Annotated in this window: 52 protein-coding genes and 4 tRNA genes (2 of these 56 cut by a window edge); 43 read left to right on the top strand and 13 right to left on the bottom strand. The window is 60.8% G+C overall.

What is annotated here, in order from left to right:
- The 11 genes from rpsH to nagA form a co-directional block, all read left to right on the top strand.
- Nucleotides 1-186 carry the 3' end of a 30S ribosomal protein S8 gene (gene rpsH, locus LQE90_RS08845; RefSeq protein ID WP_114567142.1) on the top strand. It extends 213 nt beyond the left edge of the window, so 186 of the gene's 399 nt are visible here — the last part of the coding sequence; its start codon lies off the left edge, out of view; it ends in the stop codon at nt 184-186.
- 16 nt (nt 187-202) lie between these two features.
- The gene (gene rplF, locus LQE90_RS08840; protein ID WP_114567143.1) at nt 203-742 is read left to right on the top strand and encodes a 50S ribosomal protein L6; all 540 of its coding nucleotides are present in this window, start codon (nt 203-205) and stop codon (nt 740-742) included.
- A gap of 32 nt (nt 743-774) precedes the next feature.
- Complete coding sequence (gene rplR, locus LQE90_RS08835) at nt 775-1,143, top strand: 50S ribosomal protein L18 (protein ID WP_114567144.1); 369 nt, start codon at nt 775-777, stop codon at nt 1,141-1,143.
- Nucleotides 1,144-1,159: 16 nt separating this feature from the next.
- Nucleotides 1,160-1,687, top strand: a complete 528-nt coding sequence (gene rpsE / locus LQE90_RS08830) for a 30S ribosomal protein S5 (protein ID WP_114567145.1) — start codon at nt 1,160-1,162, stop codon at nt 1,685-1,687.
- Nucleotides 1,687-1,878, top strand: a complete 192-nt coding sequence (rpmD, locus tag LQE90_RS08825; RefSeq protein ID WP_114567146.1) for a 50S ribosomal protein L30 — start codon at nt 1,687-1,689, stop codon at nt 1,876-1,878. Before rpsE ends, rpmD begins: the two co-directional genes overlap by 1 nt.
- A 204-nt stretch (nt 1,879-2,082) precedes the next feature.
- Nucleotides 2,083-2,532: a 50S ribosomal protein L15 gene (gene rplO / locus LQE90_RS08820; RefSeq protein ID WP_114567147.1), complete on the top strand. Its 450-nt coding sequence runs from the start codon at nt 2,083-2,085 to the stop codon at nt 2,530-2,532.
- A complete protein-coding gene (secY, locus tag LQE90_RS08815) occupies nt 2,526-3,806 on the top strand; it encodes a preprotein translocase subunit SecY (RefSeq protein WP_114567148.1) in 1,281 nt (426 codons plus the stop codon). The genes rplO and secY overlap by 7 nt, the downstream gene beginning before the upstream one ends.
- 663 nt (nt 3,807-4,469) lie before the next feature.
- Nucleotides 4,470-5,096 carry an adenylate kinase gene (locus LQE90_RS08810; RefSeq protein WP_114567149.1) on the top strand — a complete coding sequence of 209 codons (627 nt, stop codon included), beginning with the start codon at nt 4,470-4,472 and terminating at the stop codon, nt 5,094-5,096.
- A 133-nt stretch (nt 5,097-5,229) separates the two neighbouring features.
- Nucleotides 5,230-7,362, top strand: coding sequence for a cytochrome C oxidase Cbb3 (locus tag LQE90_RS08805; protein WP_225749428.1), 2,133 nt, complete (start codon nt 5,230-5,232; stop codon nt 7,360-7,362).
- A 68-nt stretch (nt 7,363-7,430) separates the two neighbouring features.
- A complete protein-coding gene (gene nagB / locus LQE90_RS08800) occupies nt 7,431-8,159 on the top strand; it encodes a glucosamine-6-phosphate deaminase (RefSeq protein ID WP_216529461.1) in 729 nt (242 codons plus the stop codon).
- Between the two features lie 154 nt (nt 8,160-8,313).
- On the top strand, nt 8,314-9,432 hold the full coding sequence (gene nagA / locus LQE90_RS08795; RefSeq protein WP_114567152.1) for an N-acetylglucosamine-6-phosphate deacetylase: 1,119 nt from the start codon (nt 8,314-8,316) through the stop codon (nt 9,430-9,432).
- Nucleotides 9,433-9,591: 159 nt separating this feature from the next.
- Here the strand turns inward: nagA and LQE90_RS08790 are convergent, their stop codons facing one another.
- From LQE90_RS08790 to LQE90_RS08780, 3 genes are read right to left on the bottom strand one after another with little or no spacing between them, the layout of a single operon-like run.
- Nucleotides 9,592-10,548: a hypothetical protein gene (locus LQE90_RS08790; RefSeq protein WP_216529460.1), complete on the bottom strand. Its 957-nt coding sequence runs from the start codon at nt 10,546-10,548 to the stop codon at nt 9,592-9,594.
- Nucleotides 10,545-11,288 carry an ATP-binding cassette domain-containing protein gene (locus LQE90_RS08785; protein WP_114567154.1) on the bottom strand — a complete coding sequence of 248 codons (744 nt, stop codon included), beginning with the start codon at nt 11,286-11,288 and terminating at the stop codon, nt 10,545-10,547. The genes LQE90_RS08790 and LQE90_RS08785 overlap by 4 nt, the downstream gene beginning before the upstream one ends.
- Entirely contained in the window at nt 11,276-12,052 is a 777-nt protein-coding gene (locus LQE90_RS08780) for a GTP-binding protein (RefSeq protein ID WP_216529459.1), read from the bottom strand. The genes LQE90_RS08785 and LQE90_RS08780 overlap by 13 nt, the downstream gene beginning before the upstream one ends.
- Nucleotides 12,053-12,248: 196 nt before the next feature.
- Between LQE90_RS08780 and LQE90_RS08775 the strand changes: the two genes are divergently transcribed.
- From LQE90_RS08775 to LQE90_RS08760, 4 genes are all read left to right on the top strand, one after another.
- Entirely contained in the window at nt 12,249-12,869 is a 621-nt protein-coding gene (locus LQE90_RS08775; RefSeq protein WP_216529458.1) for a Crp/Fnr family transcriptional regulator, read from the top strand.
- A gap of 93 nt (nt 12,870-12,962) precedes the next feature.
- Entirely contained in the window at nt 12,963-14,003 is a 1,041-nt protein-coding gene (locus tag LQE90_RS08770) for an ABC transporter substrate-binding protein (protein WP_231088273.1), read from the top strand.
- A gap of 9 nt (nt 14,004-14,012) precedes the next feature.
- A complete protein-coding gene (locus LQE90_RS08765) occupies nt 14,013-14,765 on the top strand; it encodes an ABC transporter permease (protein WP_225749426.1) in 753 nt (250 codons plus the stop codon).
- Nucleotides 14,762-15,376 (top strand): ATP-binding cassette domain-containing protein, encoded by a 615-nt coding sequence (locus LQE90_RS08760; RefSeq protein WP_216529457.1) that lies wholly within the window; start codon nt 14,762-14,764, stop codon nt 15,374-15,376. The genes LQE90_RS08765 and LQE90_RS08760 overlap by 4 nt, the downstream gene beginning before the upstream one ends.
- Before the next feature lie 86 nt (nt 15,377-15,462).
- Here the strand turns inward: LQE90_RS08760 and LQE90_RS08755 are convergent, their stop codons facing one another.
- The 4 genes from LQE90_RS08755 to LQE90_RS08740 all read right to left on the bottom strand — a co-directional run bounded on the left by LQE90_RS08755 (nt 15,463) and on the right by LQE90_RS08740 (nt 19,823).
- Nucleotides 15,463-16,137, bottom strand: a complete 675-nt coding sequence (locus tag LQE90_RS08755; protein WP_231088272.1) for an N-acetylmannosamine-6-phosphate 2-epimerase — start codon at nt 16,135-16,137, stop codon at nt 15,463-15,465.
- Nucleotides 16,134-17,084: an ROK family protein gene (locus LQE90_RS08750; protein ID WP_216529456.1), complete on the bottom strand. Its 951-nt coding sequence runs from the start codon at nt 17,082-17,084 to the stop codon at nt 16,134-16,136. The genes LQE90_RS08755 and LQE90_RS08750 overlap by 4 nt, the downstream gene beginning before the upstream one ends.
- Nucleotides 17,085-17,092: 8 nt before the next feature.
- Entirely contained in the window at nt 17,093-18,037 is a 945-nt protein-coding gene (locus LQE90_RS08745) for a dihydrodipicolinate synthase family protein (protein ID WP_114567159.1), read from the bottom strand.
- A gap of 178 nt (nt 18,038-18,215) precedes the next feature.
- Nucleotides 18,216-19,823 carry an ABC transporter substrate-binding protein gene (locus tag LQE90_RS08740; RefSeq protein ID WP_216529455.1) on the bottom strand — a complete coding sequence of 536 codons (1,608 nt, stop codon included), beginning with the start codon at nt 19,821-19,823 and terminating at the stop codon, nt 18,216-18,218.
- Between the two features lie 260 nt (nt 19,824-20,083).
- Between LQE90_RS08740 and LQE90_RS08735 the strand changes: the two genes are divergently transcribed.
- From LQE90_RS08735 to nifJ, 5 genes are all read left to right on the top strand, one after another.
- Entirely contained in the window at nt 20,084-20,581 is a 498-nt protein-coding gene (locus LQE90_RS08735) for a very short patch repair endonuclease (RefSeq protein WP_231088271.1), read from the top strand.
- A gap of 193 nt (nt 20,582-20,774) precedes the next feature.
- Nucleotides 20,775-21,731, top strand: a complete 957-nt coding sequence (locus tag LQE90_RS08730; protein WP_114567161.1) for an ABC transporter permease — start codon at nt 20,775-20,777, stop codon at nt 21,729-21,731.
- 1 nt (nt 21,732) lies between these two features.
- Nucleotides 21,733-23,760 (top strand): dipeptide/oligopeptide/nickel ABC transporter permease/ATP-binding protein, encoded by a 2,028-nt coding sequence (locus tag LQE90_RS08725; protein ID WP_114567162.1) that lies wholly within the window; start codon nt 21,733-21,735, stop codon nt 23,758-23,760.
- Nucleotides 23,757-24,608: an ABC transporter ATP-binding protein gene (locus tag LQE90_RS08720; RefSeq protein WP_114567163.1), complete on the top strand. Its 852-nt coding sequence runs from the start codon at nt 23,757-23,759 to the stop codon at nt 24,606-24,608. The genes LQE90_RS08725 and LQE90_RS08720 overlap by 4 nt, the downstream gene beginning before the upstream one ends.
- Nucleotides 24,609-24,947: 339 nt before the next feature.
- A complete protein-coding gene (gene nifJ / locus LQE90_RS08715; protein ID WP_216529454.1) occupies nt 24,948-28,484 on the top strand; it encodes a pyruvate:ferredoxin (flavodoxin) oxidoreductase in 3,537 nt (1,178 codons plus the stop codon).
- Between the two features lie 521 nt (nt 28,485-29,005).
- Here the strand turns inward: nifJ and LQE90_RS08710 are convergent.
- Complete coding sequence (locus LQE90_RS08710; protein ID WP_114567165.1) at nt 29,006-30,412, bottom strand: helix-turn-helix transcriptional regulator; 1,407 nt, start codon at nt 30,410-30,412, stop codon at nt 29,006-29,008.
- A gap of 258 nt (nt 30,413-30,670) precedes the next feature.
- Here LQE90_RS08710 and LQE90_RS08705 point away from each other — a divergent pair, with 258 nt between their 5' ends.
- Together LQE90_RS08705 and LQE90_RS08700 are read left to right on the top strand one after the other, a co-directional pair.
- The gene (locus LQE90_RS08705; protein ID WP_216529453.1) at nt 30,671-32,293 is read left to right on the top strand and encodes an FAD-dependent oxidoreductase; all 1,623 of its coding nucleotides are present in this window, start codon (nt 30,671-30,673) and stop codon (nt 32,291-32,293) included.
- 268 nt (nt 32,294-32,561) lie between these two features.
- Nucleotides 32,562-33,386, top strand: a complete 825-nt coding sequence (locus tag LQE90_RS08700) for an esterase/lipase family protein (RefSeq protein WP_216529452.1) — start codon at nt 32,562-32,564, stop codon at nt 33,384-33,386.
- 68 nt (nt 33,387-33,454) lie between these two features.
- On the opposite strand, the gene LQE90_RS08695 is transcribed toward LQE90_RS08700, so the two are convergent.
- Nucleotides 33,455-34,741, bottom strand: coding sequence for an aspartate aminotransferase type Ic (locus tag LQE90_RS08695; protein ID WP_216529451.1), 1,287 nt, complete (start codon nt 34,739-34,741; stop codon nt 33,455-33,457).
- 338 nt (nt 34,742-35,079) lie between these two features.
- On the opposite strand from LQE90_RS08695, the gene putP reads away from it, so the two are divergent.
- The 18 genes from putP (at nt 35,080) to map (ending at nt 47,725) form a co-directional block, all read left to right on the top strand.
- Nucleotides 35,080-36,648, top strand: coding sequence for a sodium/proline symporter PutP (gene putP / locus LQE90_RS08690; protein WP_114567168.1), 1,569 nt, complete (start codon nt 35,080-35,082; stop codon nt 36,646-36,648).
- Between the two features lie 305 nt (nt 36,649-36,953).
- The gene (locus LQE90_RS08685; protein WP_114567169.1) at nt 36,954-38,117 is read left to right on the top strand and encodes a coiled-coil domain-containing protein; all 1,164 of its coding nucleotides are present in this window, start codon (nt 36,954-36,956) and stop codon (nt 38,115-38,117) included.
- Nucleotides 38,118-38,199: 82 nt separating this feature from the next.
- Nucleotides 38,200-38,712, top strand: a complete 513-nt coding sequence (locus tag LQE90_RS08680; RefSeq protein ID WP_216529450.1) for a YbhB/YbcL family Raf kinase inhibitor-like protein — start codon at nt 38,200-38,202, stop codon at nt 38,710-38,712.
- A 14-nt stretch (nt 38,713-38,726) separates the two neighbouring features.
- A complete protein-coding gene (locus LQE90_RS08675) occupies nt 38,727-39,305 on the top strand; it encodes a DNA-deoxyinosine glycosylase (RefSeq protein WP_216529449.1) in 579 nt (192 codons plus the stop codon).
- A 137-nt stretch (nt 39,306-39,442) separates the two neighbouring features.
- Nucleotides 39,443-39,527 (top strand) — tRNA-Tyr (locus LQE90_RS08670).
- A gap of 6 nt (nt 39,528-39,533) precedes the next feature.
- Nucleotides 39,534-39,609, top strand: a tRNA-Thr gene (locus tag LQE90_RS08665).
- Nucleotides 39,610-39,617: 8 nt separating this feature from the next.
- Nucleotides 39,618-39,694 (top strand) — tRNA-Met (locus tag LQE90_RS08660).
- A gap of 88 nt (nt 39,695-39,782) precedes the next feature.
- Nucleotides 39,783-40,985, top strand: coding sequence for an elongation factor Tu (gene tuf, locus LQE90_RS08655; RefSeq protein WP_114567172.1), 1,203 nt, complete (start codon nt 39,783-39,785; stop codon nt 40,983-40,985).
- 112 nt (nt 40,986-41,097) lie between these two features.
- A complete protein-coding gene (gene rpmG, locus LQE90_RS08650) occupies nt 41,098-41,247 on the top strand; it encodes a 50S ribosomal protein L33 (RefSeq protein WP_080803366.1) in 150 nt (49 codons plus the stop codon).
- Nucleotides 41,248-41,271: 24 nt separating this feature from the next.
- Nucleotides 41,272-41,348 (top strand) — tRNA-Trp (locus tag LQE90_RS08645).
- A 106-nt stretch (nt 41,349-41,454) separates the two neighbouring features.
- Entirely contained in the window at nt 41,455-41,898 is a 444-nt protein-coding gene (gene secE / locus LQE90_RS08640; protein ID WP_114567173.1) for a preprotein translocase subunit SecE, read from the top strand.
- Between the two features lie 3 nt (nt 41,899-41,901).
- Nucleotides 41,902-42,432, top strand: coding sequence for a transcription termination/antitermination protein NusG (nusG, locus tag LQE90_RS08635; protein ID WP_114567174.1), 531 nt, complete (start codon nt 41,902-41,904; stop codon nt 42,430-42,432).
- A gap of 126 nt (nt 42,433-42,558) precedes the next feature.
- A complete protein-coding gene (rplK, locus tag LQE90_RS08630) occupies nt 42,559-43,056 on the top strand; it encodes a 50S ribosomal protein L11 (protein WP_216529448.1) in 498 nt (165 codons plus the stop codon).
- Nucleotides 43,057-43,170: 114 nt separating this feature from the next.
- Nucleotides 43,171-43,881, top strand: a complete 711-nt coding sequence (gene rplA, locus LQE90_RS08625) for a 50S ribosomal protein L1 (RefSeq protein ID WP_181792582.1) — start codon at nt 43,171-43,173, stop codon at nt 43,879-43,881.
- A 114-nt stretch (nt 43,882-43,995) separates the two neighbouring features.
- Complete coding sequence (locus tag LQE90_RS08620; protein WP_231088270.1) at nt 43,996-44,970, top strand: SPFH domain-containing protein; 975 nt, start codon at nt 43,996-43,998, stop codon at nt 44,968-44,970.
- 52 nt (nt 44,971-45,022) lie between these two features.
- Complete coding sequence (locus LQE90_RS08615) at nt 45,023-45,205, top strand: type II toxin-antitoxin system antitoxin (protein ID WP_114567241.1); 183 nt, start codon at nt 45,023-45,025, stop codon at nt 45,203-45,205.
- Nucleotides 45,206-45,449: 244 nt separating this feature from the next.
- On the top strand, nt 45,450-46,802 hold the full coding sequence (locus LQE90_RS08610) for a DUF1254 domain-containing protein (RefSeq protein ID WP_216529447.1): 1,353 nt from the start codon (nt 45,450-45,452) through the stop codon (nt 46,800-46,802).
- Nucleotides 46,803-46,954: 152 nt separating this feature from the next.
- Nucleotides 46,955-47,725 (top strand): type I methionyl aminopeptidase, encoded by a 771-nt coding sequence (gene map, locus LQE90_RS08605; RefSeq protein WP_216529446.1) that lies wholly within the window; start codon nt 46,955-46,957, stop codon nt 47,723-47,725.
- A gap of 77 nt (nt 47,726-47,802) precedes the next feature.
- On the opposite strand, the gene LQE90_RS08600 is transcribed toward map, so the two are convergent.
- The 4 genes from LQE90_RS08600 to LQE90_RS08585 all read right to left on the bottom strand — a co-directional run bounded on the left by LQE90_RS08600 (nt 47,803) and on the right by LQE90_RS08585 (nt 53,267).
- Nucleotides 47,803-49,398, bottom strand: coding sequence for an FAD-dependent oxidoreductase (locus LQE90_RS08600; protein WP_216529445.1), 1,596 nt, complete (start codon nt 49,396-49,398; stop codon nt 47,803-47,805).
- A 204-nt stretch (nt 49,399-49,602) separates the two neighbouring features.
- On the bottom strand, nt 49,603-51,087 hold the full coding sequence (locus LQE90_RS08595) for a helix-turn-helix transcriptional regulator (protein WP_216529444.1): 1,485 nt from the start codon (nt 51,085-51,087) through the stop codon (nt 49,603-49,605).
- A gap of 1 nt (nt 51,088) precedes the next feature.
- Nucleotides 51,089-52,378, bottom strand: a complete 1,290-nt coding sequence (locus tag LQE90_RS08590; RefSeq protein WP_216529443.1) for a carboxylate--amine ligase — start codon at nt 52,376-52,378, stop codon at nt 51,089-51,091.
- A 541-nt stretch (nt 52,379-52,919) separates the two neighbouring features.
- On the bottom strand, nt 52,920-53,267 hold the full coding sequence (locus LQE90_RS08585; RefSeq protein ID WP_231088269.1) for a DUF1648 domain-containing protein: 348 nt from the start codon (nt 53,265-53,267) through the stop codon (nt 52,920-52,922).
- A gap of 235 nt (nt 53,268-53,502) precedes the next feature.
- Between LQE90_RS08585 and asnB the strand changes: the two genes are divergently transcribed.
- The 3 genes from asnB to LQE90_RS08570 form a co-directional block, all read left to right on the top strand.
- Nucleotides 53,503-55,464: an asparagine synthase (glutamine-hydrolyzing) gene (asnB, locus tag LQE90_RS08580; protein WP_216529442.1), complete on the top strand. Its 1,962-nt coding sequence runs from the start codon at nt 53,503-53,505 to the stop codon at nt 55,462-55,464.
- Between the two features lie 685 nt (nt 55,465-56,149).
- Nucleotides 56,150-56,617, top strand: coding sequence for a hypothetical protein (locus LQE90_RS08575; protein ID WP_114567188.1), 468 nt, complete (start codon nt 56,150-56,152; stop codon nt 56,615-56,617).
- Between the two features lie 31 nt (nt 56,618-56,648).
- On the top strand, nt 56,649-57,205 hold the start of the coding sequence (locus LQE90_RS08570; protein WP_216529441.1) for an FAD-dependent oxidoreductase. 1,072 nt of this gene lie beyond the right edge of the window; 557 of the gene's 1,629 nt are visible here — the first part of the coding sequence; its start codon is at nt 56,649-56,651; its stop codon lies beyond the right edge, outside the window.

The following is a 57,205-nucleotide window of genomic DNA, read 5'->3' as shown; positions in this document are numbered from 1 at the left end:
AAGACCATCCGCGGCATCAAGCGCATTTCCAAGCCGGGTCTGCGCATCTACGCCGGCAAGGATGAGCTGCCCCGCGTCCTCGGCGGCCTCGGCACTGCCATCATCTCGACGAGCAACGGCGTGATGACCGACCGCGATGCCCGCAAAAAGGGCATCGGCGGCGAAGTCGTCGCGTACATCTGGTAGGAAAGGGAGGTTTGATATGTCTCGTATCGGCAAACAGCCCGTTACCGTTCCTGCCGGCGTCGAAGTGATCATCGACGGCAACGCCGTGACGGTGAAGGGCCCGAAGGGCGAGCTCGCACGCGAGTTCAGCCCCATGATGACCATCGTTCAGGAAGGCGAGGAGATCATCGTTTCTCGCCCCAACGACAGCCGCGAAGCGAAGAGCCTGCACGGTCTTACGCGTACGCTCGTCTCCAACATGGTGGAGGGCGTTTCGAACGGGTATTCCAAGAAGCTGCAGCTCGTCGGCGTTGGCTACCGTGCCGCGCTCAAGGGCAAGGATCTCGAAATGCAGCTGGGATTCTCCCATCCGGTGCTGGTAGAGGCCCCCGAGAACATCACGTTCGAGGTGCCGAGCCAGACCGAGATCATCGTGTCCGGTATCAGCAAGGAGCAGGTCGGCCAGGTGGCGGCGAACATCCGCAAGTGGCGTAAGCCGGAACCCTACAAGGGCAAGGGCATTCGCTACGAGGGCGAGCACGTCCGCCGCAAGGTTGGCAAGGCTGGCAAGGACTAGGCGCGCGAGCGTAACTGATCGAAGGGATTATCATGAAGAAGCTTCAGAAAAAGCAAGCTGCGCTGGCTCGCCGCCATCGTCGCGTGCGCGGGAAGATCTCCGGCACGCCGGTTCGCCCCCGCCTCTGCGTTACGCGCAGCAACAGCAACATCTACGTGCAGTTCGTCGACGACGTCGCCGGCAAGACCCTGTGCGGCGTTTCCACGCTCGGTCCGGACTTCAAGGCCACGGGCAAGAGCGGCGCGACCGTCGAGGGCGCTGCTGCCCTGGGCGAGATCGCTGGCAAGAAGGCACAGGACGCCGGTATTACGGAGGTCGTGTTCGATCGTGGCGGCAACCTGTATCACGGGCGCATCAAGGCTTTGGCCGATGCTGCTCGCGAAGCAGGCCTGAAATTCTAGAAGGGGTAAATGTCTTATGGCTCGTAACAAACAAGACAACGCCGCGGTCCCCGAGCTCCAGGAGCGCGTCGTCTACATCAACCGCGTGTCCAAGGTCGTCAAGGGTGGCCGCCGCTTCGCGCTGACCGCGCTTGTGGTGGTTGGCGACGGCAACGGTCGCGTCGGCGTGGGCATGGGCAAGTCCCAGGAAGTGCCCATCGCCATCAAGAAGGGCGTCGAGGACGCGAAGAAGAACATGTTCACCGTGCCTCTGACCGCCGAGAAGACGCTTCCGCACGAGATCATCGGCGAGTTCGGCGCTGGTCGCGTGCTCATCAAGCCGGCTACGCCCGGTACCGGCGTTATCGCTGGCGGCGCTGCTCGTGCCGTCATGGAGCTGGCTGGCGTGACCGACGTGCTCACCAAGTCGCTGGGCACTGACAACGTCATGAACGTGGTCAAGGCCACCGCCGAGGGTCTCAAGAACATGGAGAGCCCCCAGGAGGTTGCTGAGCGTCGCGGCCTGTCCGTTGCTCAGATCTACGGCTGGAAGGAGCAGAAATAATGGCAGAAGCTAAGAAGACGCTGCGCATCACGCAGGTCAAGAGCGCCATTGGCTACAAGAAGGATCAGGGTGCCACGCTGCGCGCCCTCGGTCTTGGCAAGATCAACCGCTCGGTCGAGCAGGTGGACAATGATTGCGTCCGCGGCATGATCTTCAAGATCAAGCACCTCGTCGAGGTTGAAGAGATCTAAACTACGGTGCGTCGGCTCTTGGCCGGCGCACTTGCATCCTGCGCGAACAAATCCTCGCGCAGGATGCTCTGCATTGCGCTACAATGCTTGATTGGCGCTTCGGGAGAATACGAGGCGTCAATCAAGCTGTTATTGGAAGTTTGTTGGCGGCGAGCTGCCAACACCGGATGAACGATCCGGAAAAGCGACAGAAGGAGAAACAACATGGAACTCAAAGATCTTAAGCCGGCAGAAGGCTCCCGCAAGGCCCGCAAGCGCGTTGGCCGTGGCCCCGCATCCGGTACCGGCAAGACGTCCGGCCGCGGTATGAACGGTCAGAAGTCCCGTGCCGGCGGCGGCAAGGGCGTTGGCTTCGAGGGTGGCCAGACTCCGCTCGCGCGTCGTCTGCCGAAGCTGCCTGGCTTCAAGAACATCAACCATGTCGAGTACCTGCCCGTCAACGTCAAGCGTCTCGAGGAAGTCTTCGAGGCTGGCGACGTGGTGGACGGCGAGAGCCTGAAGGCCAAAGGCGTTATCAAGCATGCTGACGCGCTGGTGAAGGTTCTGGGCGACGGTGAGATCACGAAGGCCCTGACGATCAAGGTTGACAAGGTGTCTGCTTCCGCCAAGGCGAAGATCGAGGCGGCTGGAGGAAAGGTCGAAGAGCCTTGCTAAGCTCTATCATCGATGCATTCAAGGTACCTGAGCTGCGCAAGAAGATCTTGTTCACGCTCGGCATCCTCGCGCTGTATCGTTTCGGCGCGTATGTGCCGGTGCCTGGCATCCCCTTCAACGAGTTCGCGCATTCGTTCGCTGATTCGGGTGTGTCCATGACCATGCTCGACCTGTTCACCGGAGGCGCGTTGTCGAACTTCTCGGTGTTCTCGTTGGGCATCATGCCTTACATCACTGCATCGATCATCATGCAGTTGATGCAGGGCGTCATTCCTGCCGTAGGGCGTTGGGCGAAGGAGGGCGAGACCGGTCGTCGCAAGATCACGCAGGTCACGCGTTACCTGACGCTGGGCTTGGGCCTGATCAACGCCATCGGCTACCTGCTGCTGTTCAAGTCTCCTCAGTACGGCGTGGTGTTCTCGACCGAGATCCCCGAATTCGTGACCGACATTCTGGTTGTGTTCACGCTTGTGGCGGGTACGGCGTTCATCATGTGGATGGGCGAGCTTATCACGCAGCGCGGCGTGGGCAACGGCATGTCGCTCATCATCTTCGTGAGCATCGTGAGCCGCGTGCCTTCCGCTATCTTCTCGTCGGTGAACCTGTCGGCCGATACGGCCATGGGCATCGCGGTAACGGCGCTTATCGTGCTGGTGGTTCTGGCGTGCATTCCTGCGATTATCTTCGTGGAGCGTGCGCAGCGCCGCATCCCGGTGAACTACGCCAAGCGCGTGCAGGGTCGCAAGATGATGGGCGGACAGTCCACCTACATTCCCTTGAAGGTGAATGCGGCGGGCGTTATCCCGATCATCTTCGCAAGCTGCTTGATCTACTTCCCGGCTCAGCTGGCGGCGCTCTTCAACGTCGAATGGCTGACCATGGTGGCCGACGCCATCTCGTCTGGCTGGGTGAACTGGATCCTGACGGTGCTGCTGATCGTGTTCTTCGCGTATTTCTACACCTCGATGGTGTTCAACCCGGACGAGACGGCCGACAATCTGCGCAAGCAGGGCGGCTTCATTCCGGGCGTGCGTCCCGGTTCCGCTACGGTTACGTACATTAAGAACGTGCTGCATCGCGTGACGTTGCCGGGCGGCATCTTCATCGCGGTCATCGCAGTGGTGCCTACGATTATCTTCCACTTCACGGGCAACACGCTGGTTCAGGCGTTCGGCGGCACGTCGATCCTCATCATGATCGGCGTTGCTCTCGACACTATGAACAAGGTGGAGAGTCAGTTGAAGATGCACAACTACGACGGCTTCTTCAAGTAGTCCGTTCTTGCAAGATAAACGCCCCGGTCAGATGTTTGGCCGGGGCGTTTTTTGTTGCAGCCCCTCTCTCGTGTACGGGGTTTGTACAAGATTTCGATGCACGATGCACGATGCTTGTCGCCCGCTGCAGACAGCTCGCCGCCCGCTGCCAACTGCCGTCGAGTCGCATGCGACCGCCCTGCATGCGACCGCCCTGCATGCAACCGCCCTGCATGCAACCGTCCCGCATGCAACCGCCCCTTGTGCACGAAAAACCGCTCCCGCTGGCAGGTTCTGACGGTTTGAGGTCGCTGCAGTGCGCCCTGCTCGCGCTGCCGTTTTCCCTATTTTCTGTTTTGCCTGGTCACAGCGTTGGGCCGTCGCATCGCACTTCCTCGGGCGTTCGTCTTGTCGGGTCAAACGACCCCAAACCGTCAGAACCTGCCAGCGGGAGCGGTTTTTCGCGCGCAAGCGTCTTGCGGTTCGACCCGCGAGCACCCGAGCTTCAAGAACGCTCGAAGTTTCGCTGGGGCACGGGTGAAAATGCTCGACAGCCCGACGCTGATGACAGGTTGCCAGATTGTTGAGAACCGGCAACCTGTCTTTCTGTTGAAATATGCGCAGCTCTCTAAGCGGTTTGGTACAATACGGCGCATCGATTGTAAGTCGAAAGGAAATCACATCATGAACATCGTGTTGTTGGGCGCGCCGGGCGCTGGCAAGGGAACGCAGGCTGCCAAGCTGGTCGAAGAGTTCGGTACGCCGCACATCTCGACGGGCGACATGCTGCGCGCGGCCGTGAAGGCCGGCACGCCGTTGGGCAAGAAGGCTAAGTCCTACATGGACGCAGGCGACCTGGTGCCCGACGAGGTCATCATCGGTCTGGTGACCGAGCGCTTGCAGGATCCCGATACCGAGAAGGGTTTTATCCTGGACGGTTTCCCGCGCACATCCGCGCAGGCCGTTGCGCTTGACGCCGAGCTTTCCAAGCTGGAGCGCCCGCTTGACGCCGCCCTGCTTATCGACGTCGATTTCGAGGTGATCGTGAAGCGCCTGACCTCGCGTCGCATGTGCCGTGAGTGCGGCTACATCGGTACGGCTACCGACGCTTCCTGCCCGAAGTGCTCCGGCGAGATGTACCAGCGCGATGACGACAACGAGGCTACGGTGCGCAACCGCTTGGATGTGTACGAGAAGTCCACGTCTCCGCTCATCGACTACTACCGCGGCTGCGATCTGCTGGTGTCCATCGACGGCGATCGCGATGCCGATGTCGTCTACGCTGACGTCAAACAGGCGCTCGAACTGTAACATCTGCGCGACTTTCTCGTGGTATTGCCGACGGATGGGGCCTGATCTGCCCCATCCGTTGTTTTTTCCTCTATAATCCTGTCTCATCATGCCAACCGTACGAAGCAACATAGCCTACGCTTACGGCACCTTCATGCGCTCTCATCGAGCGACGGTTCGTCATATAGTGAAAAGCGTGCTGTCTATTCTTGCCATCGCGCTTCTGCTCGAAACGTTTCTGTTCAACATCAACTACTTCACGTCCGCCGGGTACAACACCATCTCGCTGAACGACAAGCTTCAGCTGCGCGAAACCACGGACGACCAGTACCAGATCACCGCCGTGAACAACGTGTTGGAGTTCTCGAACCTCAACACCGAGGTTCACAACATTTGGCTCAACTTCGATTACCGCCAGCCCGCTCAGGAACTGACCGTCAAAATCCAGTTTACCGACGAGGCGCACCATACGTACTTCGATTCGACCGAGTACACGGTGGGCGTTCCTAACGTTGCGGTATCCACGTTGTCGGATCAGAGCGAATACATCAACTTGAATACCACGGGCCTCGTGGGCAATTTGCGCATTGAAGTTGTGGGGGATGAGGTTCAGTATCCCATCAAGCTGTCCGATCTGTGCTTGAACGCGCATCATCCTTTCGATTTCAACACCACGCGCTTCATTATCACTGCGGGGCTGCTGGCTCTTGCATTTGCGTTCCGGCCTCGCTCCGCCATCTACCGCATGCGCATCGTCGACGAGCCGCGCACGTCGAAGGCCGTGATCGTCGCCACCGTGGCCATCGAGATATGTCTGCTCAGCTCATTCCTTTTCCTGGGGTCGAACCTGGTCGGCGTGGCTACCAAGGACTACAACAGCGGTTCGTGGGACGGCGTGAGCCTGGTAAACTCCTTCGAAGTGGGCGGCGACAACGCGCAGCAGTATGCAGAGCTTGCGAAGGCCATGGCGCGCGGTCAGCTGTACCTTGAAGAGGAGCCGCCTCAGTGGCTGCAGGACATGAGCGACCCGTACGACAAGGGCGCGCGCGACGAAGCGCAGAAGGAGACGGGGGAGAAATACCTCTTCGACGTTGCCTATCATGACGGGCATTACTACGTGTATTTCGGCGTGGTTCCGGTGCTGCTGTTCTATCTGCCGTTCTATTTGCTCACCGGCGCCAACTTCCCAACGGCCATCGGCGTGCTTATTGCGGTGATCGCGTTCGTGCTTGGGTGCTCGGCGCTGCTCGATCGCTTTGCGCGCTACCATTTCAAGCGGGTGAGCTTGGGCTTGTACCTGCTTCTGCAGATTCCCCTGGTTATGTGCTGCGGGGTGCTCTACCTGCTGAAATTCCCGACGTTCTATTCGCTGCCCATCGCGCTGGGCTTGGCGTTCTCGGTATGGGGCCTGTACTTCTGGATGAAGGGGCGCGCGTCTGCTCGTCCGGAGAAATGGTACCTGCTCGGGTCGCTTTGCATGGCGCTGGTGGCTGGCTGCCGACCGCAGCTGCTGGTGCTGTCTTTGCTGGCGTTTCCGTTGTTCTGGCGTCCGTACATCACGAAGCGCCGGTTGTTCTCGCCGCAGGGCGCGCGCGAGTTCGCCTGCCTCATAGGGCCTTACCTGGTGGTGGCTGCCGGTCTGATGGGATACAACTACGCGCGGTTCGGATCGCTCACCGACTTCGGGGCCAACTACAACCTTACCGTGAACGACATGACCAAGCGCGGTTGGAACATCGGTCGTTTGGCGCCGGCGCTGTTCGCGTATTTCCTGCAACCCCCTAGCGTGACGGGCGTGTTTCCGTATCTGCAAGCTGCGCCGTTCGACACCACGTACATGGGGCAAACCATCAAGGAAGCCACGTTCGGCGGCATCCTGGCGTGCCTGCCCGTCTTGTGGGTGCTTCCGTTCGCGAAGCGCATCTTGCAGCTGCGCATCAGCCAGCGCTCGACGCGCACCATAGCGGGCGTGATTATCGTACTGCTTTTCGGCGGCGTCATCGTAGCGGTTGCCGATGCCCAGATGGCGGGCATCCTGCAGCGTTACTTCGCCGACTTCAGCTTCATGTTCTTGGCAGCCGTGGTGCTGCTGGTCTTTATCGTGAACGAGAACCTAACCCCGGGCACCACCACGCAGAACCTGCTTATGAAGGTGCTGTTGACGTTGGTGACCGTTTCGGTTTTGTACAGCGCGCTGCTGTGCTTCGTGCCGGAGACGGGTTGGTACTCCGACGTGTACGATTGGGCGTACCGGAACATCATCGAAACCGCGCAGTTCTGGACCTAGCGTCCAGTGACGGCAAGCGCGACGACGTGGAGCCGTCGCGACCCTATTGTCCGAGAAGGGAATGCAGAGTGAACATCATCATCGCCGACACGTACGAAGAAATGAGCCGCAAAGCAGCCGACGTCATTGCCGATTGCCTCGCGAAGGACCCGTCCTGCGTGCTGGGCTTGGCAACCGGTTCCACGCCGATCGGGCTGTACGCCGAGCTGGTGCGCGATTGCGAAGCGGGCAAGATCAGCTTCGCTGACGCGACGACGTTCAACTTGGACGAGTATCGCGGGCTGGATCCTCGGCATGACCAAAGCTACCGGTACTTCATGCAGCAGAACTTGTTCGACCATGTGAACGTGGACGTTGCGCGCACGCACGTGCCCGATGGCTCCAACCCGGACGCCGATGCTGCGTGCGCGGCGTACGAAGAGGCCATCGCCCAGGCGGGCGGCGTCGACTTGCAGCTTCTGGGCCTGGGCCACAACGGCCATATCGGCTTCAACGAGCCGTGCGACTGCTTCCCGGTTGACACGCACGTGGTCGAACTGACGGAAAGCACCATCCAGGCCAACAGCCGCCTGTTCGATTCCATCGACGAGGTTCCGCGCGAGGCGTACACCATGGGCATCGGCACCATCATGCGCGCCGCCAAGGTGCTGGTAGTGGCGAACGGCGAGGGCAAGGCGCAGATCGTGCGCGATGCCTTCTTCGGCCCCGTCACGCCGCAGGTTCCGGCCTCGGTGCTGCAGCTGCATCCGGACGTGACGGTGATCGTCGACAAGGAAGCCGGTGCGCTGCTCGGGTAGGTTGGACTTCGGGCTGCGGGGCGCTCGCGCTTTTGCGCGAAGGGCTTGCGGCGGCTTGCTCAGTGCATGAAACGGGATCTCTGCTTGCTTGGTGGAGATCCTTTTCTTTTACCCCGCGGGTGCGAGAATGGGCGAAAACGGAAAGGATGAAGCTATGATCATAACGGGAGGAAAGGTATTCGACGGGGCTGGGTTCGTCGAACGCGAGGTTGCCGTGGTCGGCGAGCGATTCGCAGACGCTGCCGCTGGCGATGCTTCGGTTGTCGATGCGACGGGCTGCTACGTGATCCCCGGTTTGGTGGACGTGCATTTCCACGGATGCAAGGGCCACGACTTCTGCGAAGGGACCGAGGAGGCTTTCGACGTGCTGGCGCGCTACGAGGCCTCGCGCGGCGTGACGGCCATCTGTCCTGCCACGATGACGTACCCGGAAGAGGTGCTGGCTCCCGTGATGGACTGCGCCGCCGCGTACGAGGCGAAGCCCGATGGGGCGGCACTTGTGGGCATCAACATGGAGGGCCCGTACATCTCTCCGGGCAATATCGGCGCGCAGAATCCGGCGTACCTGCATGGACCCGATGTCGCTATGTTCGGGCGCTTGCAGGATCGTTCGGGCGGTCTGATCAAGCTGGTGGACGTAGCCCCCGAGGTTCCCGGGGCTTTGGAGTTCATCGAGGCAACGGCTCCGTCGGTGCGCGTGTCGATCGCTCACACGAAAGCGGATTACGAAGTTGCGCGCGCGGCTATCGAGGCGGGCGCGCGTCACATGACGCACCTATGCAACGCCATGCCCTCGCTGCATCATCGCGAACCGGGTCCCATCGCTGCGGCGTTCGACTGCCCGGACGTGACGCCCGAGCTGATTGCCGACGGCGTGCATATCCATCCCGCTATGGTGCGCTTGTTGTTTGCTGCGTTCGGGGACGATCGCATGATCCTGATCAGCGACTCCATGATGGCCGCGGGCATGCCGGACGGCACGTACACCCTGGGGGGGCAGGACGTTACCGTGCGCGGCAACCGCGCTACGCTTGCCGACGGAACGATTGCGGGATCGAACACCGATCTTATGAGCTGCGTTCGCGTGGCGGTGAAGGACATGGGCGTATCGTTGGCAAGCGCGGTGAAGGCGGCTTCGGTCAATCCGGCGCGTGCTATCGGCATCGATGACGAGCGAGGCGGCATTCAGCCGGGAAAGATCGCCGACGCCGTTGTGCTCGACGAAGATCTCAATGTTCGTCACGTCGTGCTGCGGGGTCGCCTGCTTTCGTAGAGCGGCCAAGGCGGGGCTGGCGAGGCGTACGGCAGCCGATGAGGCTGCTGCGGTGGGGCGGAGCGTGCGAGGCGAGGGCGGCGGCCCGTTTCCAGGTCTCGCCTCGCCCCGCCTGCCGCCGCCTCCTGTCTGGCCAAGCTCGACCGGGTCTCGAGAAATCTAGCCGATCACCTCGGCCGAGGGAATGTGCTGGCGGTAGAGTTCGTAGAACGTGCGGGAGTCGAGCGCGTCGATGAACGATTGACTGACGGTGAGGCAGGCATCCGCGTCGTCTTGAGTCGACGCGTGCTCGAGCGGTTGCTGCGGACATGCTACAAGGTCGCCGTTGGCCGCGTAGAAGTCGAGCAGTTCCTCGGATAGCAGCTCGCGGCATACGCGGCGCGCAACGCTCTCTTCGACTGACGTGCGCGCGCAAAAGTACGATGGCAGCAATACGGGTCCCTCGTGCGACGCTTCGAAGAACGAGTCGGTCCCGTCAGCCCGCAAGGCGTACAGCGAGGGGACCAAGGCGAAATCCGCTTCTTTGGTGCGGGCGGCCTTGAACGCTCTGATGGGCATCGCAGTAACGGTGCAGCGTTGCAGCAGCTCTTCCGCAACGGCCTTGCCGTAGCGCTCCCATACGGATTTCACCAGGATCTTTCCAGCCGAGTTGTCGATTCCCCCGAACGCTACGCGCGCGTTGCGAACCAGGGTGGGCAGAGGATCGTTCGGGATGGGCGATCCGCCGTACAGCACAAGCGGAATGGCAACTACGGGAAGCAGCTGGTCGGTGCGCTTTACAGCCTGCACGACGGCGGTGCTTTTGAGCGGGAGCCAGGTTGCGCAGTCGTGCAGAGGCCCCAGCGCATCGAACACCTTCGCGCACTCGAACACCTCCAGATCGGCCGACACGATAAGGTCGGGCATCTGCGCTCCGTCGCGTGCGAGGTAGGCGGCCATGTGCTCGTCGTATCCAAGTCCGAAAAAACGCACGACCAGATGTATACCTTCGCTTCGCAGGCGTTCTTGCAGGTTCGCAAGGTAGGCTTTCTCGAAGTTGTGCAGAATGCAGATGTGGTTCCAGTACAGCGTAACGGTTACGGGCTCTTTGCTGGAGCGTTCGTTCGATTCGTTCATGCGAGTGCTTCTCCTGTTCTCAGGGCGCTTTGGAGCGCCTTGGTTTGACGGTAGGCTTGATGAAGGCGGGCCTCCAGCTGCTCTTCGGCAGTTGTGCGGGTGCGGACGCAAGAGACGGCTCCACCCGCCATGACGATGCGTGTATCGGCCAGAAGCGCCGTATGCGGGTCATGCGTGACCACCAGCACGAGCTTGCGCGCATCAAGGAGGGCTTCGAACGCCGCCTCCTTGTCGATTCCTGCATTCTCTATCTCGTCGACCAGGACGACGGGGCTGTTGCAAACAAGCGCGATGTCGGCAATCATGAGCGCTCTGGTTTGTCCGCCTGATAGCAGGTTGAGGTTGCAGGCGGCGTCGATGCGCTCGGGCGTAATGCGGTTTGCCAGCTCGAGCACTTCGGGCGCGCTTGCGCTTGAGGCGCGACAGGCGCGATGCAGCTCGATGAACTGGTCAACGGAAACGTCCAAGACGAAGCGCATGTTTTGGCTCAGATGCGCAATGAGCGATCCGGAGTAGGAGCGACGTTGCTCTTTTCGAGGGGCGTCGCCGTCTACGAGGACGCTTCGCTTGGTGGGGGAGTCTCCTTGGACAAGCTGTTCGATGTCCTTGATGAAGCGGGTTTTGCCCGATCCGGTGTTGCCGACGATGGCGTACAGTCCGCCTGTGTGCAATTCGATGCGGTCGAACCGTTCGGGCTTTTCGTGCTTGTCGGTTCCGGGAAGTACGGTTATCTCATGCATGGACTGCCGCCTTCCTGGTAAGCGGCCAGCGGCGCTCTTTGGCATGACGTGCTTTTGCCCGGTGCCGCCGGTTGGTCTTCGAAGGTCATTTTACCCACGACGCCCTGTTGAAACGCCGATCCTACCCGGCGTTCTCCCACGCAATACGAGCAAACTCCGGACGGCATCGTGTGGCGCAGCGTGTCTCCCTCAAGCGTGGGCGGAGGTGCTTGCTCCATGATCCAGTCGCACAATTCGTCGACTCCGTAGCCGGCAAGCCCGTCGATGGCGAACACGGCGGCATGCGGATTGATACGTGCGATGTTCGCGCAGACGATCTCCCGCTCTGCCTGGGACACCATGTCGGTTTTCGACACCACGACGAAGTCCGCCTGCGTAAGCATGGGCCCTAGATGCTCGGGCGCCTTGCAGCTGGCCGTCCCGTCCACCACGCATCCTGCCAACATGTTTCGAGTGGCAGGGGAGCAGCGGTGGCAAAGGCCGGCGGTTTCTATGAGCAGGCATGAAGCGTTTTGGTTGCGCGACCACTCCCAGAGGTCGGCAAGGTTGGAGACCAGAAAATGGTCGGGGCATATATCGCCGCTGATTCCCGATACAGCAGGCAAGCCGAGTCCTGCGAACACGTGACGGTCTTCATCCGATATGCAATCGATCTTGCACAGGGCGGGCGGACAGCCCCGTTGCGCCAACGTGGGCGCCGCCCATCGAAGAACGGCGGTTTTTCCGACTGCCGATGATCCGCTGAACAGAACTACCTTGTCCATGCATCCTCCCGTCTTTCATTGCTCGGTTTCGGTCTAAGGCGCAACGCTTGCGCTCTACGATGGCGGTTTCCTCCAAGATCGTCAGTATCAAGTGAGACGCTTTCGCTAAAAAAGTTTTCCAAAGTTAACTATTTTGTGGTGTAATGAGCCTTGGTAGGTGCCGTTTGCTGAACGTCGGAAGGAGGTGAGTCATACGGTGGCTGACATTGCGAAAGCGCTGGAGCACTCCGAGCTGTTGCGCGATGTTCGAATCGACCCGCAGCGCGTGCGTGCGAAACGGTTGCGCACCGGCCAGATGGTGGTTGATCGAGCGGGCGACGTTTCCTGCGTCGGATTGGTCCTGCGAGGAGTGATCGACGTGTACAGCGTTGCGTTCGACGGGTGCGAAATCAGACTGTCTTCCCTGTACGAAGGGGAGATGTTCGGAATATGCAATCTGTTTGCCCCTAACGACTTGACGACGGTGCTGCGCAGCCGCAAAGGCTCGGACGTGCTGTTCATTCCCAAAGAGTACTTGATCGAGTTGATGAACAACGACGGCGAGCTGATGTCACGCTACCTGGTGCTCTGCAACAGCAAGATTCAGTTCCTTTTGCGCCGCATCGAAGAGCTGACCATGCAGACGTCGCGCATGAAGCTGCTGAGTTATCTGCGCGATCGCGCGACATGCGACGGACTGGTCATGTTTGAGGGAACTCGCGAAGAAATGGCTCGTTACCTGGGAATAAGCAGAGCGACGCTCTTTCGCGAAATCGCTCACCTGAAACGCGAGGGAAGCGTGGTTTCCCGCGGAAACGATCTGTACGTGCGAACGTGAGGTGCAGCCATGCGCGAACTTCCCTTGGCGCGCGGTCGTTCAGGTGATTCCATAGGCGCTTTCGAATCGGAAAAACAAGAGAAAGAGGTTTTCATGGTACTGAAGAAGGTTTGGGCGTTTGCCGCCGCTATGGCCCTGAGCGCCTTTATGCTGGCAAGCTGCGCTTCGGGCGGCGCCTCCGCGCCCTCGGCGGGAACCGAAGAAGGCGCTTCTGCGGAAGCGGCTGCTCCGGTTGACGTGCGCGCGGTTGCGCTGAAGGGCCCCACGGCTATGGGCTTGGTGAAGTTCATGGACCAGGTTGACAAAAGCGAGGCGACCGACAACAACTATTCGTTCGATATCGCTGCGTCGGTTGACGAGGTAGTTCCCAAGATAGCCAAGGGCGAGGTCGACATCGCAGCCGTGCCCGCGAACCTGGCATCGGTTCTGTACAACAACACCAACGGCGAGGTGCGAGTTCTGGCCATCAATACGCTGGGCATCCTGTACATCTGCGAAACCGGAAACTCCGTGCAGACCGCAGCCGATCTGAAGGGCAAGACCATTTACGCCGCGGGCAAGGGCGCAACGCCGGAGTACGCTCTTTCCTATATCCTGGAAAGCAATGGGCTTGTGCCTGGTCAAGATGTGACCATAGAATGGAAGAGCGAGCATGCCGAATGCATCGCAGCTATGGCTCAGAACCCCGATGCTATCGCCATGCTTCCCCAGCCCTTTGTGGCGGCAGCTCAGGCGAAGAACGCCGACATTCGCGTTGCGCTTGACCTGACCAAGGAATGGGACGCGCTGCAAAAAGATGCAAGTGCCCCGAGCGCGCTGGTGACCGGCGTAGCGGTTGCGCATGCGTCGTTCATCGAGGAGAACCCCCAGGCGGTGCAGGCGTTCATGGAGCATTACCGCGAGTCGGTTGATTTCGTCAACGCCAACGTCGACCAGGCCGCCGCTTTGGTGGGATCGTACGACATCGTTCCCGAGGGCGTTGCGAAGAAGGCTTTGCCGGGGTGCAACATCGTGTTTTTGAGCGGCTCCGACATGAAGGACAAGCTGTCTGGCTACCTGAACGTGCTGTCCCAGCAAAATCCCCAGTCGGTTGGCGGCTCGCTTCCCGCTGACGACTTTTACTACGGGGCGTAAGGGGCTTACGTGACGGGCAAAGCGCTCGGTATCGTATTCCCGGTGGCGTTTTGGCTGATCGTGTGGCAAGTTGCCAGCATGGCGATAGCCCAGGAGGTGCTGTTGGTGTCTCCTGTGGCTGTTGCCATGCGCTTGGCGGAGCTGGTGCAGACCGTGGATTTCTGGGGCTCGATAGCCGTATCCCTTTCTCGTATTGCCGTAGGGTTTTTGCTGGCTATGGTGCTGGGCACCTTGCTGGCGGCGCTGTCCTCCCGCTTTCAGTGGGTGCGTCGCTTGCTGGCGCCGCTTGTGCAGGCCGTCAAGGCCGTGCCTGTGGCTTCGTTCGTTATCCTGGTGCTCATTTGGGTGTCATCTGCCAACCTGTCGATCGTCATCTCGTTTCTGATGGTGTTTCCCCTGGTGTACGCTAATGTTCTGGAGGGTATCCGGCAGGTTGATCCGCAGCTTTTGGAAATGGCCCAGGTGTTTGACCTAAGCCCTCTTGCACGGTTGCGCTACCTGTACTGCTCTCAAGTGCTGCCGTACTTTCAGGCAGCAAGCTCGCTTGCTCTTGGCATGTGCTGGAAGGCGGGTATTGCCGCAGAGGTCATCGGGCTTCCCAGTTTCTCCATCGGCGAGCGTCTTTACGATGCGAAAGTCTACCTGAACACCCCTGATCTGTTCGCATGGACGGTTGTCATCGTTCTCATCAGCCTGGTGTTCGAGCGGTCGTTCGCGAAGCTGCTTGCACAGGCCGTGGCGAAGGTGGAGGAGATGCGATGAGGTTTGTCGACGTGACGAAGTCCTATGGGAACACCGTTGTCATGCAAGGATTCTCGGCGGATCTTCAAGACGGTGCGGTTCACTGTATTCTAGGGCCGTCGGGGTGCGGGAAAACCACCTTTCTCAGGTTAGTGCTTGGGCTTGAGCAACCTGATCAAGGGCTTGTCGAGAAGGCGGACGATGCTCGATGCGTTGCCGTGTTCCAAGAGGACAGGCTCTGTGAAAACCTCAGCATTTCCGCGAACATACGCTTGCCGCACGGACGGCTTGATCCGCAGGCGCGGGAGGTGCTGCGTTTCGATATGGAACGTTTGCTGGACAAGGTGGGCTTGGCCGGATTGGCTGGACGTCCGGTGCACGCGCTTTCGGGCGGCATGAAAAGACGGGTCGCTTTGCTGCGAGCCGTCATGGCGCCAAGCAGCGTTATCGTGTTCGACGAGCCCCTTAAGGGCCTTGACGGCGAAACGAAGCGCCGCGTTATGGAAGTTCTCGCACCTTTGCTCGAAGCAAAGACCGTGCTTTGGGTGACGCATGATCCGGCTGATCAGGCGTACTTCGAATCCCCTTACGTATGGACCATGTCTTCCGGAGCCTTGCGAAGGCGAGGGTGAAACGAAACGGGAAGAAAGCGGTGAAGGGGGAGTGAAACGAAATGGGGAGCAGGGCCGTTGCCGTGCTCCCCATTTCGTTAAGCGGTTTACGCGATTGCGTTCGCGAACCAGGTGGTGATGCTTGTCGGGTGCGTGATAGCGGTCCCGACGACGATGGCGAACGCTCCGGCGTCCATGGCTGCCTTCGCGTCGTCGGTGGTGTGGATGCGGCCTTCGCAGAACACCGGCACGTCGCCTGCCGCGGCAACGGCTTCCTTCAGGAAGTCCAGATCGGGGCCGTCGGTTTTCGCGAGGCCTCCCGGCACGTATCCGGCAAGCGTGGTGGATACGATGTCGCAGCTCGCTTCGAGCGCGCGATGGACGTCTGCCATGCAGGAGCAGTCGGCCATGACCAGCGTTTCCCCGCGCAGGGCTTCGACGGTTTCCTTGAACGTGCGGCCGTCGGGGCGCGGTCGATCGGTTGCGTCAAGGGCAACCACGTCGGATCCGGCGCTTATGCAGGCGCGCGCATGGCGCAACGTGGGCGTGATGTAGACGCCTTCGTGTCCCTCTTTCCACAGGCCGATCACGGGGATCTCGACTCGTCCCTTGATAGCCGCGATGTCGGACAGGCCCTGGCAGCGGATAGCGGCCGCACCGCCCAGTTCGGCGGCGCGCGCGATCTGGGCCATGGTTTCGGGGTGGCGCATAGGCTCGCCCATATATGCCTGGCAGCTTACGATGAGCTTGCCGCGAAGCGATTCGATAAGCGGATTGATCACAAACGTCCTTTCAAGGTGTCCAGCAGGTACTCGGCTGCCCCGATAAGGGGCGCGTTGTCTTTGAGCGTTGCGTCAACGATGGGCAAGGCATGCATCACGGCGGGGGCCTGTCGCTCGAACGCCGCTTGCACGGCGGCGCGCCACGCGGGCCCGGCGTTGCAGACCGACCCCGAAAGCACCACCAGTTCGGGGTCGAGCAGGTCCGTCCAGGTGGCGATAGCTTCTCCCAGGGCCGAACCCGCTTCTTCGATGATGCGGCGGGCAAGCTCTTCTCCCTGCAAGGCGCGCTGTGCGATCTCGCCGCCGGTCACGGGGTCTCCTCCCGCAGCCGCATAGCGGCGCTCGATGCCGCTGCCAGCGGCAATCGATTCCAAATCGCTGGCGTTTCCGCAGGTACGCGGCTCGCCCGAAGCGTCGGGACAGGGGGTGCGTCCCAGCTCGCCGGCGAATCCGTGGGCGCCCAGCAGCACGCGCCCATGAGCGACGATGCCGCCGCCCAAGCCGGTTCCTGCGGCAACCACCAAGCAGGTTTGGGCTCCCCGGGCCGCCCCCCAACGCGCTTCGCCCAAGGCGTGCGCTTTCACATCGTTGAGGACCGCCGTGGGAAGACCGTGAGCGTGCGCAAGGCGATCGGCGACGGGCTGTCCGGTCCAGCCGGGCATAAGCTCGTTGGCGTAAGCGATGGATCCGGTGTGCGCATCCACGCATCCGGCCGTGCCCACGCCAATGCCCGCAATGGGCCCTGCGGCGCTGGCCAGCACATCGCCGACCAGGTCGCAGAGCGTGTCGAGCACCGCGACGCCTCCGCGGGCCGCGTTCGTTGGCACGCTACGGCGTCCTTCGATGACGGGTTCGGCGGCAGGGGAGCTGTAATGTGCAAGCGCCCCTGCCATTTTCGTGCCGCCGACATCGACGACGGCTACGGTGCACGGATACTCGACGTTCATGCAGCAACCTACTTGCGCACGGGCGCGTCGCCGTCCATAAGGCCGGCGCGCTTGAGCACGTTGACGATGGTCTCCACGTCTTCGCCTTCCAGGGGCTGGACGGGTTCGCGCATCTGGTTCGTGTTGAACACTTCCATCTGCCACAAAGCCGTCTTGAACGCGCCTACGCCGGCACCGAAGCCCACGGTGGCCTTCACCTGACGGGTCAGGAACATGAGGCGAGCCAGGTGATCCTGCAGCTCCTTCACGCGGTTCCAGTCGCCAGCCTGAGCGGCGCGCCACTGCTCGACGTAGCTTACCGGGTCGAGGTTCGCCAGGCCCGGCACCGATCCGTCGGCACCGGCCAGGTACGCGCCGTCGACGCAGACCTCGTGGCCGGTCAGCAGCTGCAGCGGATGGCCGGCGTCCTCGTTCTCGAGGCACAGCCAGCGGAACGACACGTCGTCGCCGGAGGAGTCCTTGACGCCCTGCAGCACGCCGTCGGTGCCCAGGCGCACAAGCATCGTGGGATCGAGCTTGGTGTGCACGCATACGGGCAGGTCGTAGGCGAACAGCGGCAGATCGGTCTGCTCGCGGATGGCGCGGAAGTGACGCTCGACTTCCTTCGGGCCGCCCAGCGCGTAGAAGGGAGCGGTGGCAACCAGCGCATCGACGCCGTAGCCGGCGGCGCGCTTGGCCTGGTCGACCACGCGCAGGGTTTCCATGTCGATGATGCCCGCCAGCACCGGCACGCGGCCGTGCACCATGGCCACGGCTTCCTGCAGCACGTGGTAGCGCTGCGCGTCGGTCAGGAAGGCGACCTCGCCCGAGGATCCCAAGAAGAACAGGCCGTCGACGCCTGCCTCGATCATGCGGTTGATGGAGCGCTCAAGCGCTTCCAGGTCGAGCTGTCGCTTCTCGGTCAGCGGGATGACGACCGGGGGGATTACGCCGCGAAACGGTGAATCAGTCATGGGTTTAAAGCCTCTTTTCCGTGTCTGTATGCAAACGGTAAAAGAATAGACCGCTCTTGTGGGCACGTCAACGAACAAGGGCCTGTTGCCACAGGAAAATCGCCTTGTTGCAACAAGAAGGCCCGCCTCCTTGCGGAAGCGGGCCCGTGCGGTGCTTGGTATGGTGCGAAGCGGTTGCTTACGCCTTGGCGCTTGCGCCCAGGAAGACCAGGCCCGTCGTCGCGATCGGCTGGAAGCCGGTGATCGTGGCGGACTGGTAGCCGGTCGCCAGCTCGCGATGGAACAGCGGGTACAGCGGCACCTGCTCGGACAGCAGATCGAAGCACTTGTTCCAGATTTCCTGCTGGTCCTTGCCGGTGGCCTCGCGAGCCTGCTGCATCATGGTCTGCAGCTCCTCGAACTTGCCGTCGCCAGCCTTCTTCCAGCAGCTGCGGCCCTGGGTCCACACGTTGTCGCCGTACCACCAGGACATCAGCAGGTCGGGGTCGTTGCCGAAGCAGGTCGGGTCGCCCGGGGTCAGCATGACGTCGTAGGGCAGGACGCTGTCGGACTCGGCCAGGGAAGCCCAGTCGATCTTCGTCTCGTTGATGGTGCAGTTCAGGCCGATGGCGTCAAGGTCGTTCTTGACCTGGGCAGCCAGGTTCTTCACCCAGTTGTTGTTGGTCATGAGCTCGAACTTGAGGTCGGTCACGCCAGCCTCGGCGAGCAGGCTCTTGGCCTTCTCCGGGTCATAGGTGTACACCGTGGAAGCCTGATGGTAGTTCGGGTGCTCCTTGGGCAAAAAGCCGGTGACAGCGGAGGCATGGCCGTCCATCGCGTTGGCGATGAGCTTGTTCGTGTCGATAGCGTAGAAGAACGCCTGACGCACGCGAGGATCGTTGAACGGCTCCTTCAGCGTGTTGAACATGAAGAACGGCTGGTTGAAGCCCTGGATGTACTCGACCGTCGCGCCGGCGCCCACCAGCTGGTCGGCGTTGGCGTCGGGCACGTTCTCCATAACCTGAACCGTGGCCTCCTGCAGCGCGGTGGTGCGGGAGGTGTCGTCAAGCAGGACGTCCCAGTGCATGGAGTCGGCCGTGGCCGGCAGCGAGCCGTTGTAGTGCTCGTTGGGAACGAACTCGATCGCACCGCCGTCGTCGCCGTTGATGCTGGCGTACGCCCACGGGCCAGAGCCGATCGGCTTGGTCTTCAGGTCGTCCTCGGACAGGGCGGCGGGGAAGACCTTGACCACGCTCAGGCGGCCTTCGAGCAGGCTCTCGAAGGGATACTTCAGCGTGAAGGCGATGGTCTTGTCGTCCTTCGCGGCAACGGCGGAGATGAACGACAGGAAGGCGCCGTAGGTGGCGTCGGCCATGTTCTTCTCGAACGCGTTCACCACGTCGGCGGCGGTCACGGCCGAGCCGTCGGAGAACTTGGCGCCGTCGCGCAGGGCAACCTCGTACTCGGTGTCGGAGACCTTCGTCGGCTTGGCGGCAGCCAGCGCGTTGTAGGTCTTGTACGTGTGCAGGTCAAGGTCGTACAGACCCTCGAACACGTGCCACGTAGCGCCCAGCATCAACGCGGAGCTGTTGCCAATCGGGTTGACGTTGGTGGAGCTGTAGGCGCACGCGCCCGTCAGCTGGCCGCCCTTGACCGCAGCGCCGGCGTCGGTGCCAGTGCCTTCGGCCGGCGTTTCGGCGTTGCCGCCGCCGCAGCCGTACAGGCTGAGGCCTGCTGCCGCTGCTGCGACAGCGCTGCCCGCCAGGAACGTGCGGCGGGACAAAGATGCATTCTTATGCTGTTCCATTGGTTTCCCTCCATTTCGGTTTCGAGGCATCCGCGCCTCGATTGCACGCGCGTGATTGGGCACGCGCACAACAGCAGTGCCCATTATCGGGGAAAACCTACAGAAAATAAAGGACTTGTGCTTTTGAAGTTGCGGACAGGTTTGTTATTGCTAGTGAACGAGCAGGGAATATGAGTGGTATCATGCGCCCCATGAACTCCACTCTCCATAAAAGTAACGCGTATGCAACAAACGACGAGATGCCCGCAGAAGGCTTTGCGATGGCAGTGCGCATGCTTTCGCGCCCTGCGCTTCCCGCTCCCGCGCGCCTGAAAGCCCCTCCGGCTACGAACGAGAACGTGCGCAAGTCCATGTTGGGAAACCGGCGAAGCAACACGAAGCCGGAGTTGCTCGTTCGCCAGCGCTTGCGCGCTGCGGGGTTGACGGGCTACCGTCTGCAATGGAAGGTTCCCGGGCATCCGGACATCGCGTGGCCGGGCAAGCGCATAGCTATATTTGTTAACGGGTGTTTTTGGCATCGCTGCCCGCGATGCAAGCCGTCCATGCCTAAAAGCAACGCGGAGTACTGGGTGGTGAAGTTCCAGCGCAACGTGGAGCGGGACGAGCGAAGCCGCGCGGCGCTTGAGCAGATGGGCTGGACCGTGCACGTCATCTGGGAATGCCAGCTCAAGAAAAAGGAAATCGACGCCACGTTTGCCGCGCTGCTGCCCGTGCTGGCGGAAGAGCTGGGCAAGCCGCTCAAGTCCGATGGCGCCTAAGCGCGTCCAAAGATTACAAAAAACACTCCGTTTTCCGACAATCTGACCACATATTTCTTGTGCAGCTATACCCAAGATTCATATAGAATGCCTAATGGATGTTTGTGCGCGGGCCGCATTCGGCTGAAAACGGCCCGCGCACAAAGCCAGTAATTGTCAAAGCGTAAGAGCCGTAAAACGAAAGGAGGACGCGGTGAGCAACCTGCTACGACTGATCGGAAGGCGCCTGATAGCGCTGCCGATCATGATCTTCGGCGTGACCATTCTCGTGTTCTTCATTATGGCGCTGTCTCCTATTGACCAAGCTTATTCGGTCTTGGGCGAGAACGCCACCGAGGCGCAAGCCGAGCAGTACCGCGAGGAGCACGGGTTGAACGATCCGGTGCTCGTACAGTATGGAAACTATATGGCCGGCCTGTTCCAGGGGGACATGGGAACGTACGGTGCTAACAAAGCAGCCGTATCCGACCGTATCGCCGAAGCGCTGCCGGTCACGTTGCAGCTGACGTTCCTCGGTCTGATCATAGCGGTCTTTTTCGCGGTGATATTGGGCGTTGTTTCAGCGCTGTACCGCGATCGATGGCCCGACCAGATCATCCGCGTCTTCTCGATCGCCTGCATCGCAACGCCTTCGTTCTGGCTTGCAGTGCTCATGATCCTGCTGTTCTCTTCGATGCTGCACCTGCTGCCGGCGTCGGGTCCGCTGCCCACGATATCGCAGGATCCGGCAGGGTGGCTCGCTCGCATGGCCATGCCGGCCATCGCGTTGGCGGTCCCCGTTACCGGCCAGCTGACGCGCGTTATCCGCACGTCGATGGTCGAGGAGCTGGACAAGGACTACGTGCGCACGGCGTTGGGCGCGGGCATTCCGAAGAGCGTCGTCGTAGCGCGCAACGTCTTGCGCAACGCGCTCATCACGCCGGTTACGGTTCTGGGTCTGCGCATCGGCTACCTGATCGGCGGCGCCGTGGTCATCGAGGTTATCTTCAACCTCCCCGGCATGGGCATGGCCATTCTTTCGGGCATCCAGAACAGCTACGTTTTGCTGGTTCAGGGCGTCGTGCTGGTGGTGGCCATCACCTTCATCGTTATCAACATCATCGTGGATATGCTTTATATCCTGATCGATCCGCGAATCAGGACGGTGTAGCATGGTTCAGTTACGAGGAAACCTTACGAAGAAAATGGAGGCCAACCCGGGCAAGGTTCGCTTCCGTCGCTGGAAGGCCATGGGCATCGGCTCGCGCATCTCGCTTGTGGTGCTGGTGCTGGTCGTTATGATCGCCGCGTTTGCGAATATCGTTGCCCCGCATGATCCGCTGGCTATCTTCACGGCGCGCCAGGCTCCTGATGCGCAGTTCCTGTTCGGTACCGACGACAAGGGCCGCGACGTTTTGTCGCGCATGATGTACGGTGCGCGTTACTCGCTCATCATCGGCATCGGCGCTACGGGCTTTGCGCTTGTGTGCGGCTCGATCATCGGCGCTATCGCCGCCGTGTCCCGCAAGTGGGTCAGCGAAGTCATCATGCGCGTGCTCGACGTCATCATGTCGTTCCCGGGCATCGCCTTGGCCGCCACGTTCGTCATCGCGTTCGGTAACTCGCTGGCAACGTTGATCTTCGCCATCGGCTTTCTGTACATTCCCCAGATCGCCCGCATCGTGCGCGCGAACGTGGTTTCGGAGTACAACCAAGATTACGTCCGCGCCGTCGTCGTAAGCGGCGCTCGCGCCCCGTGGATCCTGGTCAAGCACGTTGTGCGCAACTGCATCGCCCCGGTCATGGTGTTCACCATCGTGCTGGTGGCCGACGCGATCGTGTTCGAGGCGTCGCTGTCCTTTATCTCGGCCGGCATCCCCGAGCCTACTCCCACCTGGGGCAACATTTTGGCTGACGCCCGCAACGGCGTGCTGTCCGGTCGTTGGTGGCAGGCGCTGTTCCCGGGTCTTGCCATCATGATCACGGTTCTGTGCCTGAACATCCTGTCCGAGGGCATCACCGACGCCATGGCCGCCGCTCCCAAGGCTCCGGTCAAGGCTGACGACTCCGCCGTGCTGGCCGAGCGCGAAGCCGACAAGATGGTTGCCGACCCCACGCTGGCGTACGCCGCTCAGGCCGACATGCTGGAGAAGCGCCTGATGCAGCTGCAGACCATCGAGAAGACGCGCACCGATCGCTTTGAGGCTCGCACCGATGTGCCGCCTATTTTGGAAGTCAAGGACCTGTGCATCAAGTTCCCGCGTCACGGCGACGTGAACGTGGTGGACCACGTGAGTTTCGTGGTGCGCCCGCGCCAGACCATGGGCTTGGTGGGCGAGTCCGGCTGCGGCAAGTCCATTACGTCGCTGACCATCATGGGCCTGCTCGATCCGAAGGCAACCGTCACGGGCGAGATCCTGTACGACGGTCAGAACCTGCTGGCCATGGACCAGAAGCAGATGAACGCTCTGCGCGGCCGCGAAATCGCCATGATCTACCAGGACGCGCTGTCTTCGCTCAACCCGTCCATGCTGATCAGGGCTCAGATGAAGCAGCTGACCAAGCGCGGCGGCACCCGTAGCGCCGAGGAGCTGCTGGAGCTGGTGGGCCTTGACCCGAAGCGCACGCTCGACTCCTATCCGCACGAGCTGTCGGGCGGCCAGCGTCAGCGCGTGCTCATCGCCATGGCGCTCACGCGCGACCCGAAGGTCATCATCGCCGACGAGCCCACTACGGCTCTTGATGTGACCGTGCAGAAGCAGGTCATCGACCTTTTGAACAAGCTGCAGAAGGAACTGGGCTTCGCCATGGTGTTCGTCAGCCACGACCTGGCGCTTGTCGCCGAAGTGGCGAACTCCATCACGGTTATGTACGCCGGTCAGGTGGTCGAGCAGGGTCCGGTGTCGGACATCCTGTGCCACCCCGTGCACGAGTACACGCGCGGACTGCTGGGCTCGGTGCTTTCCATCGAAGCCGGCGGCGACCGCCTGCACCAGGTTCCCGGCAGCGTTCCCAGCCCGAAGGACTTCCCTCAGGGCGACCGCTTCACGCCGCGTTCGAGCCATCCCGACAAGGTGTCGCAGCTGCGTCCCGTGCTCAAGCGCGTCGAAAGCACCGATCATTACTACGCCGAGCTGCCTGACAGCGAACTCAAGCGCCTTGGCATCAAACCGTACGTTCCTGGAGGTGTGCTGCTATGAGCGAACTCGAAACGAACGTGGCGAACGCTTCCGCCGCCGACGGGCAGACGCCCATCATCTTCCTCGACGACATCCGCGTGACGTTCAAGACGCGCACCGGCTCCATCCTGCACCCGAACAAGGTGCAGGCCGTCCGCGGCCTGACCCTCAAGCTGATGCCGGGTCAGACCTTGGGCATCGTGGGCGAGTCCGGCTGCGGCAAGTCCACCACGGCCAACGTGATGTGCGGCTTGCAGCAGCCCACGGAGGGCCGCGTGTTCTTCAAGGGCGAGGACGTTACAAAGCGCTCCGCCGCCCAGCGCCGCTTGATCGGCCGCGTGATCTCGGTGGTCTTCCAGGACCCCGCCACGGCGCTCAACGCGCGCATGAGCGTGCACGACCAGCTGCTTGACCCGCTGGTGGTGCACAAGGTGGGCGACAAGACGTCTCGCGAGGCTCGCGTGAACGAGCTGATCGAGATGGTCGGCCTGCCGGGGTCGGTGCTCGACGCGCTGCCGGGCCAGCTGTCCGGCGGCCAGCGCCAGCGCGTGGCTATTGCGCGCGCCCTGTCGCTCAAGCCCGACGCCATCATTGCCGACGAGCCCACGAGCGCCCTTGACGTGTCCGTGCGCGCACAGATTCTGAACCTGCTCATGGACCTGAAGAAGGAGCTCGGCCTGTCCATGGTGTTCATCAGCCACGATATCCAGACGGTGCGCTACATTTCCGACCGCATCATCGTGATGAACGCGGGCGAGGCTGTGGAAAACGGCACCGCCAAAGAGGTGTTCGAACATCCGAAAGACGACTACACGCGCTTGCTCTTGGGGGCTGCGCCCTCGCTGCTGCACCCCGATTTGGGCAAGTAGCGTCTCGGTTCTTGGCAAGCGCTGCTTGCGGAACGCATGCGCGATGAAGCTGGTTCGAGCCCGTCTCCTCAGGGAGGCGGGCTCTCTTTTTGCAGGTGCTGCTTGCGCGCGAGTCAGGCCGTTTGCCGACGAGTGCGCCCGCGACATGCCGTCCGGTGCGTCCGCCGCGCTGCGAGGCGAATTCGTACTGGTATTATGAGGGCTGTATAGTCGGATCAGGCGAAGAGTTCTGTGCGAGAGAAGAGGGTCGGGGCCCGCGCGTGCGATTGCGTCACACGGGGGCTTGCGTTCTCCGTGCGAATTTCCGGTCGGGCCACATCCCCTTCAAAGGAGAGGAATATGACGAGAGAATTCAAATCAATGGATGGCAACAATGCCGCGGCGTACGTCTCCTATGCGTTTACCGAGGTCGCAGGCATCTATCCTATTACCCCGTCGAGCCCTATGGCCGACCTGGTGGACCAGTGGTCCGCTGCAGGAAAGAAGAACATCTTCGGCACCACTGTCAAGGTGTGCGAGATGCAGTCCGAGGGCGGCGCTGCAGGCGCGGTTCACGGCTCGCTTGCTGCGGGTGCTCTGACCACCACGTACACGGCTTCTCAGGGTCTGCTCCTCATGATCCCCAATATGTATAAGATTGCCGCTGAGATGCTGCCGACCGTGTTCCACGTAAGCGCGCGCACCGTGGCCACCCAGGCGCTCAGCATCTTCGGCGACCACTCCGACGTCATGGCATGCCGCCAGACCGGTTTTGCCATGCTGGCCGAAAGCAACGTCCAGGAAGTCATGGACCTGTCCGCCGTCGCCCATCTGGCCGCCATCAAGGGTCGCATCCCCTTCATCAACTTCTTCGACGGTTTCCGCACGTCGCACGAGGTGCAGAAGATCGCCGTGTGGGATTTCGACGATCTGGCCGAGATGTGCGATATGGACGCCGTGCGCGCGTTCCGCGAGCATGCGCTCAACCCTGAGCGTCCCGCCATGCGCGGCAGCCATGAGAACGGCGACATCTTCTTCCAGCACCGCGAGGCGTGCAACGGCGTGTACGACGCGCTGCCTGCCGTGGTCGAGGACTACATGAACCAGGTCAACGCCAAGCTGGGCACCGATTACCAGCTGTTCAACTACTACGGCGCTCCCGACGCCGACCGCGTGATCGTGGCCATGGGCTCGTTCTGCGACGTGGTGGAAGAGGTTGTCGACTACCTGAACGCCAACGGCCAGAAGGTGGGTCTGGTGAAGGTTCGCCTGTACCGTCCCTTCGTGTCCGAGAAGTTCATGGCGGCGCTGCCGTCCACCGTGCAGAAGATCGCGGTCATGGACCGTACCAAGGAGCCGGGCTCCCTGGGCGAGCCGTTGTATATGGACGTGGTGAACGCGCTTGCGCACGAGGGCCGCACCGATCTTACGGTGGTTGGCGGCCGCTATGGCCTGGCATCGAAGGATACCCCGCCGTCTTCGGTGTTCGCCATCTACACGGAGCTCGAGAAGGATGCGCCGGCGCGCGAGTTCACGGTCGGCATCGTCGACGACGTGACGAACCTGTCTTTGCCCGAGGATCCGAACAGCCCCAACACCGCTGCGGCCGGCACCATCGAGTGCAAGTTCTGGGGTCTGGGCGGCGACGGCACGGTGGGCGCGAACAAGAACTCCATCAAGATCATCGGCGACCACACCGACAAGTACGTGCAGGCGTACTTCCAGTACGACTCGAAGAAGACGGGCGGCGTGACCATCAGCCACCTGCGCTTCGGCGATTCTCCCATCAAGAGCACGTACTACGTGAACAAGGCGGACTTCGTGGCGTGCCACAACCCGTCTTACGTCACCAAGGGCTTCCGCATGGTCAACGACGTGAAGCCCGGTGGTGCGTTCATGATCAACTGCCAGTGGACGCCGGAAGAGCTCGAGCACCACTTGAGCGCCGAGGCCAAGCGCTATATCGCCAACAACAACATCAAGCTGTACACCATCAACGCCATCGACCTTGCTCGCGAGATCGGCATGGGCAAGCGCACGAACACCATCCTGCAGTCGGCGTTCTTCACGCTGGCAAACGTCATCCCGCAGGACGAGGCTCTTCAGTACATGAAGGACGCGGCTACGAAGTCGTACCTGAAGAAGGGCCAGGAAGTCGTGGATATGAACCATCGCGCTATCGATGCTGGCGCGACGGCGTTCGTGCGCGTGGACGTGCCGGCCAGCTGGGCTGACGCGAAGGACGAGGGCCAGGGTGCCGAGCTTGAGGGCCGCCCTGGGCTGGTCAAGATGGTTCGCGACATCATGGAGCCGGTTGGCCGCATGGACGGCGACCGTTTGCCCGTGTCCGCGTTCGTGGAACATGCTGACGGCCAGTTCGAGCAGGGTGCGGCTGCGTACGAGAAGCGCGGCGTTGCCGTGAGCGTTCCCACGTGGGACGCGGCAAGCTGCATCCAGTGCAACCAGTGCGCCTTCGTGTGCCCGCACGCCACCATTCGTCCGTTCGCGTTGACCGAAGAGGAAGCCGCCGCTGCTCCGTCCGCCATCACGCTGGTGCCGGCGAAGGGCAAGGCCGCCGCAGGCATGCAGTACACGCTAGCCATTTCGCCGCTCGACTGCATGGGCTGCAGCGTGTGCGTGAACGTGTGCCCGAGCGATTCGCTCAAGATGGTGGACCAGGAAGCCGAGCTGGCTCAGCAAGACGTGTTCAACTACTGCGTCGACCAGGTGTCCGACAAGCCCGCTTTGGGCGATGCGACGGTCAAGGGCAGCCAGTTCAAGCAGCCGCTGCTCGAGTTCTCGGGCGCTTGCGCGGGTTGCGCCGAGACGGCGTACGCGAAGCTGGTCACGCAGCTGTTCGGCGATCGCATGTACGTGGCGAACGCGACGGGCTGCTCGTCTATCTGGGGCGGTCCTGCAGCTACCTCGCCGTACACCATGAACAAGGACGGTCATGGTCCTGCATGGTCGAACTCGCTGTTCGAGGACAACGCCGAGCATGGCTTGGGCATGCTGTTGGGTCACGAGGCCGTGCGCGACAAGCTGCTGGCCGACACGGAGAAGCTGCTTGCCTCCGATGCTGATCAGGCCGTGAAGGATGCGGCGCAAGCTTGGGTTGAGGCGCGCAACGAGGCCGAGGCAAGCAAGGAGGCGGCTGCTGCGTATGTGGCCAAGCTCCAGGAAATCGCCGAGGATAACAACATTGCCGCCGACATCCTGGAGAACAGCGAATACCTGACCAAGAAGTCCGTGTGGATCTTCGGCGGCGACGGCTGGGCGTACGACATCGGTTACGGCGGCCTTGATCATGTGCTGGCTTCCGGCGAGGACGTGAACGTGTTCGTGTTTGATACCGAGGTGTACTCCAACACGGGCGGCCAGGCTTCCAAGGCTACCAACATCGGCCAGGTTGCGCAGTTCGCGGCCGCCGGCAAGGACGTCAAGAAGAAGAGCCTGACCGAGATCGCTATGGCATACGGCTACGTGTACGTGGCGCAGGTGGCCATGGGCGCGAAGCCGGCCCAGACCATCAAGGCCATCGCCGAGGCCGAGGCGTATCCGGGACCGTCGCTCATCATCGGCTACTCGCCGTGCGAGATGCACTCCATCAAGGGCGGCATGGCCAACTGCCAGGACGAAATGGCGAAGGCGGTCGACTGCGGGTACTGGAACCTGTTCCGCTTCAACCCGGCTGCTCCTGCGGGCAAGAAGTTCGTGCTGGATTCCAAGGAGCCCGCGGGCGGCTACCAGGAGTTCCTTATGAACGAGGCACGCTACAGCCGCCTGACGCGCGAGTTCCCCGAGCGCGCGACCGAGCTGTTCGAGCGCAACGAGAAGGCTGCTCTGGAGCGCTACGAGCACCTGCTCAAGCTCAAGGACGTGTACGCGGAGGCGTAAGCGAACGCGCGGATGCAAGCGTGGTGGTGAGTTCCTGAAAGTTGAAAGCCCTCGGCATTGCGCCGAGGGCTTTTTTACGAGCGGCTTGCAAGATGCCGGCAGATGTTTGACGTAGCGGCCGGTGCTTCTGCTCGATTTTACGCGCAATGTTGCGTTTTTTGGGCCGTAGGCCCTCCTTGTCGTCGTCCCTCTAAGGGCTGCATTCTATTAGCCCAGTTCACGGAGATGCGGCTTTTGAGGGAGCGAGTCCGTACGCAACATTTGAGTAAAAATCGAGCAGTCAGGGATCACGTGTATGTTGGCGTCGATCTGTCAAGAGCGCGGTTCGGCGCAAAAGGAGCAGCTTCTTGGTCGAATACTTCAGGTGCGGGAGGTGCGGGGCGAAGGCTTTTCACTGTGAAGCGCCACTATCCCGCGGGCAAATGCGAAGGCGCGCCTTCCGAACGCTTCCGCGCGCGGATCCCTCTGCGCATCTCGGAGCCGTCGCTTGATGCGGCGTGCGTCGTTTGCCCGCTAGCCCGTTACCCTGCGTTTTCGATGCCCAGCAGGTTGAACAGCTCTTTGCGAGAATGCACGTCGAGTTTCTGGTAGATGTGCTTCACATGGGTCTTTACGGTGCTGTTCGCTACGAACAGTTCGCGTTCGATGTCGGCAGGCTTCTTCCTTTGCGCAAGCAGCAGAAGAATCTCCTCTTCGCGTTGCGTGAGCGCCGCTCGTTCCGCGAGTTCTTGGCACTTTATTCCCAGGCGATTTCTTTCGGTTGGCATGTTTTGGTCGTCTTCGAGGGTTTCTTTGAGCACGGCACCCCAAGGCGAAGAGAGCTGTTTTTCCGAAAGCAGTAGCTTTGTTGCGAAAACTACCGACAAGGTGACCACGACGCCCAATGCAACATCCACTGCGAAAGGCGATGCAACAAGGCTCGTGAGATCTCTTGTTCCGATTCCCGCTTGCACGGAAACAAGGCGCACTGCTCGCTCGATCCCGAATAGCCATAGTGCGTTGACGCCGTAGCGGTAGACGAGGTTGCTGAGAATGATCATGATTACAATCAAGCAAAGCGTGTAGCTGCCAAGAGCGCAAAAGCTTGAAATGAAACTTCCTCGCGGGAGGAAATCTCCGAAAGGAACAAGCGAGAATACAATAAGCAACAAGGCTATCTTGCAAAGCGCGGAGAATTGGAAAGCCGTGCGGCGCAAGCTGATGCAGGCGTATACGAGCACGCCTGCAAACACGCAGCCCAATCCTGAATGGATGCCGAGCGGTCCTTCGAATACGTGCTCGCACAGTCCGTATGAGAACGAATAAAGCGCAACGACGGCGATTGGCTTCCAGGGAAGCGAAAACGATCCCCAGGTGGCATGGGGCCGCTCGGTGTCAGGAAGGTAGGAGTACGCCTGCTTGAGACATGCGAGCGATACCATTGGGACAAGGCAGGTGCAGACGAACAGCCAAGGCAGCGCCAAACCCTTGAAAAGCCAAAGGATGAGCGATCCGACAACGATTCCTCCGGAGTAGTAGAGGGCTACGCGCAAGGGGTTCAGGCATCCGAAAAGCTCCGACCACAGCAAAATAAGAAACGCTATGCCTACTCCTCCCGCAATGACGGCGGGGATACCTAGGTATTGACTGGTTCCGGGGTCGAGTATGGAATAAAAATTACAGCATGTTGACGCGATGAGGCAGATGGCAGCAACGGGAGCCGGCCATGACTTGCCGTACAGAGGTGCAATCCTGCTTGCGCCAAGCGCAACGACGACGAGCGTGATGGCGGTAATCATGTTGAAAGCGGTGAAGTCGGCGAAGGCGTTTGCCTGAATGGGGAACACTATCGAAGTGTTGGCGTACACGGTTTCGGTCCATGCGCGAAAAATTCCCATTCCCGCAAAACAGAACGGCATTCCCAACAGTTTTCTTTGTTCGCCCTCCATGCGCCCCTCCTTTATACGCCTCCCCAGACGTGCGGACAATTATACCGACTTGCATGAGCCTGCAGAGCCTCCAATACGCGCATGAGCTGGAAATCCCCCTGTTTTCAGCAAGAAGGGGGAGAAGGGGAGGCGTTAATTCCCCTGGTTAAAGCAGCTGATGGGTGACGATCCTCCGTTGCTTCCGACGTAAAGTCTTGCCCAGCATCAAGCAGATGCGAGACCGTGCGAAAGCAAAGAACGAGAAAGGGAGGCGGTTTCATGAAGGAGTTGTCTCGTAGGGGTTTTCTGACCGCAGCGGCGGTAACGGCTGCGGGTGCGGCTGTTGCAGGTATGGCGGGGTGCTCCCCGAAGGACACCGGGGAGCAGAAGAAGGAAGAGGCGGTGCAGACGCGCTGGAGCTGGGAAACGAAACCTGAGCCCATTGCGGACGGAGACATCGCAGAGACCATCGATACCGAAATCTGCATCATAGGATTGGGTTCTTCGGGCACGACGGCTGCGCTTGCTGCCGCGCAGAGCGGGGCTAAAGTGACCGTGCTTCAGAAGATGGAAAAGGTTCAGACGAACGGGTGGTGCGTGGCCGCCTACAATTCCAAGAAGTTCTTGGAAGCAGGCCAGACGTACGATTTGCCTCAGATTTACGCCGATTTTGCCAACTTGTCCAATGGCCGCGACAATCCGCGTGCGGTCAATCTGTTCCTGCGCCGCAGCGGCGAGGTTATGGACTATATCATTCGCCAAACGCCTGAGCATACGCCCGTCATGTTGGAGAGCGGTCATACGTATGGCTGGTTTATCAACAACGACATGGCAACGCGCTACGAGCAGTTCCGTCTGCTCCTGAATACCATGGTTGAAAAAGCTGTGGCTGCAGGGGCGAACATCATGTACGAAACTTCTGCGGTTCGTCTTGTCCAGGACGAGAGCGGTCGCGTGACGGGAGTCGTGGGCCAGCGCAAAGACAAGTCGTACGTGAAAATCAACGCCTCCAAGGGCGTTCTCATGGCCACGGGCGATCTGTCCGACGACCCCGAAATGCTCGAGTGCTTCGCCCCTATGCTGCAAGGCGTGCAGACCATGCACGGCGCACCGTGCAACACGGGCGACGGTCACAAGATGGGCCTTTGGGCCGGTGCGGCCATGGATGAGGGCCCGCACTGCATCATGATGCACTTCGATCCCACGTGGATGCCCGAAGGCGGCGCTCCGTACTCCGGTATTCCGTGGTTGCGCGTGAACCTCAAGGGCGAGCGCTTTGCGAACGAGGACCTGGGCTACCAGAGCGTGGTGACGTCCGTCCGTCTCCAGCCGGAGCAGACCGCTTTCCAGATCACTGACGCCAATTGGGCCGTGCATGCGGCGAAGGGCGATTACAAGCATCCCAACAGCCACAGCCGTGCCACTACGAACCCGGAAGCCGACTGGCAGGACGCCATCGAGCGCGGCGCCATTGTGAAGGCCGACACGCTTGAAGAGCTTGCGGACGCTTGCGGGATCGAGAAGGCTGCATTCCTCAAGACCGTTGCCCGGTACAACGAACTTGCAGAAAAGGGCGTTGACGAAGACTTCGGCGTAAACGGCCAATTTATGTCCTGGAATGCAATCAAGCAGCCTCCGTTCTACGCGGTCAAGCGCATGCCCGCCGTTCTCAGCACCGTGAGCGGTTTGAAGATCAATGAAAAGCTTGAAGTGGTGAAGCCCGATGGCGAGCCTCTGGGCGGTCTGTACGCTTCCGGCAACGTTTCCGGTTCGTACTATGGCGACGACTACCCGCTGTTCATTACGGGCGGATCGCATGGCCGCGCTTGGACGTTCGGCGTGCTTGCCGTGCGCTCGGCGCTGGGCAAGTTGGACGAGCCTCTTGATACCTTGGGCGCGTAACCTGCGTCTATAGGCCTCGCAGCGTCCCCTCCCTCCCCGGGCGCCTGCGAATGCAGCCTCCCCGACAACCTCGGTTGTCGGGGAGGCTTTTACGACTTGCGGGCACGTGCTGTTCGCCCCCTGCCGTCTGCGCTGTTTGCGTGTTCGATCTGGGCAATTCCGAAGCGGCTTCTTGTCGCGCTCGTTGATTCGTGCTGTAATCGTTTCCTGTACATAGCAGAAAGCAGCTGGGAGCACCGTTGCGCATCATCGTTGATTCGGAGCCGTTTTGACCGATCTTTCAACTTCGTATCCGTTCGTGTACCTACACGGAATTCTTGCCCATGATCGCAGCGCGATCGAGTCGAACCTGTGGGGCCGCATTCCCCAGGAGATTCGTCGGCGGGGCGGCATCGCGATGTTCGGAAACCAGGATTCCCTCGGATCGGTTCAATCGAACGTCTACCAGCTTGAGCGTACGCTGGATATGGCGTTCAAACTAACCGAAGCCCCCAAGGTTCATATCATCGCCCATTCCAAAGGCGGCCTCGACGCGCGTTGCCTGGCTCATCGACCGAGCATGCGGGGCCGCATCGCCTCCATTACCACGTTCGCAACGCCGCACGGGGGATTGAGAACCGCCGATCATTTTCTTGGGATGAGCTCGTCGTGCCTGGAGAGGATTGCGTCTCCCATCAACTGGAAGGCCACGAAAAACGGCGACATGTATGCCGACTGCATTGGCGTGCTGCATGATCTGTCGACGGAGGGCGCCGCTCGCTTCAACGAAGCGTATCCCGACTTGCCCGACATCGCGTACCGCACGTTCGGAGTCGTCGAGCAGCCGCGCCATCGCTCGCCTAAGGGCGCGTGGATGCACTGGATGGTGAAACGCTACGACGGCGAAAACGACGGGCTGGTTCCCGCTTCGTCCACGAAGCGCGATCCTTGGCAGGAGCTGCGCGTGCCGGAAGGGGAGCCTGGGCTTAACCACAACGACGTCATCGATCAGCGCAAACGTGATACGCCCATCATTACGGGCGACGGTAGGACGTGGAGCTCGATTGTCGAATTCCACATGAGCCTGGCCGAAGATCTGGCGGCTATCCGATAAAAAGCGGAGCGGGGCGAAGGGTTGACGGCGTTCCCTTCGCCCCGCTCCGCTTCTCTGCTTGCGTTGCGTTAGCGCAGCAGCTTTTCCACGTAGGCAAGCTTGACGCAGCAAACGAACACGTCCATGGCCTGGTCAAGCTCTTCAAGCGGCGGCAGGCTGGGCGCGATGCGAATGTTCGAGTCGCGCGGATCCCGGCCGTAGGGGTACGTGGCTCCTGCGCCGGTCATGGTAACCCCGGCTTCCTTGGCCAGCTCCACGGCGCGCGCAGCCGTTCCCTCCGGCGCATCGAACGACACGAAGTACCCGCCGCGCGGGTTGCTCCATGCGCATTCGCCCACGTCGGCCAGTCCTTCTTCCAGTTTGCGAACTACCAGCTGGAACTTCGGGCGCAGGATGGCGGCGTGCTTGCGCATGTGCTCTGCCAGCCCTTCGGCATCGCGCAGGAAGCGTACGTGGCGCAATTGGTTGAGCTTGTCGTGTCCGATGGTCTGCGCGCCCATGCAGCGCTTGACCTCGGCGATGTTCGCCGGGCTGGCCGCCATGGCAGAAATTCCGGCTCCCGGGAACGTGACCTTGGAAGTGGAGGCGAACTTGAAGCAACGGTCGGGATTTCCCGCTTCGGCGCATGCCCGTGCGATGTCAAGCAGGTGGTCCTGCTCGTCCGCTGCTTCGAACAGGTGGTGCATCCCGTAAGCGTTGTCCCAGAATATGCGGAAGTCGGCGGCGGCGCAGGTCATGGACGCCAAGCGGCGCACCACTTCGTCTGAGTACGTGACGCCGCCGGGATTCGAGTACTTCGGCACGCACCAAATTCCCTTGACCGCCGCATCCGACGCAGCGATGCGCTCAACTTCGTCCATGTCGGGACCGTCTTCGGTCATGGGAACGGGGATCATCTCGATGCCGAACGCCTCGGTCACGCCGAAGTGCCGGTCGTAGCCCGGCGTCGGGCAGATCCAGGCAACGCGATCGAGCGAGCACCAGGGAGCCGATCCCAAGGTGCCGAACATCCAGCAGCGCGCCACGGTGTCGTACATGACGTTCAGGCTGGCGTTGCCGAACACGATCACGTTTTCGGGCTGATCGTCCAGCATGGTTGCCATCAGGGCCTTCGCTTCGGGCAGGCCGTCGAGCACGCCGTAGTTGCGCGCGTCGGTGCCGTCTAAGGCCGTGCAGGCTTCGAGTGTGGTCAGCGTTTCCAGCAGAGGCATACTTAGGTCAAGCTGCGCCTTCGAGGGCTTGCCGCGCGCCATGTTGAGCGCGAGGCCCTGTGCTTTGAATGCGGCATGCTCCCGTTCCAAACTCGCCTTGAGCTCGGATAGCTCCTCGGTTGCTCGCTCTGCGTACGCTGTCATCGTGCGTCCTTCCGCCTGATCGTCTTGCTCGTACCGCCACAGTATAAAGTATCCGTTGCCGGCCAACCATGGGCGAAGCCCCGATTGTCCCGATCGGCCCGATCGGGCAGCTGCCAGGGGCTTTGCGGGCTTGCCGGATTGCGCAAAGCGTCCATGCGCAGCGCTCCCTGCGCCCCGGCGAACGGGGTTCGCGGAAGGGCCGTATTCCCGCGCGATCGGCCGAGCCTGTTCGCGGCTTGGCGAATAGTCGACCTTTCGCGGACCGTTATGCCTTATAATCCCATCGTTTCGCACATCTTCCGATTTGAATCGGATCACTATGAGGGGAGGGGACGAACGTGGTCACCAGCGACTTCTGGACCGTACTGGCGATGCTCATCTATTTTATCGTCGTACTGACCATCGGCTTCGTGTACGCGAAGCGATCAAACTCGTCGACGGCGGAGTACTTTCTAGGGGGGCGCGGCGTCGGCCCGTGGCTGACGGCACTGTCCGCCGAGGCGTCCGACATGTCCGGATGGCTGCTGATGGGCCTGCCGGGCGTCGCGTACTTCACCGGCGCTTCCGATGCCATGTGGACGGCTATCGGCTTGGCGATCGGCACCTACTTGAACTGGAAATTCGTGGCGAAGCGTTTGCGGAAGTATTCCGTGGTGGCGGGCGACTCCATCACGCTGCCGGAATTCTACAGCAAGCGCTTCCATGATACGAAGAACATCGTATCGACGGTGGCTGCGATCATCATCATGGTCTTCTTCTGCGTGTACGTGGGCAGCTGCTTCGTAACGTGCGGCAAGCTGTTCGCCACGCTGTTCGGCCTGGATTACTCCACCATGATGGTGCTCGGCGCTATCGTCGTGTTTCTGTACACCCTGGTGGGCGGCTACTTGTCCGTTGTTGCTACCGACTTCGTGCAGGGCGTGCTCATGTTCTTCGCACTGGCCGTGGTGTTTGTCGGTTCGGTGGCCTGGGCGGGCGGCATCGACAACACGGTGGCCTTCCTGCAGAGCATCCCCGGCTTCTTGAGCGGCACGGAAATCGCGGTGCCCATCGTGGACGAGGCCGGCAAGCAGATCGTGGAAAACGGCGCGCCGCTGTTCGACGTTCCGGCTGACTATCCGCTCATCACCATCGCTTCCATGCTGGCGTGGGGCCTTGGCTACTTCGGTATGCCGCAGGTGCTCGTGCGCTTCATGGGCATCCGTGACGCCGAGGAAATCAAGAAATCGCGCGTTATCGCCGTGGTGTGGTGCGTCGTGTCGCTGGCGTGCGGCATCTGCATCGGCCTGGTGGGACGTTCCATCATCCCCACCGAGTTCGCAACGCAAGCGGCGGCCGAGAACGTGTTCATCGTGCTTTCGCAGATGATCCTGCCGCCTTTCATGTGCGGCGTTGTGGTGTCCGGCATCTTCGCCGCATCCATGAGCTCGTCGTCCTCGTACCTGCTGATCGCCGGTTCGTCGGTGGCCGAGAACATCTTCCGCGGCGTCATCAAGAAGGACGCCACCGACCGCCAGGTCATGATCGTCGCGCGTCTTACGCTCATTGCGGTCTTCCTGTTCGGCATATTCGTGGCGTACGACGAGAACTCGTCCATTTTCGGCGTGGTCAGCTACGCTTGGGCTGGCCTGGGAGCGTCGTTCGGCCCGCTTACGCTGTGCAGCCTGTACTGGCGTCGCACGAACATGCAGGGTGCGCTTGCCGGCATGATCGCCGGTACGGCAACGGTGCTCATCTGGCATAACCTCATCAAGCCCTTGGGCGGCGTGTTCGGCATCTACGAGCTTTTGCCGGCGTTCATCGTGTCGCTTCTGGCTATCGTTATCGTGTCGAAGCTTACCGCTGCACCGTCAGAGGCCGTGCAGCACGAGTTCGATCACTACATGGAGGCCGACGTCTCGAAGTAAAGCGGTTTTGCACCTGCCGAACCGAATGGAAACGGGCTTGATGCGCAAGCGTCGGGCCCGTTCTACTATATATAGAAGTAGGGGCACAAGTGGTTGTGGTAATGCATTTGCCCAGTTCCCAGGCTCATTAAGTCATTGGGAGCCCGATACGGCGGACGGCTTTTCAAGCGGTTGCCCAGTCTTTCCTACCTGAGCAGGGGTTATGAAATGCCTCCACAACGCTTTTTGTTCCACGGCGCAAACATGGTATTATTCGTTCAGCTTTTGCCCATACGTACTACGTGCTCAATCTAGGAGGCTTTCGCATGAGCGAGCATCTAATCGGACTTGACAGGCGAGCATTTATCAGCGGCGCTGCTGCGCTCGGCGCCCTTTCTTTTATGGCTCCGAAGGCCGCGTTCGCAGAGACGGCTGCTGAGAAGCAAGCCGAAGCTGACGCCGTCCGCAATCAGTTGGTTGGATTGCAGGCTGACCTCGAGGCAGCCGAGATCAACTATTATTCCGCGCTGGACAAGCGCGACGCTGCCAAGCAGGCCATGGAGGCCGAGCAGGTGAAGATCGACGACGCCAACGGCAAGATCGCCGATCTCCAGGACAAGCTGGGAACGCGTGCGCGCAGCATGTACCGCTCCGGCTCTTCGAGCTTCCTCGATTTCGTCCTGGGCGCTACGTCGTTCGACGAGTTCACGCAGAACTGGGATCTTCTGAACCAGATGAACGAGAACGACTCGAACATGGTCAACGAGACCAAGACTCTGCGCGAAGAACTTCAGACTGCCAAAGACGAGTATGCTCGCCAGGAAAAGATCGCGTCGCAGAAGGCTGAAGAGGCCAAGCAGATTCAGGCTGAGGTTCAGGCCAAAGTCGATAACGCGGCCAAACTGGTCAGCACGCTCGACGCCGAGGCGCAGGAGCTTCTGCTGCAAGAGCAGGCTGCTGCAGCGGCCGCCGCAGCAGCAGCTGCTCAGGCTGCTGCCGAGGAAGAGGCTCGCAAGCAGAACAACGGCGGCTCTGGCGGCGGCGGTTCCATCGTGTATCCCGGCGGTGGCGGCGGCGGTGGAAACGCTGGCGGCGGCGGTGGCGGCGGCAACATCGGCGGCGGTGGCGGCGGCGGAAGCGTCGGCGACTACAGCGGCGTGGTGGGCTATGCCATGAGCCGTATCGGCTGCCCGTACGTTTGGGGCGCCGAGGGTCCGGACGCGTTCGACTGCTCCGGCTTGGTTACGTGGGCGTACCGTCAGGTCGGTCGCTACGTGCCGCACCAGAGCGAGGCCCAGTACGCTGCTGCTTCCAATATCGTTCCGGTGTCCCAGGCTCGCCCCGGCGACGTCCTGTGGCGCTACGGCCACGTTGGCATCGCGGTCAGCTACGGCGGCTCGCATTACGTGCACGCACCAACCTTCAACGCTTACGTGCGCGACACCGACCCCTTGTCGTGGGCGCAATTCACGGCGGCGCTTCAGTTCTAAGTTGGAAAACCATATACGAAAAGAGGGCTTCGGCCCTTTTTTCGTATCGCGCGCAAGCGCCGGATGTCGAAAGGGGAGAGGGATGCGCGTAACCGTTGAGCTTGAGAACGGGCTTTTGCCTGACAGGTTCGGGAAATACGCCCCGGAGGAATACACGGTGGACGGAAATCCTGTCCGTTCGTTTCCTTTCGAGGTGACGGACGTGCCGGAGGGCGCGCGATCGCTTGCGCTTGCGTTCGTCGATTGGGACGCCATTCCCGTGGGCGGATTCTGCTGGATTCACTGGCTTGCCTGCAATATTGCGCCCGACGCAACCCGTATTCCCGAAAATGCAAGCGCGTCGGGAGCCGTGCCTTGCGTTCAGGGATCCAACAGCAACTGGTCGCCTCTTGCCGGCGGAAGCTCCAACCCGCAGGTGACGCAACGCTATTCCGGACCGTACCCTCCAGACAAGACGCATGTCTACACGCTGACCGTCTATGCGCTCGATTGCGAGCTCGACCTTCCCGAGGGGTACTACCTTAACGAGTTTCGCCGCGCCATCCAGGGCCACGTGTTGGCTCGGGCGTCCGTCGAGTTTCCCAGCCGAGCGTAGGGGAGCGCCGCCGCATGGGCCGAGTCGAAAGCGTCGTTCACCCGATCGAGCCGGTGTTCAACGAGTCTTCGCGCGTACTTGTCTTGGGAACCATGCCTTCGCCGGCTTCGCGCAGGGCGGGCTTTTACTACGCCCATCCCCAAAATCGCTTCTGGAAGGTCTTGGCGGCTTTGTTCGACGAGGTAGAACCAAAAGGCACCGATGCCCGCGCGCAGTTTGCGCTACGGCACCATATTGCGCTTTGGGACGTGTTGGCCTCGTGCACCATCGAAGGCGCCTCGGATGCAAGCATTGCGAATCCCGTCCCCAACGATCTGGAGCGCATCGTGCGAATCGCCTCGATTTCCACGGTGTTCACCACGGGAAGAAAAGCCGAAGAACTTTTCAAGCGCTATGCAAGGAAAATGATCCCGGAAGCAAATTTTGTGCCGCTTCCTTCGACAAGCGGAGCAAATGCTCGCATGAGCCTGGATACCCTCATAAGTGCGTATCAGCCGCTGTTGCAAGCCGTTTATCCAGGTGATAGCGGTATAGGGGAGAAAAAGCCCGCCGACTCTATATCCATGCAAGAGGGTCAAAGTGAGGAGGAATGATGGAGACACACCCGGAGGCGTGTAGATGGTTGACACGGTTTGAATCCTAGCGTATTATTCTCCTGCTCGCTCGTTCGGGACAAACGAAAGAGCGGCAGGCAGCTTGATAAATACACATGAATTGAGCAGCGAATTATGGGCGTGTGCCCGAGTGGCTAAAGGGGACGGGCTGTAAACCCGTTGGCTATGCCTACCTAGGTTCGAATCCTAGCGCGCCCACCATCTTTCGCCTGTGTAGCTCAGTCGGTAGAGCACTTCCTTGGTAAGGAAGAGGTCGTCGGTTCAAGTCCGATCGCAGGCTCCATGCTAAATGGCGGTGTAGCTCAGTTGGTCAGAGCACACGGTTCATACCCGTGGCGTCACTGGTTCAAATCCAGTCACCGCTACCATTTGCATTATTCCGCGTCCGCTTTGTCGGACGCGTCGTTATTTTTTGTTTTGTTTTCGCGAAAGCGAACCCTATAAGGAGGATGACACATGGCTAAGGAGAAGTTCGAGCGTTCCAAGCCGCATGTTAACATCGGCACCATCGGTCACGTTGACCACGGCAAGACGACGCTGACGGCTGCTATTTCCAAGACGCTGTCCGAGAACGACGGCTCTCACGGCACCGCTCACGCCGACTTCACGGCTTTCGAGAACATCGACAAGGCCCCCGAAGAGCGCGAGCGCGGCATCACGATCTCCATCGCTCACATCGAGTACGAGACGGAAGCTCGCCACTACGCTCACGTTGACTGCCCCGGTCACGCTGACTACGTCAAGAACATGATCACGGGTGCTGCTCAGATGGACGGCGCCATCCTGGTTATCGCCGCTACCGACGGCCCCATGGCTCAGACCCGCGAGCACATCCTGCTCGCCCGTCAGGTCGGCGTTCCCTACATCGTCGTCTTCCTGAACAAGTGCGACATGGTCGACGACGAGGAGCTCCTCGAGCTCGTCGAGATGGAAGTTCGCGAGCTGCTCGACAGCTACGAGTTCCCCGGCGACGACACCCCGATCATCCGCGGCTCCGCTCTCAAGGCTCTTGAGGGTGAGAAGGAGTGGCAGGACAAGGTTTGGGAGCTCATGGACGCCGTTGACTCCTACATCCCGACGCCGGAGCGCATGGTCGACAAGCCGTTCCTGATGGCTGTTGAGGACACCATGACCATCACCGGTCGTGGCACCGTTGCCACCGGCCGTGTCGAGCGTGGCGTGCTGCACGTGAACGACCCGCTGGAGATCATCGGTATCAAGGAAACCGCTAACACGGTTTGCACCGGTATCGAGATGTTCCGCAAGCTGCTCGACGAGGCTCAGGCTGGCGACAACATCGGCTGCCTGCTCCGCGGCGTCAAGCGCGAGGACATCGTTCGCGGCCAGGTTCTCTGCAAGCCCGGTAGCGTGACCCCGCACACCGAGTTCGAGGGCCAGGTCTACATCCTGACGAAGGAAGAGGGCGGCCGCCACACGCCGTTCTTCGACGGCTACCGTCCGCAGTTCTACTTCCGCACGACGGACGTGACGGGCGTTGCCCACCTTCCCGAGGGCACCGAGATGGTCATGCCGGGCGACAACATCGAGATCAAGGGCGAGCTCATTCACCCGATCGCGATGGAAGAGGGCCTGCGCTTCGCTATCCGCGAGGGTGGCCGCACGGTTGGCTCCGGTCGCGTGACCAAGATCATCAAGTAGCACCCTGTTTCACCGGTTAACCTTATGCGGGGCCCGCATCAGCGGGCCCCGTTCATGAGAATTCATGTGTATGCGATTCGAGCGCCGTTCGGATTAGGTAAAAGGAGAATTCATGCGTACGTTGGTCACCTTGGCATGCACGGAGTGCAAGCGCCGCAATTACACGACCAAGAAGAACAAGCAGAACAATCCCGACCGTATCGAGTTGAAGAAGTACTGCAAGTGGTGCCAGTGCCACACGGTGCATAAAGAGACCCGATAGCGCGTCTGAGGTTTGCACGAGCATAGGCCAGTAGCTCCAATTGGTAGAGCGGCGGTCTCCAAAACCGCATGTTGGGGGTTCGAGTCCCTCCTGGCCTGCCAGCTCGAGATATGAGCAGCTTGCATTCAGGTTGCTTGGATGAGCAGCTTGGAATCAGGCTGCTTGTTTGGCGTTTAGACGGATAACGATCCCCGGTTAAGGAATCAGATGGCGAAGAAATCAAAGACACAGCGTGCGAAGGCTTCTGCTGCTCGTGCTGCTCGCAAGGAGCAGGCGCAGCTTCAGGCTGCCGAAGCCGAGGCGAACAAGGTCGCTGAGGCGGACGCTGTTGAAACTGAAGCGCCCAAGAGGAAGTTCTTCAAGAAATCCCAGAAGAACGAAACGTCCGTGAACGACGGCAAGCAGGACAAGGCGCAGCGCAAGGAACTTGAGAAGAAGGCTGAGAAGAAGCCGGCGAAGAAGCGCCGCTTCGGTTTTCTCAAGGACGTGCGCTCTGAGCTGAAGCGCGTTACCTGGCCGACTAAGCAGGACGTGCTCCGTTGGAGCGTTGTCGTGGTTGTTGCCTTGTTGTTCTTCGGCGTGTACGTCGCCGTGCTCGACAACGTCGTTATCACGCCGTTGTTGGTTGCGATTTCTGGTTTGGGGGCTTAGCAGATGGCTAAGAAGTGGTACGTCCTGCATACGTATTCAGGATACGAGAACAAGGTTAAGAAGAACCTCGAGACGCGCATCGAAACGATGGGTCTTGAGAACAATGTGTTCGCTATCGAAATCCCGACGGAGACGGTCACCGAGATCAAAGAGGGCGGTCGTCGCGTCGAGAGCGAGAAGAAGGTGTTCCCCGGATACGTTCTCGTCCGTATGGACTTGGACGATCGTAGCTGGGCCGCAGTTCGCAACACGCCGGGCGTAACCGGATTCGTGGGCGCGGACGGCAACCCTGCTCCTCTTACGCGCGAAGAGTACAACAAGATCATGAAGCGCACGGACACGAAGAAGAAGCCTGCGGTTTCTTCGAGCCTGGAAGTGGGCCAATCGGTCAAGGTTGTGTCGGGTCCCCTCGCCGAGTTCGATGGCGTGGTTTCCGAGGTGTCGCCTGATGCGGGCAAGGTGAAGGTTATGGTCTCCATCTTCGGCCGCGAAACTCCTGTCGAGCTTTCGTTCGATCAGGTGGCGAAGATCTAAAGGTGCGAACAAAAGCGGCTTCGCGTGCCCGCGTGGACCGGGGCTTCTCACTCGAAACCAGCCGCTTTGTTGATAGAAACAACGTTTAACTTTATGTGTGACAGTCAGCTGAAAGGATAGTTCACCATGGCTGAAAAGAAGCAAACCGGCTTTATCAAGCTTCAGATCCCCGCGGGTGCCGCGAACCCGGCTCCTCCGGTTGGCCCGGCGCTCGGCGCTCAGGGCGTCAACATCATGCAGTTCTGCCAGGCGTTCAACGCTCAGACGCAGGACCAGTCCGGCACCATCATCCCGGTTGAGATCACGGTGTACGAGGACAAGTCCTTCACCTTCGTGTGCAAGACTCCTCCGGCGGCCGTGCTCATCAAGGAGAAGCTGGGCATCAGCAGCGGTTCCGGCATCCCGCAGCTGCAGTCCGTCGGCACGTTGACCGAGGACCAGCTCCGCGAGATCGCCGAGATCAAGCTCCCGGACCTCAACGCCAACACGGTTGAGGCTGCCATGGAGATCATCGCCGGTACGGCGCGCAGCATGGGCGTGCGCATCGAAGGTCGCGAGATGAAGAAGAAGTACGTGCCTTCCAAGAAGGTTGCCGCTATGCTCCAGGGCAAGACGATCGACTAACGACGTCTTCTGCAATGCGTGATCGCAGCTGCGCATGATGTGCGCAGCTGCTTTGACGATACAGGAAAGTGGAAGGGCGCTTCGCGTCCGCTACACACCACGAAAGGAAACATCATGAAAATGTCCAAGAACTACCGTGCGGCTCTCGAGAAGATCGGCGAGTCCACCTACGCTCCGCTCGAAGCGTTCAGCCTTGTGAAGGAGGTTTCGACGGCTAAGTTCGACCAGACCGTTGAGGCTCACTTCCGTTTGGGCATCGACACCCGTCAGGCTGATCAGCAGCTGCGTGGTACCGTGAGCCTGCCGAACGGCTCGGGCAAGACGGTTCGCGTTGCTGTGTTCGCTGAGGGCGAGGCTGCCCGCGCCGCCGAGGAAGCCGGCGCCGACATCGTGGGCACCGATGAGCTGGTTCAGCAGATCCAGGCTGGCGAGTTCAACTTCGACGCCGCTGTTGCGACGCCCGACCAGATGGGCAAAGTTGGTCGTCTGGGCAAGATCCTGGGCCCCCGCGGCTTGATGCCGAACCCCAAGCTGGGCACAGTGACCAACGACGTCGTCAAGGCCATCAACGAGCTCAAGGGCGGCCGCGTGGAGTATCGTGCAGACCGCTACGGTATCGCTCACGTTGTCATCGGCAAGGCCAGCTTCACGGCTGAGCAGCTTGCTGAGAACTACGGCGCCGTGTACGACGAGATCCTGCGTATGAAGCCGGCTGCGGCCAAGGGCAAGTACGTGAAGTCGATCTCCGTCTCCGCCACCATGACGCCGGGCGTTTCCGTTGACTCGGGCGTGACCCGCAACTACACGGAAGCCGCTGCCGAATAAGCTGCACTGTTAGACGTTAAAGAAAAGGGACCTGCGGGTCCCTTTTCTTTTACCCTCTTTTAAGATCTCAATGTGATATCATGTTGGTATCGACAATCTGAGAAAGGAACCGTCATGTCCGTTGAAAAGACCGTTCACGTGCGAAGCGGCTGGCCGATGTTGGTGTTGACGCTGGTTTTGGTCGTCGCGTTTGCTTCGATAATCGCTACGGGGGCTACCATGCTTCCTCCCGACGATGCTCCGGTGACCACCACAGCGCAGGCGCTTGGCGTCGGGCTGCTTGTTTCAGGCATCGTGGGAGTATGCATCGTTCCGTTGATTCTGCTCATGGGCTTCTTCACCATTCAGCCGAACCAGGCGCGCGTTCTCATCCTGTTCGGCGACTACAAGGGCACGGTGCGAGACGAAGGCTTCCATTGGGCGAACCCGTTCTACTCGCGTAGTGCTGGCAGCACGGCTGATCCCGCTACGGGCAAAGCCGTGCCCATGAATACGAAGATCTCGCTGCGCGCTCGCACGTACAACGGCGACCACTTGAAGGTGAACGACAAATGTGGCAACCCCATCGAGATCGCAGATGTCGTTGTTTGGCGCGTTGAGAACACGGCGAAGGCTTTGTTCGACGTGGATGACTACAATTCCTACGTGCACACGCAAAGCGAAACGGCTTTGCGGCACGTGGCTACCGCGTACGCTTACGATCAGATGCCCGGCGAGCCCGAGGATGGGATCACGCTCCGCAGCAACATCGAGGAGGTTTCCGCCGCCCTTAAAGAAGAGCTTTCGGTGCGCTTGGAAAAGGCCGGCGTGGTGATTGACGACGCGCGCCTTACGCACCTTGCGTATGCGCCGGAGATCGCTCAGGCGATGCTGCGTCGCCAGCAGGCTGACGCGGTGATCGCTGCGCGTGAGAAGATCGTGCAGGGTGCCGTGGGCATGGTCGATATGGCGCTTTCCGAGCTATCCAGCAAGAACGTGGTAGACTTGGACGACGAGCGCAAGGCCGCTATGGTTTCGAACCTGATGGTGGTCCTTTGCGGAGACTCTGACGCGCAGCCCGTGCTGAACACGGGCACGCTCTACCAGTAAAAGGAATCGGCGCACCCAGGCTTGCTCCCGGGTGCGCCGATGCGGTGACGATATGGCGAAACGCAAACAATACCCCTTGCGCGTGGACCCCGCTTTATGGGAGGCCATCGAGCGCTGGGCTGCTGACGATCTGCGCAGCGTGAACGCGCAGGTGGAGTTTATCTTGCGTCGTGCGTTGAGCGAAGCGGGCAGGTTGAAGCCTCCGCCCCCGCGCGACGAAACCGACCTTGGGTAAAAGGGGGACGGGGCCGACGATTCGTGTTTGACATCGGAACGAACACGAGCCGTCGGCCCCGTCTTCTCGTTTTGCTCTGCATGCGCGTTTCGCAACGATCGGCTCCTCTTTCGGAGAAGCGTCTTCTCGTTGATCGATTCGCTATGATTTTCAAAAGGAAGCCGCTACACTGGGGCAAAGGAGCGCCCGACGTGCGGTGCGTTGCGCGCTCGGCGCCAAAACGCTTCGAGGTTAGGAGATCTGCATGGAGGCTTCCGTTTACCCGAATCAACCCGAAACGCTGCAGGAAACCGTGGCTTTGCTGGAGAGGGCGTACTTGTACGCGTATCCGCTGGTGCTCATGGGCGTCATCAAAGACCGGACGACGAACGTGGTGGTCCCCGACGCGGAGCACGCTCCCATCAACCAGCTGTTCCATGCTCAAGCGCTGGCGACGCCCGATATGGTGAGCTTGACGCGTCCGAACGTGGATACGGTGTACTCGCAGGCTTATCTGGACCTGGGCGCCGAGCCGATTTTGCTGTACAAGCCCGCCACGGATCGTTACTGCTCGATTCAGACGTTCGATGGGTACTCCAACACGCCCGTAGTGCTTGGTACGGGCGGAGTAGGGGGCAGCGATACTGCAACCTACGCGTTTGTTGGACCGTTCTGGTCGGGCGAGCTTCCGCAGGGCGTGACCAAGGTCTCCATGCCCACGAATTTCGTTTGGCTGCTGCTTCGCACGAAGTGCTTTGGCGTTGACGACCTGCCGGGCGTTCGCGAGGTCCAGCAGGGCATGAGAATGTACCCGCTTTCGGCTCATGCGCTGGACGAGGGCGCGGGATACGCGTGTCCGAAGGGGTCGTACGATCCCGCGTACGACTACGTTCCCTTGGAATTCATGCAACGGCTTTCCGTCCAGGATTTCTTCACGCGCTTCAACGGGCTGGCTTCGGGCAATCCGGGAGCCCCTGAGGACGCCCCGGCGCTGGCGCAATTCGAAACCGTAGGCATCGGCGCAGGGTTGACGTTCGACATCGCTGCCTTGGGGGAAGGCGTTACCAAGGCGGCTGCGTATCTGCCGACGCTTCTGGATCGCGATTTCTCGTCGGCTCATGCCAGCACCACCGTTTCGAACGGCTGGATGTTCATGGACGATCGCGTGGGCACGTTCGGCACCGATTACGCGTACCGTGCTGTGGTGGCGTTCGGCGGGTTCGCCAATCCTGTGACCATGGCGGTGTATCCGTCGATGGTCGTGGATGTCGCAGGGAATCCCTTGCGCGGCGACAAGTCGTACCGCCTGCATTTTGCCGCGGGCGAAACCCCGCCCCATGCAAGCGAGGGATGGTGGTCGCTTACAGCCTACACCGAAGCGGGCCGGTTGATACCCAACGAGCTAAACCGTTACAACATCGGCGAGGTGGACGACCTGCCCTTCAACGAGGACGGATCGCTCGATCTGTATCTTCAGGCTGAAGGGCCCGCAGACGATCGCGTGCGCTTCTGGCTGCCTTTGTGCGAAGACGTATTCTCGTTGACGATGCGCATCTACCTCCCGGACGAGCGCGTGCTTTCTTTCGACTGGAAGCTTCCGCCGCTTGAAGCCGTATAGCCCGACCTTGTGCACGACCGTCGTGCGAGCTGCGGTGCGATCGACTTGCGGCGGCAAGCTGCGAGGGAGCCGGGGCCGTAGGGTTCGGAAGGGGTGCTATACTGGTCGGCGACAAGAGAACAGGCACGTTAGAGGCAAGGTGCGTTGAAAGTATGATCATAAAGAAGTCGAAGGCCGAGATCGAGGCCATGAAGGAAGCCGGTCGCATTTCGGCTTTGGTGCTGCGCGAGGTGGGATCCCATGTTCGAGCGGGCGTGTCCACGCTTGAGCTGGACGAGCTGGCGGAAACCATCATCCGTGCAGAAGGCGGCATACCTGCGTTCAAAGGCTACGGCGGATTTCCCGGTTCGATTTGCGCATCGGTGAACGACCAGATCGTGCACGGCATCCCTTCCGCGAACGTGGTGCTCAAAGACGGCGACATCCTGTCCGTCGATACGGGTGCGACGGTTGACGGCTGGGTGGGGGACAACGCCTGGACCTACCCCGTAGGGAAGATTTCGGCCGAAAAGCAGCGCCTGCTCGAGGTGACCGAGCGGTGCATGTGGGCGGGCCTTGACGCTGCTCGGCTCGGCAATCGCCTGGGCGACATCGGGCATGCGGTGCAGTCCATCGCCGAAGCGGCGGGCTTCGGCGTGGTGCGCGAGTACGTGGGGCACGGCATTGGACGCGACATGCACGAGGATCCCAACGTGCCGAACTTCGGCCGGAAGCATACGGGCGTCAAGCTTGAGGTTGGCATGGTGCTGGCTATCGAACCTATGGTGAACGTGGGAACGTACAAGACGCGCGTGATGCCCGACGGATGGCTGGTGTGCACGCGCGACGGCCTGCCTTCGGCTCACTTTGAAAAGACCGTGGCAATCACCGAAGACGGTCCGCTTATCCTGACCACGGAAGAGGGGCACGAGCGCCCGGTGTGATCGCCTAAAGACTCTATGCAAAACGGAAGGCCCTCATGACGAGGGCCTTCCGTTTGGAGGGGGGAGGGACGGTTGGCTTAGGCGCCGTAGTACTTCATGGCTTCCTGAGCGGCTATGCGACCCGTCACGGTGCCCATGCACATGGAGGCGCCGCTTACGGCATAGCGCATGTAGAACAGCTCGGCGTTAGCGATGGTGCCGCCACCGTACAGGCCGGGGATGGGCTTGCGATCCTTGTCGAGCACTTCCGCCTTGGTGCTGATGGCAAGCTGGCCGAACGAGTCGTTGGTGTTCGGCGTGATCTGGACGGCGTAGAACGGCGCCTGCACGACGGGCTGAAGATCTTCGGGCTTCTTATGGAAGGCCGGGTCCTCGCCAGCTTCGCAGAGCTTGTTGTACTGCTCGATCGTCTTCGTCAGGGGATAGCCGGGCAGACCTGCTTGCTCGGCAAGCTCTTCGATGGTGTCGGCGGTGTTGACGACGCCCTTTTCGACGCCCTTCTTCAGCAGCTCCATGCGCTTGTCGGTCTGCTGCGAGTCGCAGATGATGAAGAACTCTTTACGGCCGCTCTGAATGAACGGCGTGAAGTAGTCGAATTGGCTGGTCATGGATTCGTTCGCGCAACGGTAGCCAAGGTCGGTTACGAACACGCCCGTGTTGATCATGCGCAGCTGCGACAGCTCGTCGTTGAGCGGCAGGGGCTCTTTGCCCACCAGGTGGATCTGCGAAAGGCCGCCCTTGAGCAGCGTGAGGGCTCCGGCGTCTTTGCCCAGCTCGATGCCGTCGCCCGTGTTGCTGGGGCTCGAGAAGGTGTGCCAGCCCACCGTGCCGGGTGCGTACAGCTCTTTCGACCAGTCCTGACCGTCGAACCCGCCGGAAGCCAGCATGACCGCTTTGGCGGAAATCGTGTACTCGGTGTCGCCCTGGCGCGCGACCACGCCGGTTACCTTGCCGTTTTCGGTGAGGATCTTGATAGCGCGCGTTTCCATCATGACTTCAGCGCCGTTTTCCTCGGCTTTGGCGATGAGCGTATCGATAATGCCCTTGCCTCCGTTGGTGGATACCATGGAGCGGTCGGACACGCCGTCGCCGGGCTTCTTCTTAAAGTCGCAGCCGAAGCCGACCAGCCAGTCCATGGCCGCGCCGCCGTTTTCCGCCACCATGCGGCAGATGTCCATGTTCGCGTCTCCGTCGGACTGATCGAACAGGAACTGGGCGATTTCTTCAGGGGTGCCGTAGTTGGTAAGGCCCATGTCGTCTTGCTTCTTGGAGCCGCAGCAGTAGAAGTTGCCGGTGCAGATGGACGAGTCGCCGCCCGAAACGGAGTGCTTTTCGAGCACGATGACGCGCGCGCCTGCGAGAGCTGCTTCGGTGGCGGCGCTCATGCCGGCGATGCCGCTGCCGATGACTACGATGTCGGTGTCCTTCGATTCCTGGGACTTGGCCAGCGTCTCTGCAACTGCCTGAACGGTATCCGCTTTGGCCGTGTTGCCGCTTCCGTTCGAAGCGCCGTCGGATTCCTGCGCGGCGGAGCCGGTGCTTGCCTGCGGTGCGCAGCCGGCAAGTCCGCTGCCGGCAACTACGGCAGCCGTTGCGCCCAAGCCGAGCAGAAACGACCGACGCGTGAATCCTTGCGATGCAGCCTCGGCAGATTCGATACCCTTGTTGTGCATGATGTCCTCCCAATCCTTGCGGTTTCGCGAACCTCCCTGTTCGCTCTGGGCCCATCATACGAACGGAGGAATCTCGAACCAGCACCAAAAGGGGTGGGGAAGGTGAAATCGTCAAGCAAAGCCGCCCACCCTCCATAATGGAGGGTGGGGCTGGCGACTGCTTTTTGAATGCTTTGACCTGCGAAAATCGATGCGGCAAGACGCCTATAGCGCCGTGCGGTCGCGATAAAGCTCAACGCGATCGATAAGGTCTTGCTTGTCGATCGATCCTGTTTTTTGATAGACGTTGTGGATGTAGCCCTTGATGGTGTTGGGCGACAAGCCAAGCTCGGCTGCGATGTAGGTGCGTGTTCGTCCCTGGCAGAGCAAGGCGAGGACTTCGCTCTCGCGTGCGGTCATGGCGTGCTTGTCTGCGAAGGCCCGAAGAAGCGCGGCGGGGTCCTCGCGGTTTTCGGGCGCGGGCGAGTTTGCTTGGCTTGCATGTTCGGGGTTGTCCGCCTGCTTTTGGATTCTGCGTTCGAGCCGCGTGGACAAAACGGGGTTCATGGCCAGCACGAACAGGGAGGTGAGCGATATGAGGGCCAGCCCGGTTGCGGGGCTGCCCTGGGCCAAGACCCGCGCCCCTAGGGCCACGCCGGCAAGAATGAGCAAGCCGCCGATGCCCAGTGCGGTTCCCAGGTACACCCAAAGCGACACGTTGTCACGTTCGCTGAGCTGGCATACGATGATGCGCACGTTCATGCAGGAAAGATAGAAGGCTACGAATACCAGCACGGTCGCGGCGATGTGCGCCGCAGGCGAGGTGACGAAGGGCAGCGCGACAAGGGCGATGGCCACGATGGGGAACAGCATGCCGTACAGGTCCGACACCTGAACGGCTCGTTTGCGCAAAAACGAAGCGCCCAGCATGATCATCGAGGCCACGACGATTCCCAGCATGGCTTGCGCCTGGATGGGAATGATGTCGGTTTCGGCAGTGGCAGCAACCTGGCTGACGGCTCCGAACGCGAACGAGAACACCGCCAGATACGAAACGGCTTTCACGAAATCGATGACGCCTGCTTCCGAGATGCTGATGCGCCTTCCCGCCGCTTCAAGCTCCTGCCGAGCGATCAAAGGCACCGCCGACACGATGATTATGGTAAGCGCGAATGCAAGCTCCATGATTCCGCTTGCCCAGAAGATGATGGTCGCCGCGATTCCGCCTATCAGGTAGGCTAGGGGGATCGCGCGCGCCAGGGAAGGGCCGCCTTCTCGCGAAAGCGCGGATATTCGCCCTATCCATCCCAATTCCGCAGTTGCAAGACCGTATCCGATACTGCCCGACACCACGATGGCGTAGAGCCATCCGCCCTCGATTGCCCCAAGAAGCCGAGCAAGCATGAGCGCGTTGCCAAGGAACGCCGCACCGAATGCCGTGGCCATGCGCAGGCGATGCTCCGCCTTGCGGCGAAACACGTGAAGGGCCGCCGTGATCAGCATAGTGGCCGTGTACGCGATGAAGAAGAGCGCGCCGAACGAGTTCCCGGCTCCGTGCGAAAGGCTCATTTCCTGCAGAAACGTGCTCGATATCATGAGCGGGAACGTGAGCCCGCACACAATGCCGTAGCCCGCGGAGACCGTGATCAGGCTGCGAAGGTCGTGGTGCGCGTTGCTGCTTCCCGTGCTCGAGGTGGCGTGGGCGTCCATGTTACTTCAGCTGCTTGCCGTCGGTATCCCAGTAGAAGCGCTTGAACTTCGGGATTTGGTTCAGGTGCATGATGCGTGCCCACATGTTGTGCACGAACGAGTCCGACCCGTAATGCAGCGGGTAGGGCTCGGCTGTGCGACGCAGCACGTCAAGGGCTTGTTGCAGGCGCGCGCGGTTCTCCATGCTGCGGTCGAGCACGTAGCGGGGCACACAACTGTACACGAACGGGTCGTACGCTTCGCGGTAGTCGATGCGCTCTCCCAAGATGAATTCCCGCACGATGAGCGTGACGAAGTTCACGCCGCCCAAGCTCATGTAGTAGGTGTTGCGCCCGCAGCGCGTGTTCACCTCGAAGAACCGGAAGGATCCGTCGCGTTCGTCGTACTTGATGTCGAAGTTCGCGAATCCTCGGTACCCGATGCGGGCGAGCATGCTCTTTGCGGCCTCGATGATGGCTTCTTCGCGTTCCCCCATGATGCACAGCGGGTTGCCGAGCGCGGTGGGGTCGTGGTCTTGAAGGCATACGACGCCGCCCGACACCACGCGCATGTCTCCCGACGCGTCCGAGAACGTGGTGAGCGTGCGGATGGCGTCGTCGCCGCCGGGGATGAAGTCTTGCAACACCAGTTCGTTGTTGTAATCGGACGTGCGGATGCTGCGCCACACCTGGGCAAGCTCTTCCGGCGTCTCGATCTCGTAGATCTTGCGCCATCCCTCGATGGTGGCGTCTTGGAACTGCGCCGAGTTCGAGGGTTTGGCGATAAGCGGGTAAGGGAAGTCGTGCACGGGCAGCTCGTCGGGACCGTTTTCGCCGCAGTCGAAGTACCAGGTGCGCGGGTAGGGGATGCCCAGTTCTTCGCACAGTTCGTAGAAGCGCCGCTTCTGCGTGATCTCGTCAAGCAGATCGAAATCGATGTAGGGGACCGTGTAGCCTGCGGCCTCCAGGCGCGCCTTCCCGGCGGACAGCATGCGCGCGTGGCAGTCGTCGCAACCTAGGACCAGCAGCACGCGGTCGGGATCTTCGGCGTGCGTCTGCGCGGCAACGCGCTCGAGCGCATCGTACAGGCCTTCCGGATCGTGGATGAGCGGCTCCAGGCGATAGTCGGTGAAGCGGCTGCTCGACAGCATCTTGATGTCCTGCGTTGCCAGCACGATGGTGCGTTCGACTTGGTAAGCGCGATGGAGTTCTCGCACGTAGCTGTACGCCAGGATGTCGCCGCCTACGACGACGGGCTGCAAGCGATGTCGCACGTCGGCAGGGTTCGTGATGCGGGGGTTCTGCACGGTCATTCTTGAATCTCCTTGTGGGTCGAAATCTTGCCTATTATCCCACAGTGCGCGCGGCGGCGGCTGCGTTTCGCGAAAGTGCCCATATCGCGTTTTCGTGCTTTCGCCGCCGCGCGTTTCGACGGTGGGGCCGAGGTTCTGTCAAAACCAGCGAGTTTTGCGGCGATTTTTCGCCCTGTCGAGGCAATGTGGTTATGAGCGTTTTTTATCATGCCTGATCACAGGTTTGCAGGTTGGGTTTATTCTGGGTTGAGGACCAGCAAAACTCTTCCGTTTTGACAAACTTGCAACGTTCAAGCGGGACGCGCTCCGCCACAACGTGCGCGGTCCGCTTGCTGACGGGCTTGGCTCCGCGCGCCCGCGTCGCGCCGGCCCCCGCGCACCCGCCCCTGCGCGCCCTGCGTCCGCGCCGGTCCCCGCGTCCGCCTCGCTGGCCCCCGCGCACCCGCCCCTGCGTCGCACCCCCCCCTGCGCGCCTGCCGCGTCGGTTCCCGCGCCCGCACTCGCGCCGCCTCCTCCTGCGCTCCCGCGCCGCGCCGGTCCCTTATTGCATGTCGAAAGACATCAAGAAAAGAAGAAAGACCTGGATGGCGTTCATGCTTATCTGGGCGAAGAGGAGAAGGGTGCGCCCTCCGTGTGCGTCGGTGCCGTGTACAAGGCCCATCGCAGCTAGCTTGTCCATGAACGCGTACATGACGGCGAACAGTGCGCAGCAGCCCGTCATGAGGAAGCCCATTTCAAACGCTTCGTATTTGGAACCGATGCGGTCGACGCCGTTTGCGCCTATATGGAGCGGAACGGTATCGGGCATAGCGAACAGGACGGCGAGCCCTGTCGTGACAAGGGGGAGGGCGGCAAGTGCGATCATTGCGATCAGTCCAGAGCGTTTCATCGCTGTCCTTTGCTGCATGCGAGCTTTGAAGCCGACTCTTGAGCGGGATGCTTGGACTCAGGGTCGGCCGGTCTTGTTCTTCCAGTTTACGATAAATCGCTCGTTCTTGCGCTCCCTGCGGGTTTCGTGAAATGCAAGCAGGAGGGGAACGGGTGGCGTATTATATCGAACGTTAACGACGTAAACCCGTGCCGCGCGGACAAGGCGGCGCGTACGCAGGAGGAGAGCCAGCTACATGTGCGGATTCGTGGGATTCACCGCGGTCGACTACGACCAGGAGACGAACAAGGCCGTGGTCAAGGACATGGCGGATCGCATCGCCCACCGCGGGCCCGACGACGAGGGATTCTTCGTCACCGATGACATTGCGATGGGCTTTCGCCGCCTGTCCATCATCGACCTTGAGGGCAGCCGCCAGCCCATGCAGAACGCCGACGGCACCGTGACCGTCACGTTCAACGGCGAGATCTACAACTTCCAGGAGCTGCGCGCACAGCTTGAAGCGCTCGGCTACGTTTTCAAGACCAACGGAGACACCGAGACTATCGTGCACGGCTACGAGGCGTGGGGCACCGGTGTGTTCGAGAAGCTGCGCGGGATGTTCGCCATCGCCATCTGGGATGCGCCGAACAAGCGCCTGGTGTGCGCACGCGACATCTTCGGCATCAAGCCGTTCTACTACCAGCATGCGGGCGACCGCCTGATCTACGGAAGCGAGATCAAGGCGTTCTTGGCGCATCCGGCGTTCAAGAAGGAACTCAACCGCGAGATGCTGCCGCAGTACCTGTGCTTCGAGTACATGAACGATTCCCAAACCATGTTCAAGGACGTGCACAAGCTTCTGCCCGGTCACTTCATGGTGCTCGAGAACGGCCAGCTGCGCACGGAATGCTACTACAAGATCACGTACAAGATCGACGACTCGAAGAGCCTGGAGGAGTGGGCCGACGAGATCAACCGCGTGTTCGACGAGTCCGTGGCTGCGCACGAGATAGCCGACGTGGAGATCGGCAGCTTCCTGTCGGGCGGTATCGACAGCTCGCTGGCGGCGTACTGCATGGGACAGCACGCGCCCGACATCAAGACGTTCTCGGTGGGCTACGATATCGGTTGCGAGGACAAGATGGCCGAGATCGCCGCCCAGTCCGATTTCGAGATCAAGCTCAACGAGCTGGACGATGCGACGGCGTTCGCCGAGTGGGCGAACTTGCCGAACTTCCAAACCCAGGTGAGCGCCCAGGAATTCCTGGACATCGTGCCCACCGAGCAGTACCACATGGACGAGCCGCTGGGCGCGCCCAGCGCCATTCCGCTGTTCTTCGTGAGCAAGCTGGCGCGCGAGCAGGTGAAGGTGGTGCAGTCGGGCGAGGGCGCCGACGAGCTGTTCGGCGGTTACTGGATCTATCACGACCAGTACGAATTCGAGAAGTACTTCAAGGTACCGCGTCCCTTGCGCGCCGCCGCCGGCGCCGTGGCCGAGAAGCTGCCGACGTTCCACGGCCGCCGCTTCGCCATGCGCGGGTCGGGCGGGCCGGAGAAGAGCTACCAGCGCGCCAGCATGAATTACATGTGGGACGAAATCCCCAATGTGCTGCGCAACTACGAAGGCCCCTGCAAGCCGTGGGAGTGGTGCAAGCCGCACTTCGATGCCGTGGCGGATCAGAACCTGGACATCATCACGCAGACGCAGTACGTGGACATGGTCAGCTACATGCCGTTCGACATCTGCCTGAAGGCCGACAAGATGTCCATGTCCCAGTCGCTTGAGCTGCGCGTTCCGTTCCTGGATAAGAAGGTGCTCGACGTGGCGCTGCAGCTGCCCACGGCCTGCCGCGTGACCGACGAGCACGCCAAGTACGCCCTGCGCGTGGCGGCGAGCAAGCTGGGCTTCCAGAAGAAGGTCGCGCACATGCCCAAGCAGCCGTTCATCACGCCGCTGACCGTGTGGCTGCAAACGGACGAGTACTACAACCGCATCAAGGAGGCGTTCACGGGGGAGGCCGCGCAGGAGTTCTTCAACGTGGATTATCTGGTGCAGATGCTCGATGACCACAAGTCGGGGGACTTCACCACGGTCGAGGGCCGCGGCAAGCTCAAGATGATGCGCATTTGGAACATCTACTGCTTCTTGTGCTGGTACGAGGTGTTCTTCGGCAAGTCGAGCGAGAAGTTGGCTCCGAAGACGAACGTGGCGTAGCGCTTCAAGATTTCGCACGTGAAAAGCCGCGGCACCCGATGGGAGCCGCGGCTTTTTTGCATGTGGGGGTTGCAGGCGGACGGCGAAACGGAGCGGGACCCGCGTGCGCCGGAATCTCGTCGAGCGGAGGTCGCTGCGGCGGCTGGATCGGCTCCGGCGAACGTGCTTTTGCCGCCAAGCTTGTATCGGGAGGGACCGTGCGCACGAAAAACCGCCCTCGCTGGCAGGTTTTGACGGTTAGGGGTTGTCGATTCGGGCACCGCTTTCGCCGTCCCTTGGCTCGGATTCCATTTTACCTGTTCACAGCGTTGAGCCGTTTCGCTGCGCTTACGCAGGCGCCCGGTACGCCGGGTCAAACGACCTCAAACCGTCAAAACCTGCCAGCGAGGGCGGTTTTTCGTGCGCGGACCTTCTTCGCGAAGGCGGCGCAGGGCGCGGATGCGCAAAGAAGGCGAAGAGGCGAGAAAGCGGGGCGCGATCGGCGAAGGATGCAAGCGCGCTCTCGTGACCAGATCGCAAAACATGCTATCTGAACAGGGTGAACGGCAGGGTAATCCTTTTCTGGTGAAGTCGTCAAAAAGGGCGGTTTCGTTAGTTTCGTGTGTCGCGGGCCCCTTCTGGTTCCTTCAACATGCGAAGCGCATCGCAAAAATGCGAAGCGATTTACATCTAGGGAAGGGGAACTATGAAAGGGAATGCAACTGCTGCGAAGAGCGTGACAAGGGTAGGGCTTATCGCACTCGTTTCGCTTGCGCTGGCTGCAATGCTGGGGCTGTCTGCATGCGGCGGGGGAACGTCGTCTTCGGAGGTGGCGACCGAGGATCGGACCAATGCCAAGCAGGTCATTATGGCTGCTGGCGATTTGTTCACGATGATGGACATGGGCTTGACCGATGCCGACAGCCCGGCCGTCATCTCTCAGGACGATCCGGCTTATGCGGAGTTTTTCGATGAGCTTCTGAAGTATAAGAAGGTTGCAGATCTTGATGTTCAGGACGTGCAGATCACGGTGTCCATTCAGGCTGTGCAGGCGAGCACTGCACGAGAAGACAGCACTCAGGTGAACTATCGCTATTCCGTTACCGATGCAAGCATGAAGGTGAACGGAGCGTCGATTTCTTACAGTGCTGACAAGGGCTTTTCCAAGAACTAAGTGATCTGATTTTACGTAAAGGAGCATCATCATGGAGACTATATCTCGTAGGAACTTTCTTACTTTGGGCGCTATGGGCGCAGCGGGCGCCGCTGTTTGCGGGCTGGTTGGCTGCGCTCCCCAATCCGCTGAAAAAAGCGGCTCTGGCGTGGCCGCAGGCAATGGGGAGACCATTAACTGCTCGGGTATCGTCGTGAATCCCGAAGAGGTTACCGAGGTTATATCCACCGGCATCGTCATCGTGGGCGGCGGTTTTGCGGGGCTTGCATGTGCTGTGCAGGCCGCCGAAAACGGCGACGATTTCATTTTGCTGGAAGGCCAGGCCACGCTGGGCGGCAACGGTCAAGGCGTGGAGGGCACGTTCGCCGTCGATTCCCGTTTCCAGAAAGAGCAGAACGTTTCGTGCGATCGCTCTATCATCATGCAAGAAGAACTGGGCAAGGCCCAGTGGTGCCCGGATGGATTGCTGTACAAGGACCTTATCGATGTTTCCGCGGACAATATCGAGTGGCTGGTGGATACGTGCGGATGCAAGCTGAGCGGTCTGATAGACAACTATCCTTGCGGAGCGGTGGCGGGCAAAGTCAA

Origin of the sequence: Paraeggerthella hominis (assembly GCF_021044775.1) — a bacterium.
GTDB lineage: Bacteria > Actinomycetota > Coriobacteriia > Coriobacteriales > Eggerthellaceae > Paraeggerthella > Paraeggerthella hominis.
This window is presented reverse-complemented; position numbering and strand designations above follow the sequence as displayed.

Excerpts from the sequence above, each read along its gene's own strand:
- LQE90_RS08740 (WP_216529455.1), bottom strand. The coding sequence starts at position 19,823 with ATGGAACAGCATAAGAATGCATCTTTGTCCCGCCGCACGTTCCTGGCG.
- rpmD (WP_114567146.1), top strand. The coding sequence starts at position 1,687 with ATGGCAGAAGCTAAGAAGACGCTGCGCATCACGCAGGTCAAGAGCGCC.
- map (WP_216529446.1), top strand. The coding sequence starts at position 46,955 with ATGATCATAAAGAAGTCGAAGGCCGAGATCGAGGCCATGAAGGAAGCC.
- LQE90_RS08620 (WP_231088270.1), top strand. The coding sequence starts at position 43,996 with ATGTCCGTTGAAAAGACCGTTCACGTGCGAAGCGGCTGGCCGATGTTG.
- LQE90_RS08760 (WP_216529457.1), top strand. The coding sequence starts at position 14,762 with ATGAGGTTTGTCGACGTGACGAAGTCCTATGGGAACACCGTTGTCATG.
- LQE90_RS08680 (WP_216529450.1), top strand. The coding sequence starts at position 38,200 with ATGCGCGTAACCGTTGAGCTTGAGAACGGGCTTTTGCCTGACAGGTTC.
- LQE90_RS08615 (WP_114567241.1), top strand. The coding sequence starts at position 45,023 with ATGGCGAAACGCAAACAATACCCCTTGCGCGTGGACCCCGCTTTATGG.
- nusG (WP_114567174.1), top strand. The coding sequence starts at position 41,902 with ATGGCTAAGAAGTGGTACGTCCTGCATACGTATTCAGGATACGAGAAC.
- asnB (WP_216529442.1), top strand. The coding sequence starts at position 53,503 with ATGTGCGGATTCGTGGGATTCACCGCGGTCGACTACGACCAGGAGACG.
- LQE90_RS08610 (WP_216529447.1), top strand. The coding sequence starts at position 45,450 with ATGGAGGCTTCCGTTTACCCGAATCAACCCGAAACGCTGCAGGAAACC.
- LQE90_RS08705 (WP_216529453.1), top strand. The coding sequence starts at position 30,671 with ATGAAGGAGTTGTCTCGTAGGGGTTTTCTGACCGCAGCGGCGGTAACG.
- LQE90_RS08595 (WP_216529444.1), bottom strand. The coding sequence starts at position 51,087 with ATGGACGCCCACGCCACCTCGAGCACGGGAAGCAGCAACGCGCACCAC.
- LQE90_RS08685 (WP_114567169.1), top strand. The coding sequence starts at position 36,954 with ATGAGCGAGCATCTAATCGGACTTGACAGGCGAGCATTTATCAGCGGC.
- nagA (WP_114567152.1), top strand. The coding sequence starts at position 8,314 with ATGATCATAACGGGAGGAAAGGTATTCGACGGGGCTGGGTTCGTCGAA.
- LQE90_RS08770 (WP_231088273.1), top strand. The coding sequence starts at position 12,963 with ATGGTACTGAAGAAGGTTTGGGCGTTTGCCGCCGCTATGGCCCTGAGC.
- rplO (WP_114567147.1), top strand. The coding sequence starts at position 2,083 with ATGGAACTCAAAGATCTTAAGCCGGCAGAAGGCTCCCGCAAGGCCCGC.
- rplR (WP_114567144.1), top strand. The coding sequence starts at position 775 with ATGAAGAAGCTTCAGAAAAAGCAAGCTGCGCTGGCTCGCCGCCATCGT.
- LQE90_RS08790 (WP_216529460.1), bottom strand. The coding sequence starts at position 10,548 with ATGAACGAATCGAACGAACGCTCCAGCAAAGAGCCCGTAACCGTTACG.
- LQE90_RS08675 (WP_216529449.1), top strand. The coding sequence starts at position 38,727 with ATGGGCCGAGTCGAAAGCGTCGTTCACCCGATCGAGCCGGTGTTCAAC.
- LQE90_RS08780 (WP_216529459.1), bottom strand. The coding sequence starts at position 12,052 with ATGGACAAGGTAGTTCTGTTCAGCGGATCATCGGCAGTCGGAAAAACC.
- tuf (WP_114567172.1), top strand. The coding sequence starts at position 39,783 with ATGGCTAAGGAGAAGTTCGAGCGTTCCAAGCCGCATGTTAACATCGGC.
- LQE90_RS08805 (WP_225749428.1), top strand. The coding sequence starts at position 5,230 with ATGCGCTCTCATCGAGCGACGGTTCGTCATATAGTGAAAAGCGTGCTG.
- LQE90_RS08785 (WP_114567154.1), bottom strand. The coding sequence starts at position 11,288 with ATGCATGAGATAACCGTACTTCCCGGAACCGACAAGCACGAAAAGCCC.
- LQE90_RS08575 (WP_114567188.1), top strand. The coding sequence starts at position 56,150 with ATGAAAGGGAATGCAACTGCTGCGAAGAGCGTGACAAGGGTAGGGCTT.
- LQE90_RS08695 (WP_216529451.1), bottom strand. The coding sequence starts at position 34,741 with ATGACAGCGTACGCAGAGCGAGCAACCGAGGAGCTATCCGAGCTCAAG.
- LQE90_RS08585 (WP_231088269.1), bottom strand. The coding sequence starts at position 53,267 with ATGAAACGCTCTGGACTGATCGCAATGATCGCACTTGCCGCCCTCCCC.
- rplK (WP_216529448.1), top strand. The coding sequence starts at position 42,559 with ATGGCTGAAAAGAAGCAAACCGGCTTTATCAAGCTTCAGATCCCCGCG.
- LQE90_RS08710 (WP_114567165.1), bottom strand. The coding sequence starts at position 30,412 with ATGGAGGGCGAACAAAGAAAACTGTTGGGAATGCCGTTCTGTTTTGCG.
- nifJ (WP_216529454.1), top strand. The coding sequence starts at position 24,948 with ATGACGAGAGAATTCAAATCAATGGATGGCAACAATGCCGCGGCGTAC.
- secE (WP_114567173.1), top strand. The coding sequence starts at position 41,455 with ATGGCGAAGAAATCAAAGACACAGCGTGCGAAGGCTTCTGCTGCTCGT.
- LQE90_RS08745 (WP_114567159.1), bottom strand. The coding sequence starts at position 18,037 with ATGACTGATTCACCGTTTCGCGGCGTAATCCCCCCGGTCGTCATCCCG.
- LQE90_RS08720 (WP_114567163.1), top strand. The coding sequence starts at position 23,757 with ATGAGCGAACTCGAAACGAACGTGGCGAACGCTTCCGCCGCCGACGGG.
- rplA (WP_181792582.1), top strand. The coding sequence starts at position 43,171 with ATGAAAATGTCCAAGAACTACCGTGCGGCTCTCGAGAAGATCGGCGAG.
- LQE90_RS08725 (WP_114567162.1), top strand. The coding sequence starts at position 21,733 with ATGGTTCAGTTACGAGGAAACCTTACGAAGAAAATGGAGGCCAACCCG.
- rpsE (WP_114567145.1), top strand. The coding sequence starts at position 1,160 with ATGGCTCGTAACAAACAAGACAACGCCGCGGTCCCCGAGCTCCAGGAG.
- rplF (WP_114567143.1), top strand. The coding sequence starts at position 203 with ATGTCTCGTATCGGCAAACAGCCCGTTACCGTTCCTGCCGGCGTCGAA.
- LQE90_RS08810 (WP_114567149.1), top strand. The coding sequence starts at position 4,470 with ATGAACATCGTGTTGTTGGGCGCGCCGGGCGCTGGCAAGGGAACGCAG.
- LQE90_RS08750 (WP_216529456.1), bottom strand. The coding sequence starts at position 17,084 with ATGAACGTCGAGTATCCGTGCACCGTAGCCGTCGTCGATGTCGGCGGC.
- LQE90_RS08735 (WP_231088271.1), top strand. The coding sequence starts at position 20,084 with ATGGCAGTGCGCATGCTTTCGCGCCCTGCGCTTCCCGCTCCCGCGCGC.
- LQE90_RS08590 (WP_216529443.1), bottom strand. The coding sequence starts at position 52,378 with ATGACCGTGCAGAACCCCCGCATCACGAACCCTGCCGACGTGCGACAT.
- rpmG (WP_080803366.1), top strand. The coding sequence starts at position 41,098 with ATGCGTACGTTGGTCACCTTGGCATGCACGGAGTGCAAGCGCCGCAAT.
- LQE90_RS08600 (WP_216529445.1), bottom strand. The coding sequence starts at position 49,398 with ATGCACAACAAGGGTATCGAATCTGCCGAGGCTGCATCGCAAGGATTC.